General features: G+C 59.7%; 53 protein-coding genes (2 of these 53 only partly in view). 22 read left to right on the forward strand and 31 right to left on the reverse strand.

Annotated elements, in window-relative coordinates; translation table 11 throughout:
- The 6 genes in view from atzD to AC1DE4_RS04585 are tightly spaced (at most 18 nt apart) and all read right to left on the reverse strand, a layout consistent with a single transcriptional unit that may run on beyond the window.
- A protein-coding gene (atzD, locus tag AC1DE4_RS04560; RefSeq protein ID WP_477880215.1) for a cyanuric acid amidohydrolase crosses the window boundary here: on the reverse strand, positions 1–123 show its beginning. It extends 939 nt beyond the left edge of the window; the window shows 123 of its 1,062 coding nt (coding positions 1–123); it begins with the start codon at positions 121–123; its stop codon lies off the left edge, out of view.
- Positions 123–824 (reverse strand): biuret amidohydrolase, encoded by a 702-nt coding sequence (gene biuH, locus AC1DE4_RS04565; RefSeq protein WP_477880217.1) that lies wholly within the window; start codon positions 822–824, stop codon positions 123–125. The genes atzD and biuH overlap by 1 nt, the downstream gene beginning before the upstream one ends.
- 9 nt (positions 825–833) lie before the next feature.
- The gene (locus tag AC1DE4_RS04570; RefSeq protein WP_477880219.1) at positions 834–1,850 is read right to left on the reverse strand and encodes a formamidase; all 1,017 of its coding nucleotides are present in this window, start codon (positions 1,848–1,850) and stop codon (positions 834–836) included.
- A gap of 10 nt (positions 1,851–1,860) precedes the next feature.
- Positions 1,861–2,787, reverse strand: coding sequence for an ABC transporter permease (locus tag AC1DE4_RS04575; RefSeq protein WP_477880333.1), 927 nt, complete (start codon positions 2,785–2,787; stop codon positions 1,861–1,863).
- On the reverse strand, positions 2,787–3,917 hold the full coding sequence (locus tag AC1DE4_RS04580) for an ABC transporter permease (RefSeq protein ID WP_477880221.1): 1,131 nt from the start codon (positions 3,915–3,917) through the stop codon (positions 2,787–2,789). Before AC1DE4_RS04580 ends, AC1DE4_RS04575 begins: the two co-directional genes overlap by 1 nt.
- Before the next feature lie 18 nt (positions 3,918–3,935).
- Positions 3,936–5,060 (reverse strand): BMP family ABC transporter substrate-binding protein, encoded by a 1,125-nt coding sequence (locus AC1DE4_RS04585; protein ID WP_169679782.1) that lies wholly within the window; start codon positions 5,058–5,060, stop codon positions 3,936–3,938.
- A gap of 317 nt (positions 5,061–5,377) precedes the next feature.
- Between AC1DE4_RS04585 and AC1DE4_RS04590 the strand changes: the two genes are divergently transcribed.
- Together AC1DE4_RS04590 and AC1DE4_RS04595 are read left to right on the forward strand one after the other, a co-directional pair.
- Positions 5,378–6,055: a GntR family transcriptional regulator gene (locus AC1DE4_RS04590; protein ID WP_477880224.1), complete on the forward strand. Its 678-nt coding sequence runs from the start codon at positions 5,378–5,380 to the stop codon at positions 6,053–6,055.
- 142 nt (positions 6,056–6,197) lie between these two features.
- Entirely contained in the window at positions 6,198–8,126 is a 1,929-nt protein-coding gene (locus AC1DE4_RS04595; RefSeq protein ID WP_477880226.1) for an adenylate/guanylate cyclase domain-containing protein, read from the forward strand.
- Positions 8,127–8,225: 99 nt separating this feature from the next.
- Here AC1DE4_RS04595 and AC1DE4_RS04600 read toward each other — a convergent pair whose 3' ends face one another.
- Positions 8,226–9,125 (reverse strand): LysR family transcriptional regulator, encoded by a 900-nt coding sequence (locus AC1DE4_RS04600; protein WP_477880228.1) that lies wholly within the window; start codon positions 9,123–9,125, stop codon positions 8,226–8,228.
- A gap of 90 nt (positions 9,126–9,215) precedes the next feature.
- Between AC1DE4_RS04600 and AC1DE4_RS04605 the strand changes: the two genes are divergently transcribed.
- Both AC1DE4_RS04605 and AC1DE4_RS04610 read left to right on the forward strand, forming a co-directional pair.
- Positions 9,216–9,920 carry a haloacid dehalogenase type II gene (locus tag AC1DE4_RS04605; RefSeq protein WP_477880230.1) on the forward strand — a complete coding sequence of 235 codons (705 nt, stop codon included), beginning with the start codon at positions 9,216–9,218 and terminating at the stop codon, positions 9,918–9,920.
- Positions 9,921–9,947: 27 nt separating this feature from the next.
- Positions 9,948–10,739 carry an aldolase gene (locus tag AC1DE4_RS04610; protein ID WP_477880232.1) on the forward strand — a complete coding sequence of 264 codons (792 nt, stop codon included), beginning with the start codon at positions 9,948–9,950 and terminating at the stop codon, positions 10,737–10,739.
- A 158-nt stretch (positions 10,740–10,897) separates the two neighbouring features.
- On the opposite strand, the gene AC1DE4_RS04615 is transcribed toward AC1DE4_RS04610, so the two are convergent.
- The 8 genes from AC1DE4_RS04615 to AC1DE4_RS04650 form a co-directional block, all read right to left on the reverse strand.
- Complete coding sequence (locus AC1DE4_RS04615) at positions 10,898–13,027, reverse strand: beta-galactosidase (protein ID WP_477880234.1); 2,130 nt, start codon at positions 13,025–13,027, stop codon at positions 10,898–10,900.
- 106 nt (positions 13,028–13,133) lie between these two features.
- Entirely contained in the window at positions 13,134–14,009 is an 876-nt protein-coding gene (locus tag AC1DE4_RS04620; RefSeq protein ID WP_477880236.1) for a 2-hydroxy-3-oxopropionate reductase, read from the reverse strand.
- The gene (gene otnI / locus AC1DE4_RS04625) at positions 14,006–14,806 is read right to left on the reverse strand and encodes a 2-oxo-tetronate isomerase (protein WP_477880238.1); all 801 of its coding nucleotides are present in this window, start codon (positions 14,804–14,806) and stop codon (positions 14,006–14,008) included. Before otnI ends, AC1DE4_RS04620 begins: the two co-directional genes overlap by 4 nt.
- Positions 14,807–14,816: 10 nt before the next feature.
- Complete coding sequence (locus AC1DE4_RS04630; protein WP_477880240.1) at positions 14,817–16,526, reverse strand: ABC transporter ATP-binding protein; 1,710 nt, start codon at positions 16,524–16,526, stop codon at positions 14,817–14,819.
- A gap of 10 nt (positions 16,527–16,536) precedes the next feature.
- Positions 16,537–17,727, reverse strand: coding sequence for an ABC transporter permease (locus tag AC1DE4_RS04635; protein WP_477880242.1), 1,191 nt, complete (start codon positions 17,725–17,727; stop codon positions 16,537–16,539).
- A 10-nt stretch (positions 17,728–17,737) separates the two neighbouring features.
- The gene (locus tag AC1DE4_RS04640) at positions 17,738–18,724 is read right to left on the reverse strand and encodes an ABC transporter permease (protein ID WP_018855635.1); all 987 of its coding nucleotides are present in this window, start codon (positions 18,722–18,724) and stop codon (positions 17,738–17,740) included.
- A 102-nt stretch (positions 18,725–18,826) separates the two neighbouring features.
- Positions 18,827–20,935, reverse strand: coding sequence for a family 10 glycosylhydrolase (locus AC1DE4_RS04645; protein WP_477880244.1), 2,109 nt, complete (start codon positions 20,933–20,935; stop codon positions 18,827–18,829).
- A gap of 94 nt (positions 20,936–21,029) precedes the next feature.
- Positions 21,030–22,955 carry an ABC transporter substrate-binding protein gene (locus AC1DE4_RS04650; protein ID WP_477880246.1) on the reverse strand — a complete coding sequence of 642 codons (1,926 nt, stop codon included), beginning with the start codon at positions 22,953–22,955 and terminating at the stop codon, positions 21,030–21,032.
- 182 nt (positions 22,956–23,137) lie between these two features.
- Between AC1DE4_RS04650 and AC1DE4_RS04655 the strand changes: the two genes are divergently transcribed.
- The 7 genes from AC1DE4_RS04655 (at position 23,138) to AC1DE4_RS04685 (ending at position 29,631) form a co-directional block, all read left to right on the forward strand.
- Positions 23,138–24,166 carry a LacI family DNA-binding transcriptional regulator gene (locus AC1DE4_RS04655; protein ID WP_477880248.1) on the forward strand — a complete coding sequence of 343 codons (1,029 nt, stop codon included), beginning with the start codon at positions 23,138–23,140 and terminating at the stop codon, positions 24,164–24,166.
- 93 nt (positions 24,167–24,259) lie between these two features.
- A complete protein-coding gene (locus tag AC1DE4_RS04660) occupies positions 24,260–24,505 on the forward strand; it encodes a hypothetical protein (RefSeq protein ID WP_477880250.1) in 246 nt (81 codons plus the stop codon).
- 215 nt (positions 24,506–24,720) lie between these two features.
- A complete protein-coding gene (locus tag AC1DE4_RS04665) occupies positions 24,721–26,076 on the forward strand; it encodes an LLM class flavin-dependent oxidoreductase (protein WP_477880252.1) in 1,356 nt (451 codons plus the stop codon).
- An 11-nt stretch (positions 26,077–26,087) separates the two neighbouring features.
- Positions 26,088–26,918, forward strand: coding sequence for an ABC transporter ATP-binding protein (locus AC1DE4_RS04670; protein WP_477880254.1), 831 nt, complete (start codon positions 26,088–26,090; stop codon positions 26,916–26,918).
- A 23-nt stretch (positions 26,919–26,941) separates the two neighbouring features.
- Positions 26,942–28,018: an ABC transporter substrate-binding protein gene (locus AC1DE4_RS04675; RefSeq protein WP_477880256.1), complete on the forward strand. Its 1,077-nt coding sequence runs from the start codon at positions 26,942–26,944 to the stop codon at positions 28,016–28,018.
- A gap of 24 nt (positions 28,019–28,042) precedes the next feature.
- Positions 28,043–28,861, forward strand: coding sequence for an ABC transporter permease (locus AC1DE4_RS04680; protein ID WP_477880258.1), 819 nt, complete (start codon positions 28,043–28,045; stop codon positions 28,859–28,861).
- A gap of 2 nt (positions 28,862–28,863) precedes the next feature.
- The gene (locus tag AC1DE4_RS04685; protein WP_477880260.1) at positions 28,864–29,631 is read left to right on the forward strand and encodes an ABC transporter permease; all 768 of its coding nucleotides are present in this window, start codon (positions 28,864–28,866) and stop codon (positions 29,629–29,631) included.
- A gap of 337 nt (positions 29,632–29,968) precedes the next feature.
- Here AC1DE4_RS04685 and AC1DE4_RS04690 read toward each other — a convergent pair whose 3' ends face one another.
- A complete protein-coding gene (locus tag AC1DE4_RS04690; RefSeq protein WP_477880335.1) occupies positions 29,969–31,018 on the reverse strand; it encodes a LacI family DNA-binding transcriptional regulator in 1,050 nt (349 codons plus the stop codon).
- A 437-nt stretch (positions 31,019–31,455) separates the two neighbouring features.
- On the opposite strand from AC1DE4_RS04690, the gene AC1DE4_RS04695 reads away from it, so the two are divergent.
- The 4 genes from AC1DE4_RS04695 to AC1DE4_RS04710 all read left to right on the forward strand — a co-directional run bounded on the left by AC1DE4_RS04695 (position 31,456) and on the right by AC1DE4_RS04710 (position 36,732).
- Positions 31,456–32,418, forward strand: coding sequence for a sugar-binding protein (locus AC1DE4_RS04695; RefSeq protein WP_025658530.1), 963 nt, complete (start codon positions 31,456–31,458; stop codon positions 32,416–32,418).
- A gap of 80 nt (positions 32,419–32,498) precedes the next feature.
- A complete protein-coding gene (locus tag AC1DE4_RS04700; protein ID WP_192240192.1) occupies positions 32,499–34,040 on the forward strand; it encodes a sugar ABC transporter ATP-binding protein in 1,542 nt (513 codons plus the stop codon).
- A gap of 39 nt (positions 34,041–34,079) precedes the next feature.
- Positions 34,080–35,105, forward strand: a complete 1,026-nt coding sequence (locus tag AC1DE4_RS04705; protein WP_025658532.1) for an ABC transporter permease — start codon at positions 34,080–34,082, stop codon at positions 35,103–35,105.
- Positions 35,106–35,217: 112 nt separating this feature from the next.
- Positions 35,218–36,732 (forward strand): aldehyde dehydrogenase family protein, encoded by a 1,515-nt coding sequence (locus AC1DE4_RS04710; protein WP_477880337.1) that lies wholly within the window; start codon positions 35,218–35,220, stop codon positions 36,730–36,732.
- Positions 36,733–36,758: 26 nt separating this feature from the next.
- On the opposite strand, the gene AC1DE4_RS04715 is transcribed toward AC1DE4_RS04710, so the two are convergent.
- The 5 genes from AC1DE4_RS04715 to AC1DE4_RS04735 form a co-directional block, all read right to left on the reverse strand.
- Positions 36,759–37,271, reverse strand: a complete 513-nt coding sequence (locus tag AC1DE4_RS04715) for a GNAT family N-acetyltransferase (protein ID WP_025658534.1) — start codon at positions 37,269–37,271, stop codon at positions 36,759–36,761.
- A gap of 19 nt (positions 37,272–37,290) precedes the next feature.
- Entirely contained in the window at positions 37,291–38,169 is an 879-nt protein-coding gene (locus tag AC1DE4_RS04720) for a carbohydrate ABC transporter permease (protein WP_477880263.1), read from the reverse strand.
- Positions 38,170–38,171: 2 nt separating this feature from the next.
- On the reverse strand, positions 38,172–39,062 hold the full coding sequence (locus tag AC1DE4_RS04725; protein ID WP_025658536.1) for a carbohydrate ABC transporter permease: 891 nt from the start codon (positions 39,060–39,062) through the stop codon (positions 38,172–38,174).
- The gene (locus AC1DE4_RS04730) at positions 39,059–40,168 is read right to left on the reverse strand and encodes an ABC transporter ATP-binding protein (protein ID WP_477880266.1); all 1,110 of its coding nucleotides are present in this window, start codon (positions 40,166–40,168) and stop codon (positions 39,059–39,061) included. The genes AC1DE4_RS04725 and AC1DE4_RS04730 overlap by 4 nt, the downstream gene beginning before the upstream one ends.
- Before the next feature lie 92 nt (positions 40,169–40,260).
- Positions 40,261–41,517, reverse strand: coding sequence for an ABC transporter substrate-binding protein (locus AC1DE4_RS04735; protein ID WP_025658538.1), 1,257 nt, complete (start codon positions 41,515–41,517; stop codon positions 40,261–40,263).
- Positions 41,518–41,695: 178 nt separating this feature from the next.
- Here AC1DE4_RS04735 and AC1DE4_RS04740 point away from each other — a divergent pair, with 178 nt between their 5' ends.
- On the forward strand, positions 41,696–42,475 hold the full coding sequence (locus tag AC1DE4_RS04740; RefSeq protein ID WP_025658539.1) for a GntR family transcriptional regulator: 780 nt from the start codon (positions 41,696–41,698) through the stop codon (positions 42,473–42,475).
- A 498-nt stretch (positions 42,476–42,973) separates the two neighbouring features.
- Entirely contained in the window at positions 42,974–43,171 is a 198-nt protein-coding gene (locus AC1DE4_RS04745) for a hypothetical protein (protein WP_025658540.1), read from the forward strand.
- A gap of 109 nt (positions 43,172–43,280) precedes the next feature.
- On the opposite strand, the gene AC1DE4_RS04750 is transcribed toward AC1DE4_RS04745, so the two are convergent.
- Together AC1DE4_RS04750 and AC1DE4_RS04755 are read right to left on the reverse strand one after the other, a co-directional pair.
- The gene (locus tag AC1DE4_RS04750) at positions 43,281–43,673 is read right to left on the reverse strand and encodes a hypothetical protein (protein ID WP_025658541.1); all 393 of its coding nucleotides are present in this window, start codon (positions 43,671–43,673) and stop codon (positions 43,281–43,283) included.
- 157 nt (positions 43,674–43,830) lie between these two features.
- Complete coding sequence (locus AC1DE4_RS04755; RefSeq protein ID WP_477880268.1) at positions 43,831–44,916, reverse strand: LacI family DNA-binding transcriptional regulator; 1,086 nt, start codon at positions 44,914–44,916, stop codon at positions 43,831–43,833.
- 237 nt (positions 44,917–45,153) lie between these two features.
- Here AC1DE4_RS04755 and AC1DE4_RS04760 point away from each other — a divergent pair, with 237 nt between their 5' ends.
- The 4 genes from AC1DE4_RS04760 (at position 45,154) to AC1DE4_RS04775 (ending at position 49,870) form a co-directional block, all read left to right on the forward strand.
- Positions 45,154–46,290: a sugar ABC transporter substrate-binding protein gene (locus AC1DE4_RS04760; RefSeq protein WP_477880270.1), complete on the forward strand. Its 1,137-nt coding sequence runs from the start codon at positions 45,154–45,156 to the stop codon at positions 46,288–46,290.
- A 72-nt stretch (positions 46,291–46,362) separates the two neighbouring features.
- Positions 46,363–47,901, forward strand: a complete 1,539-nt coding sequence (locus tag AC1DE4_RS04765) for a sugar ABC transporter ATP-binding protein (RefSeq protein WP_477880272.1) — start codon at positions 46,363–46,365, stop codon at positions 47,899–47,901.
- Positions 47,898–48,893 (forward strand): ABC transporter permease, encoded by a 996-nt coding sequence (locus AC1DE4_RS04770; RefSeq protein WP_477880274.1) that lies wholly within the window; start codon positions 47,898–47,900, stop codon positions 48,891–48,893. Before AC1DE4_RS04765 ends, AC1DE4_RS04770 begins: the two co-directional genes overlap by 4 nt.
- Positions 48,890–49,870 (forward strand): ABC transporter permease, encoded by a 981-nt coding sequence (locus AC1DE4_RS04775; RefSeq protein WP_477880276.1) that lies wholly within the window; start codon positions 48,890–48,892, stop codon positions 49,868–49,870. Before AC1DE4_RS04770 ends, AC1DE4_RS04775 begins: the two co-directional genes overlap by 4 nt.
- 91 nt (positions 49,871–49,961) lie before the next feature.
- On the opposite strand, the gene AC1DE4_RS04780 is transcribed toward AC1DE4_RS04775, so the two are convergent.
- The 8 genes from AC1DE4_RS04780 to AC1DE4_RS04815 all read right to left on the reverse strand — a co-directional run bounded on the left by AC1DE4_RS04780 (position 49,962) and on the right by AC1DE4_RS04815 (position 57,150).
- Positions 49,962–50,459 carry an RES family NAD+ phosphorylase gene (locus tag AC1DE4_RS04780; protein ID WP_477880339.1) on the reverse strand — a complete coding sequence of 166 codons (498 nt, stop codon included), beginning with the start codon at positions 50,457–50,459 and terminating at the stop codon, positions 49,962–49,964.
- 7 nt (positions 50,460–50,466) lie between these two features.
- Positions 50,467–50,817 (reverse strand): antitoxin Xre/MbcA/ParS toxin-binding domain-containing protein, encoded by a 351-nt coding sequence (locus AC1DE4_RS04785; RefSeq protein ID WP_025658548.1) that lies wholly within the window; start codon positions 50,815–50,817, stop codon positions 50,467–50,469.
- Positions 50,818–51,007: 190 nt separating this feature from the next.
- Complete coding sequence (locus tag AC1DE4_RS04790; protein WP_477880279.1) at positions 51,008–52,261, reverse strand: amidohydrolase family protein; 1,254 nt, start codon at positions 52,259–52,261, stop codon at positions 51,008–51,010.
- Positions 52,258–53,835 carry a gamma-glutamyltransferase family protein gene (locus AC1DE4_RS04795; protein ID WP_477880281.1) on the reverse strand — a complete coding sequence of 526 codons (1,578 nt, stop codon included), beginning with the start codon at positions 53,833–53,835 and terminating at the stop codon, positions 52,258–52,260. The genes AC1DE4_RS04790 and AC1DE4_RS04795 overlap by 4 nt, the downstream gene beginning before the upstream one ends.
- A complete protein-coding gene (locus AC1DE4_RS04800; protein WP_477880283.1) occupies positions 53,835–55,028 on the reverse strand; it encodes an amidohydrolase family protein in 1,194 nt (397 codons plus the stop codon). Before AC1DE4_RS04800 ends, AC1DE4_RS04795 begins: the two co-directional genes overlap by 1 nt.
- Positions 55,025–55,291: a hypothetical protein gene (locus tag AC1DE4_RS04805; RefSeq protein ID WP_025658552.1), complete on the reverse strand. Its 267-nt coding sequence runs from the start codon at positions 55,289–55,291 to the stop codon at positions 55,025–55,027. Before AC1DE4_RS04805 ends, AC1DE4_RS04800 begins: the two co-directional genes overlap by 4 nt.
- 225 nt (positions 55,292–55,516) lie before the next feature.
- On the reverse strand, positions 55,517–56,215 hold the full coding sequence (locus AC1DE4_RS04810) for a GntR family transcriptional regulator (RefSeq protein WP_025658553.1): 699 nt from the start codon (positions 56,213–56,215) through the stop codon (positions 55,517–55,519).
- Between the two features lie 254 nt (positions 56,216–56,469).
- Positions 56,470–57,150: a GntR family transcriptional regulator gene (locus AC1DE4_RS04815; protein WP_245271625.1), complete on the reverse strand. Its 681-nt coding sequence runs from the start codon at positions 57,148–57,150 to the stop codon at positions 56,470–56,472.
- Between the two features lie 185 nt (positions 57,151–57,335).
- Between AC1DE4_RS04815 and AC1DE4_RS04820 the strand changes: the two genes are divergently transcribed.
- On the forward strand, positions 57,336–57,671 hold the beginning of the coding sequence (locus tag AC1DE4_RS04820; protein ID WP_477880286.1) for an ABC transporter substrate-binding protein. The gene runs 1,605 nt beyond the window's last position; the window shows 336 of its 1,941 coding nt (coding positions 1–336); the start codon lies at positions 57,336–57,338; its stop codon lies off the right edge, out of view.

A 57,671-nucleotide genomic window follows, 5' to 3' on the forward strand; every position in this document is an offset into this window, starting at 1 on the left:
CTTGCCAAGCACGGCGACCACGTCGGAAGCGTCAATTCGGCCGGCAAACAGGGCTTCGACACCGGAGACATCGTCCGGACTGCCTGCCGGGACGCGAAAGACATGAGCACGCAAGGAGGGCATCAGGGAAGGGCCTCGATCAGGGTAGCCGCGTTGGACACAGATCCGAATACGCCGCCCTGCATCTTCACCATCTTGATGGCCGCGAGGTGATTGCCATGGTCGGTGGCGCCGCAGCAATCCTCGAGCAGCAGGCACTCAAAGCCGCGATCGTTGGCCTCGCGCATCGTCGTGTGAACGCAGACATCGGTGGTGATGCCTGTCAGGATGATGTTCTCGATCCGCTTCTGGTTGAGGATCAACTCCAGATCCGTGGCACAGAAAGAGCCTTTGCCGGGCTTATCGATGATCGTCTCGCCCTCGATCGGCTTCAGCTCATCTATAATATCCCAGCCCGGCTCTCCGCGAACGAGGATGCGGCCGCAAGGGCCGGCGTCGCCGATGCCAGCGTTAATACGCTGCGAGCGCCAGCGCTTGTTCGCCGGCAGGTCGGCGAGATCGGGCCGATGCCCCTCCCGGGTGTGGATGATGTGATAGCCCTTGGCGCGCATGGCCGAAAGGACCCTCTTGATCGGCTCGATCGGTGCGCGCACGAGCGAAAGATCATAGCCCATATGATCCACGTAGCCGCCTGGACCGCAGAAATCCGTCTGCATGTCGATGATGACGAGCGCCGTGTTGTCCGGCCTCAGCGCGCCGTTGTAGGGCCAGGCATAGGGATCGGCATTGATGTAGCGTCCCTTGTTTTCGACAATCGCATCCATCGTCTTCTCCTATTCGCCCGCAAGTTTGAAAGTTTCGCCATAGCGCCGCGCCGGCTTGTGGAAGCCGCAGGACGTGCCGTCGACGACCTTGACCTCATCTTCCCAGGGTAACCGGTACCGGCCCGCGATGAGATCGTGCATGTAGCTGTAAGGCGCGTCCCCCGCGCCGCCGGCGACGGCGACATAACCGCGATGGCCGAACTGGTAGATATTGTTCTCGACGCCCCAGCTGCGCCGCGCCTCACGCACCAGGTCAGGCCGGACCTCGGCGGTGATGATCTCGTTCGGGCGACCGGACGTGCCGTGGGCGATGATCGTGCCGTCGAAATTGCAGATCATGCCTTCGCCCATGGAGTCGAACGTGCCGTCCGAACCGCACATGCAGACGCTGGCGGTCACCATCAGATTGCAGAAGGCGTTTGACTGGTTGGTGAACTTCCAGCTGTCGCGGATCGGAGCGGTATAGCCCGCTGTCCGGATCATGATCTCCGCGCCCTTGTAGGCGCACTCCCGGGCCATCTCCGGAAACATCCCGTCATGGCAGATGATCAGTGCGAGCTTCGCGCCTTTCGGTCCCTCGATCACCGGAATGCCGAAGTTGCCAGGCTCCCAGGGCTCGACCGGCACCCATGGATGCATCTTGCGATAATGGAGTTTCAGTTCGCCACTGTCGTCGATGACGATGCCCGAATTGTACGGCATCCCATCCGGATTGAATTCCATGATCGAGAAACAGCCCCAGATGCGGTTTTCGCGGCAGGCTCTCTTGAAGGCAGCAACCTCCGGCCCGTCGAGCGAACACATGATCTCGGGATTGATGTCCATCGACAGGCCATGCAGCGCATACTCGGGGAAGACGACGAGATCCATGCCTGCCTGGTTGCGACGGGCCTTGCCGACGAGGTCGACGATAACCTCTGTCTGCCTTGCAAGGTCCTCCCTGGTGACCGTAACGGGTAGCTGAAGCTGGACCAGGCCGATACCGACGCCATGTTCGGATTTGTTAAGGCCGCCGAGACCATTCATGGCAGATCCCCTATTTCGTGAGCGACAATGCGCCGGGGGCACCGGCAAGCGAACGTGTTGGTGAGGACGTGGCAATGAGGATGGCGAGCGTCAGCACGTAGGGAGCCGCGTAGAACAGGTAGTAGCCCTGCGTGACGCCGACCGACTGCAAGGCAGGACCCAGTGCGCCCGCACCGCCGAAGAGAAGGGCGGCCAGGAAGCAGCCGATAGGGTTCCAGCGCGCGAAGATCACCAGCGCCACCGCCATCAGGCCCTGTCCGGAAGAAATGCCTTCGTTCCAGGAGCCGGGATAGTAGAGCGAGAGATAGGCCCCGCCCAAGGCGGCGAGCGACCCGCCGACGCCGGTGGCGAGCAGCCGGACACGATCCGGATTGATCCCCATCGCCCGCGCCGCATCGGTGCTGTCGCCGACAACGCGCAATACGAGACCGACACGGGTGTTCTTGAACCCCCACCACAGGAAGAGTGCCAGCGCGCCGCCCACGATGAAGAGCACATTGATGTTCAGTGCCGCCTGAACCTGCGGAAGATTGGACCACGCACCGAGCGGGATCGACGGCAGATGCGGTGCTGCCGGCTGAATGAAGGGCTTGCCGAGAAAGAAGGCCAGTCCCAGCCCGAATTGCATCATGGCGATGCCGATCGCGATGTCGTTCACCTTCGGCCACTTGCAGATCCATCCGTGCACGAGGCCGAAGACGGTTCCGGAGCCCATGGCCGCCAGCACGCCGAGCCAGGGCGAGCCGGTAAGCACGGCGACCGCGTAGGCCGTCATGGCCCCGAAGACCAGCGTACCTTCGAGGCCAAGGTTGATGCGGCCAGAGCGTTCGGTGATGGTCTCGCCGAGGCTGACGAAGATGAAGGGTGTCGAGACGCGGATCGCGCCCGCAAAGATGGCGAGGGGTACACCCCAGATGCCGATGCCGCTCGCTTCCATCATGGGCTCCTTTTCCAGAGGTCGGGATTGAAGATCTTGAAGCGACCGTAGAAGGTCTCGCAAAAGAGGATGACGACGAAGAGCGTTCCTTGCAGCACCAGGACCGTTGCGTCAGGCAAGGCCATGCGGCGCTGGATGAGGCCGCCCGACGCATCGATGCCGCCAAGCAGGATGGCGACCGGAATGATCGCCAGTGGATTGTGCCGCGCCAGGAAGGCGACGAGGATGCCGGTATAGCCGTAGCCTGCCGCCAGCGAGGTATTGGCGCTGCCTTGGACGGCGGCGACCTCGATCATGCCGGCAAGACCGGCGAAGCTGCCGGCGATCGCCGTGAAGCCGACGATCAGGCGGCCGACCGGCAACCCCTGTATCTGCGCGGCGCGAACATTGCCGCCGGCGATGCGCGCCGCGAAGCCATAGCTCGTGACCTCGATCAGCACCCACGAGATGATGCAGGCGACGACGCCGATTGCGAGCCCCCAGTGCACATCCATTCCGGGTATCTTGCCGAGCATGTATTCGGCGGGCAGGGGGGTGGTGGAGGGTTTGTTAAGGCTCGCCGGATCGCGCAGTGGTCCTTCGACGAACTGGTTCATGAGGGCGATGGCGATATAGGCGAGCAGCAGCGAGGAAATGGTCTCGTTGACCCCGCGATAGTGCCGCAGGAAGCCTGCAAGACCGATCCAGATGCCGCCGACGAGCATCGCCGCCGCCGCCATCAGCAGCAGAACAAGGAAGGCGGGCAGCGTTCCGACGAACGGCAATGCGGCCGCCGCCGCAGCAACGCCACCCAATACGACCGCGCCCTCGCCGCCGATGATGACGAGCCCGAGACGCGCCGGCAAGGCGACGCAAAGCGCCGTCAGGAGAAGGGGGGCGGCCCGGCTGAGGCTGTTCTGGATCGAGAACCAGCTGCCGAAGCCGCCTGTGTACATCAATTGGAACAAGGTGACCGGCGATTTGCCGATCACGAGAATGAAGATGGAGAAGAGCGCCAGCCCGATCAGGATCGCGCCGCAACTGATGACGACAGGCTCTGCGCGCCGTGCGACCCACTCAAGGATGGGTCTAACAACGGACGATCGTTGGGAAGCGATGGCTATTGCGGAGGTATTCGCCTCGACTGTCATGACGCTTCTCCCTCCGGATCAGGCCGTGGATCCGACGACGCCTTCCACGAGATACGCCATGCTCTCGAGCTCGATGGCATCTTCGGCATAGCTCTTGTCGGGCGTGACGACGACGTTGCCCTTGTTGTCCTTGATCGGCCCCTTGAAGACGGAGAACTTGCCGGTCATCATTTCGGCGAGCGTTGCGTCGAACTTCGTCCGTCCTTCGGCTGGCACGGCAGGTCCGAGCGGGCTCATCTTGACGAAGCCATCCTTGAGGCCACCGCGCACGAAATTGCCGAGCTTCTCGCCGGCCTGGGCCTTCTTGACAAAATCGGTGTAGACGTTGCCCCACGCCCATTCGGCGCCGGTCAGATATTTTTCAGGAGCCAGCGGGCTCTGGTTTGCGTGGTAGCCGCAGACGAAGGCGCCGCGACCGGCTGCCGTCTCGACAACGACCTTCGGGCTGTCGACATGGCAGGTGATAACATCCGCGCCCTGGTCGATCAGCGCGTTGGTCGCTTCGGCTTCCTTGACGGCAAGCGACCATTCGCCCGTGAAGATGACCTGGCAGGTGATCGACGGATCGACCGAGCGTGCCCCGAGCAGGAAGGCGTTGATGTTCTGCAGCACCTGCGGAATGGGCTTGGCCGCGACAAAGCCGAGCTTCTTGCTTTTCGACGTGTAGCCAGCCGCGACCCCGTTCAGGTATTGACCCTGGAAGATATAGCCGAAATACGACCCCGTGTTTGCAGGGTTCTTGCCCTCCTGCCAGAGGCCGCCGCAATGGCGGAACTGCACATCCGGGTACTTTGCCGCCATCGCCAGCATATGCGGGTCGAAGTAGCCGAACGACGTCGGGAAGATCAGTGTCGCGCCATCGAGGTTGATCATCGACTCCATCGTCTTCTGGACATCGACGGTTTCGGGGACATTCTCTTCTTCAACGATCGTAACGCCCGGCAGGGCCTTCAGCGCCGCCGCCCCTTCGGCATGGGCCTGGTTGTAGCCGTAGTCGTCCTTGGGGCCAACATAGATGAAGCCGACGGTGAGTGCGGTCTGGGCGAGAGCGCGGCCCGACAGCAGGCCTGGCGTCAAGGCGAGTGCTCCGGCGGCGGAAACCTGCAGAAAGTGGCGGCGGTTCATGGAAAGGAGTTTGGTCATCGGAATGCTCCTTGCGGCCAGGGCCGGTTCAAAAAAACGTTGCAGAAAAGTGTATGCAATGACCGTGCCATATTCTAAGTAATTGAATTATCGCACCAATATTAGCCGCACTGTTTTGCTTGTCCAAACTGTATGCAGTTTTCCTGCAATAATGACCAAAAATTAGTCTTTGATTACTATTCACTCATCCGCCTTGTCGTCTGGCCCTTCACAAAAGCTCGCTGGGGCAACGCAATGCCTCTAGAAACAAGAAGATAATTGACTTGTACGCCAACTGGCCGCATCTGTATGCAGTTGACGCAGCAAGAATCAGGATCGTGACAGAGATCAAGCGCAGGCAGGTAATCAGGGCGGGCACAACCGTCGAGCAGATGGTTCGCGCCATCGCGGATATGATTGTGACCGGCCTTTTCGTTCCCGGCGAGAGGATGGATGAGATCTCGTTGGCCGCCCGCTTCGATGTCTCCCGCACGCCGGTCCGGGAGGCGCTGCGCGAACTTGGCGCCATGGGGCTGGTCGATCGTGAGCCCAACCGCAGTGCCGTCGTCGCGAACCTGACGGAGACTTATCTGCATTCGATGTTCGAGGCGATGTCGGAATTGGAGGCCATCTGCGCACGGCTCTCGGCCGAACGCATGACTGTCGATGAGCGGCGCTCCCTCGAACTCGAGCATCGGGCCTCGGCAAAACTGGTGCACGCTGGAGCCGAAGAAGGCTATGCTGCGCACAACACGGAGTTTCACACTCGCCTTTATCGTGGGGCCCATAACGAGCACATCTTCGAATTGGCGACGCAAACCCGCGCACGACTGGCACCGTTCCGCCGGGCGCAGTTCCGCCTGCCCGGCCGCCTGGCCAAATCCTATGACGAGCACGATGTCATCGTGACGGCGATCATGCGTGGAGATGTGGCGGCAGCCGGTCAGGCAGCCTATTCGCACGTTGCTAATGTGAGTGACGCGAGCATAACATTCGCCACAGCGAAGAACGCCTGAGAAGCTGTGGCCGATCCATCTTGCTCAGGCCCGAAATCGGTGAAAGATAAGGCCGTGAAACGGATACGGCGACCTCAGAAATGGCCAAGGGCAAAGACACGACAGGATTTAGAAAGGTTGGCCTGAGGTGGAGGAAGTGAAAGTGTCTTCCTCGCGAAGCGATCCCGAGATGCCCTGGTCCCAGCCGCTACGCCTGCACCTCAGCATCGTGATCGTACTCCTGCTCGTAAGCGTCTGCACGCCGCTGATGTGGCTTACATACCAACATGGGCGGTCATCCGCGATCGATGCCGCGCAGGAGAAGATGCGGCTGTTGAGCTTGCATGCGCTCGATCACTATCGCAGCGTCTTCGACAGCGGCTATTCCGCCATTGAGACAAGCTCCGCCCTGGCACCAATGGTATCGGTGCCGCCGGCGGAGCTCGACGCAAAGCGCGACTTCCTGCTGAAGGCGCTGCAGGGGTCACCAAAACTGGACAGCTTGTATGCCGGCTATCCGGACGGTTCCTTTATTCAGGCAGCCAGTGTCCTCACCAATCCGAAATGGAGCCAAGTCCTTTCAGCACCGTCCGGCACAGCATTTGCGCTGATCACCATTGGGCAATCCGCTGAAGGGATGACGTCCGCCTGGCGGTTCCTGGATGTCAACGGCAACCTGCTCGCCGAGCGCGACAGCAAAAACGTGACTTACGATCCTCGGCAACGGCTCTGGTATCGCGCTGCCGTTGCAAAAGATGGGCCCGCCTCGGTTGGCCCGTATGTCACCGCCGCGACGCAGTCACTGAGCCTGACGCTCGCCACGCCGATGGAAAAGGACAGGCGCGTCGTGGCGGGCGCAGACGTGCTTCTGGAAACCATCAGCAGCCTGCTTAACGAGGAAGCAATATCGGCACATGCACGTGGCTATGTTTTCGACGATCACCGGCGCCTGATCGTCCACTCTGACCCGACGATCATGGCAGTAATCCTCGAAACGCTCTCCAATACGTCGCGCGATGAAGTTGCTGCACCGTATTCAGGGGATCCGGCTTTCGACGCAGTCAGGCAACTGCTGCTGACGGAAGCCGGCACCAGGGGAGGCGTGGCGCATTTTTCGGTTGCGGGGCTGCCATACATGGCCCAGATCTCGCCGGTCGAGTTTTCCGGCCTGCTCAAGGGCAACACGCTCGTCATTGCGGCACCTGTCGACGATTTTGTCGGTCCAAGCAACCGCTTGCTGATCAAGACGCTGATGATTGCCGGTGGTGTCCTTGTTGCGGGTATTGTGGCAGCGCTCGTCGTCGCGCGGCTCATCAGCAATGCGCTCTTTTCTCTGGCTGCCGAAGCCAGGCAAATTGGGGATCTGGATTTCAAGGGACAGGGAGCATACCGCTCCATGATCGCCGAGATCAACATTCTCGCAAACGCACTTGCCGCAGCACGTGACGCGATCCGTAATTTTTCTCTCTATGTGCCGCGGGAACTTGTACGCAAGATCGTCAGCGCCGGGAAAGTCGAAACCGCGGTTGCCTCGCGTCAGGACGTCACCCTGCTTTTTACCGACATCCGGGATTTTACGACAATTTCTGAGCAGTATTCCCCGGAAAGCGTTACTGCGCTGCTCTCGTCCTATTTTCAGTTGATGAACGATATCGTGGAGCAGCACAACGGAGTTATCGTCCAATATCTGGGTGACTCGATTTTCGGCATGTGGAACGCACCGGTGCCGGATCCTCAACACGTGCAGAACGGCTGTCGTTGCGCCCTGGCACTAAAGGCGGCGATCGACGAATTCAATATGGCTAACCGGGCCTCGGGGCGCCCGGAATTCATCACCCGGTTCGGTCTTCATACCGGGCCGGCGGTTGTCGGCAGTGTTGGTGCCCAGACCCGTCGCCAGTACACAGCTATGGGCGACACGGTCAACGTGGCGTCCCGTCTGGAAGGCATGAACAAGGAGTTCGGCACCTCTATCCTCGCAAGCAGGGCGATCACCGCAAAGGCGGGGGATGCATTCCGTTTTCGGTCTCTTGGACTGGCGCAAGCCAAGGGTCGTTTCGAACAGATCGAGGTGTTCGAGCTTGTTTGCTAGTTGAAACCTCTTCGATCCTGCGCAGCAAAGTGCGACGTTGCCGGGGTTTTGGTCATTGCGAAACGGCCTTGTGTGTGCTCACAGCAATCAGGGCCGAAATCAATTCACGCGGGCGATGGGCGTTTTGGAGCTTCGCCTCAGCGCGGTCAGGTTCACTATCAGAAAATCGGCCGTCTCCTTGACCGCCGGTTCCAGCTTCCTTGTGGCCGCGATCAGCGCAAGTTCGGACGCAGGTTCCTGCGCAAAACCGTCAGCACCGTTCAACGGCTGATGCTCGGGCAGTATCGCATCGACCGGAAGCAAGCTGATGCCGAGGCCGGATGCAACGGCCGCCTGAACTCCCATCAGGCCTTGGCTCGAATAGGCGATACGCCAACGTCGTCCGCTTTCCTCAATTGCCCGGATGGCCCTTTCGCGATAGATGCACCCGGGTGGGAACACCGCAAGCGGAATCGGATCGGTCCCGCCGGAAAGGGTTCGGCTACCCACCCAACTTAGCGGTTCCTCCCACTTGGCAATACAGCTACCATCGCCCGGCTCGCGCTTGATAAGGGCTAGATCGAGCTCTCCCGCTTGAAGAAGCCTTCGCAACTCGAAGCTCCAGCCGCTGATCGTATCGAGCCTCGTATGTGAAGTGGTCCGCGCAAAGCCGGAGAGCAGGTCAATCATCCGCCGCCCGGCAAAGTCTTCCGGAACGCCGAGCCGCACGGTCTTCGGAACCGGGACCGAGCGGCCCAGAGCTTCGTCTGCCTCCGCCAAGATCGACAGTATCCGCCGGGCGTAGCTCATCAGCAGTTCACCCTCCTCCGTCGTTCGCACACGGCCCGAGGCGCGGTCGCGGATGAGAAGCGTGCGTCCAAGATTGGTCTCGAGCTTCTTGACCTGCTGGCTGATCGTTGATTGCGTGAGGTGAACACGCTCAGCCGCCCGTGTAAACCCGCCTGTCTCGACGACGGCGGCAAAAGTGCGCAGAAGGTCGAGATCGAAACCGAAGCTCATTTGAGTTTCCAATAATAAATATGGTGACATTTAATTTCCAAATGATCGCGCCAGATGTCAATCCTGCTTGGAAACAACCAGGAGACCGAGATGACACTTTCAGGACCGCACCCGAAATGGCTGACCTTCGATTGCTATGGCACCCTCATCCAGTGGGACGAAGGGTTGCTTGCGGCAATGGACAGGATTCTCGCGGGAAATAAGCAATCAATCGACCGGGATGCCTTCATTGCCGTGTACGACCGGCACGAGCATCGGCTCGAGACGGAGCGCCCACACCGTTCGTTCCAAGATGTAAGCGCGGCCGCACTTGCGCTCGCGATGAAGGAATTCTCCCTCGAGGTATCGCCCGGCGACGCGGATCTTCTCACCTCATCCATCAGCCGCATGCCGCCCTTTCCAGAGGTGGTTGAGACATTGGCCAGACTGAAGGCGGCGGGGTTCAAACTTGCCATTATCTCCAATACGGACGATGCGATCATAGCCGGAAATGTCGCGCAACTCGGCGGTTGGGTCGATCGGGTGATCACGGCGGAGCAGGCCGGAGCCTACAAGCCGACAAGACAGATATTCCAATATGCCTGGCAAGAGCTTGGCGTCGAAAAGCAACAACTGGTTCATGTTTGTGCGAGCCCTCATCTCGATCTCGCTGCGGCGAGGGAGCTTGGCTTCAGAACGGTATGGGTCGACCGCGGAACCGGCCGCAAGCCGCTTGCCGACTACGCGCCGGACGCAATTATTGCCCGACTTGACGAGCTTCCCGACTTGCTTTCCGCCGCAGGCTGGATGGAATAGGGCCAATATTTTTAGGGAGATTTTGTCATGGCCCATGAACTCAAGCGCGGACAATCCGCACCGGCAATACTGCGAAACACCGACCTCGACGCCCAGGAGGTATGGCAGGCGCGTGTGGATTTGGCCGCCTGTCTGAGGGCAGCCGCACGGCATGGCCTCGAAGAGGGGATATGCAATCATTTCTCCGCTCTCGTGCCGGGACATGCCGACCTCTTTCTTGTCAACCGGCTCGGCTGGGCCTTCGAGGAGGCAACCGCCTCCAGTCTCCTGATTTGTGATTTCGACGGCAATGTGCTGTCCGGCGACGGTGAACCGGAGGCGACGGCCTTCTTTATTCATGCCCGCCTGCACAAGATGGCGCCGCGCATTGGCGCGGCATTTCACACCCATATGCCAAACGCGACGGCGCTCAGCATGATCGAGGGGGAACCGCTTGTCTGGGCCGGACAGACCGCGTTGAAGTTCTATGGACGCACCGCGGTTGACACGGACTATCACGGTCTTGCGCTCGATGAGCGGGAAGGCGATCGTCTGGCAACCGTTCTTGCCGACAAGGATATTCTCTTTATGAAAAACCATGGCGTCATGGTCTGCGCGCCTAACATCGCGGAGGCCTGGGACGATCTCTATTATCTCGAGCGGGCGGCGGAGGCTCAGTTGAAGGCCATGAGCACAGGACGACCCTTGCTGCCGGTGAAGCCGGAAATTGCCGCTGCCACTGCAAAGCAGATGCGGGAAGGCGACCCAGAAAGTGCCCGCTTGCACCTGGAAAGCCTCAAGCGCAGACTTGATGTGACGGCGCCAGACTATAGGTCGTAGAGAAGGACGGCGATCGCGCAGATGTTCGATAGGGCACCGGCGCGTCCTTCCGACCAGCGAAAGGACGCGGGGGCAATATCGTCATGGGCCGATATACAACAGGCCCACCGTGCGACTTCCTCGAACTGCTGGCCGACCCGCGGCAGCCAATGACCCGGCTACCATTGCGAAACGGAATTCGGACGGAGAGGCAGGATCAACACGTCACGAGCCGCTACCTCGATATTGCCGTCACCATGGATTTGGTCGACCGGCCAGACAGGTCCGGCGAAGTCGGGCTGGCCCAGGCCTTCGGCGAGCTTCACTCTCGTTGACTGAGATGTCCGTGTTGGATTGACCAGCCAGAGGAAGCTGCCTTTCTCACCCTTGTGTACTCTGGCAAAAAGATTGCTGTTATCGAGTGTCACGTGCTTCGCGCGGCCGCTCCAGGCCAGCAGGGTGGCGAAGAATGCGCCGTTCTTCTTTCCGTCGGTGCGGTAATAGGCGACCGAGGGATTGGTACCGATCAACAGCGTTCGGCCCTTGCCGTATCTGTTCTCGACGATGGCAAGGCGGCCGTCCGTGAAATGGCCGCGGCCGGTACCGCCGGTCAGGCGGTAGGATTGCAGAAGGCCGCCGCCGTCAACCGCAAGGCCGTCCATGTCGAAATGGATGCGGTCCCCGATATCGGGCATGAACTCGACTGTTTCCTCATGCACACCAAAGACCGCGTCGAGGCCAAGGTTCGGTTGCACGGTGCCCACACGACCGCGATCGCCAAAATAACCGGGACACGCCTCGGCGATCAGCGTACCGCCTTTTTCCACCCAGGCTCTCATTTGGTCCGCCTGTTTCGCGGTGAACATGATGGGGTAGGGGAAATAGAGGAAATCATAGGCGTCGATATCGTCGATGTGTACCCAGTCCGGCTGGAGTCCGCTGTCGAGGAAGGCGCGATAGGCGCCCCACATGGCCTCCGGATAGGGCTTTTCCTTGCGGTCGTAATTCAGCAGATAATCCCATTCCTGGGTCTCGCGCACGACGAGGATGCCGATCTCGCCGCGTATAGGCTTGGCTTCCCAGAGAGCGGCCCGCGCCGGGTCGTTCGCCCATTTTGCCATGGCGCTTTGCATGTCCGAGCGGGACGTGCGCGAACCATCCATGCCATAGGCGCCGAAGGCGCCGAACAGCGGACCGTCGAGCAGTGGGCGCCAACGCAGGTTGAGCACGCCGCGCGCGCCTCCGGCAAGCGAGGTCATGCTCCAGATGCGGATATCCTCGGGCTCGGCAACCCGGCCGTCCTCCTTGTCGCGGCCGATCACCTGGGGCTGCAGCCAGAGCGGCCCGCCCTGACGCTCGGCGTGCCAGAAGGGCTTGCCGCGGGCCGCGGCCCGGTTGATGTCAACACCGTACCAGGTCTTCCAGGGCTCAGTGCCCTTGCGGGCCTGGATCCAGGTGAAGCCGTAGACCTCGACCTTGGAGGCGGCAAGCCAGTCGTCGCAGCCGTTCGACGCCATGTTGGGGATCGAGCCGGAGATGCCGTGTGCGGCGACGACGTTCATTTGATCGACGGCGCGGATGGTGTCGATGCGCCACTGCATCTGGTCGTAGAAATTGTCGCGCTTGAACTGCAGCCAGTCGATGCATTCGGGGTAGGGCGCCATATGAGCCGGCGGCTCGATATCCGCCCAATCGGCATAGCTATAGCGATTCCACGCCTTCGCCAGCACTTTCAGGCTGCCATATTTCTTCTCCAGCCAGATGCGGAAGGCAGCCTTGGCGTAGGAACTGTAATCGACATCGGCGGAATAGTTGCACTCGTTCCAGACATCGTATCCGTAGATCGCTGGATGATCCTTGTAACGGGAGGCAAGCGCCGTCAGGAATTTGCCGGCCGCTTCCTTCACCTCCGGGCAATTGAGCGTCAAGGCGCCCGCGCCGCCGCCATTGTTGGAAAAGCCGCCGGTTGCCGCCGAGACGCCCATGTAGGATCCGAGTTTCGTGCCGTCGGCATTGACCTGAAGCGCATCGGCGTATTTCCGCACCGCCCAGTCGGGCACGGCATGGATCAGTTCGGCAATGACCGTCTTGATGCCGTTCTTTGCGGCAAGGTCCATCTGGCGATCGTATTCCTCCCAGTCGTAGATGCCGGGTGCGGTTTCGATCGCGCTCCACATGAACCAGTGGCGGAAGATATTGAGGCCGTCTTCACGGGCCGTCGTGTAGTCGCGCTCCCAATCTTCGGGGGGCGGGTTGGACTTGCGGAAATAGACGGCGCCATAAGGGAACTGGATATCGTTTCTGAGCATTGTCCTGTCCTTTTCAATCACGTCCGGACATGCCTTCGGCGTCCGGAGACCCGCTCCGGTCAGGGCAAACGACAATGATGTCCGGGGTTGGTTTTGAGCGGTTCCTTTAGCGCGGACCTCCGGCAAGAAGATCGAGCGTTCGGATGAGGGCGGAATGGTCACGCTCGCCGTCGCCATTGGCAATCGCGGCGTTCATCAGTTGCTGCGTTGCAGCGGTGTTCGGTAGCGAGAGGTCAAGGGCGCGGGCAGCGTCGACGGCCAGTGTCATGTCCTTGCGGTGCAGACGGATGCGGAACCCCGGCTCGAAGGCTTCCGTGACCATGCGTTCGCCATGTACCTCGAGGATACGTGAGGAAGCAAAGCCACCCATCAGAGCAGAGCGAACCTTGGCCGGATCGGCACCGGCGGACCGGGCAAATAGCAGGGCTTCAGCAACCGCCTCGATTGTCAGCCCGACGATGATCTGGTTGGCGACCTTGGCCGTCTGGCCATCGCCGACACCACCGATCAATGTTATATTCTTGCCCATCTTCTCGAACAGCGGTCGAGCGCGCTCGAAGACATGCTGCTGACCGCCGACCATGATCGTCAGGGAGGCGGCCTTGGCGCCGACTTCGCCGCCGGAAACGGGCGCGTCGAGATAGTCGCAGCCGAGTGCCTCGATGCGACGGGCAAAAGCCTTGGTGGCCACCGGCGAGATCGAGCTCATGTCGATGACGAGTTTGCCCTCGCTCAGGCCGGATGCCACGCCGTCTGGACCGAAAAGCACCGCCTCAACATCGGGCGTATCCGGCAGCATGAGGATGACGATGTCGGAGGCTTCCGCCACCGCCTTTGCGCTGGCTGCGGACTTGCCACCCCTGGCGACGAGCTTTTGGGAGTTTTCCTTCACTCGGCTCAGATGCAGCGTATGGCCGGCATCGATCAGGTGCTCCGCCATCGGGCGGCCCATGACACCCAGTCCGATAAATCCGATATTCATATCATGTCCACTTCGGCTGACTCGAGATAGGGTTTCATCCAGCCGAGGCCTTCGCTGGTGCCGGCCCTCGGCTTGTATTCGCAGCCGACCCAGCCATCGTAGCCATGGCGGTCGAGTTCAGAGAAGATGAAACGGTAGTTGATCTCCCCGCTGCCCGGTTCGTTGCGGCCGGGATTGTCGGCGATCTGGACATGCGCGATCCTGTCGCGCAGCCGCGTGAAGGTCGGGATCAGGTCACCCTGCATGATCTGCATGTGGTAGAAATCGTACTGGATGTAGAGATTACCGGAGCCGACCTTGTCGAGGATCCGTTCGGCATGTTCCGTCGTCGACAGGAAGAAGTCGGGAATGTCGCGCAAGTTGATCGGCTCGATCAGCAGCTTCACGCCGGCATCAGCGGCGCGTGCAGCGGCATATTTCAGATTGTCGACCAGAACCCTCTCCAGCAGTTGGGGATCGGCGCCCTTCGGCACGAGACCGGAGATGACGTTGACCTGCGGGCAGTCGAGGGCCTTGGCATAATCGAGTGCGAGCGTGACGCCGTTGCGGAATTCGTCGATGCGATCAGGCAGGCAGGCAATGCCGCGCTCGCCGCCAGCCCAGTCGCCGGAGGGCACATTGAAGAGCGCCTGCTTCAGACCGCTTGCCTTCAGGGCGTCTGCGACCTTCTCCTTCGGCTCGGCGTAGGGACCGAGATATTCGAGCGCGCAGAAGCCGTCTTTTTCGGCGGCGGCAAAGCGGTCGAGGAAGGGAAGGTCCTGGTAGAGAAAGGAGAGATTGGCGGAGAATTTCGGCACTGGAAGGTCCTTATGCATTGGCAGGCGCAATGAAGCGATGCCGGTGCAGCATGCGCTTGTCGCGCGGATCGGGATTGGGAACGGCGGAGATGAGGCTCTTGGTGTAGGCTTCCCGCGGTGCGGTGCAAATCTGCTCGGCTTCGCCGAGTTCGACGATCCTGCCACGATGCATGACGGCGACGCGGTCGCAGAAGTAGCGAACCACGGAAATGTCGTGCGAGATGAAGATGAAGCTGAGATTCAGGCGCTGGCGGATATCGAGCAGCAGATCGAGGATCTGGCTGCGGATGGAGACATCGAGCGCCGATGTCGCCTCGTCGGCGATGATGATGCGCGGATCGAGCGCCAGTGCGCGGGCAATGCCGATACGCTGCCGCTGACCGCCGGAGAACGCATGCGGATAACGCTCCATGCCCAATGGATCGAGACCGACAAGCCGCATGAGCTCGGCGACCCGTTGTTCCAGCGCCTTGCCCTTGGCGAGCCCGTTGACGATGAGGGGATCGCCGATCACCTCCTTTACCGTCATTCGCGGGTTGAGCGAGGCGAAGGGGTCCTGGAAGACCAGCCGTACCTCGCGATGGAACCCGCGCAGTTCCTTCTTGCCGAGCTTCGTGACCTCGACCTCCTCTCCGCCCTTGCCGCGGTAGATGACGCTGCCAGTGGTCGGTTCGACAGTGCGCAGGATGAGCCGGCCGAGCGTTGTCTTGCCGGAGCCGCTTTCACCGACAATGCCGAGATTTTCGCCCGGATAGAGATCGAAATTGACGTCGTCGACGGCACGGAGCGTGTTGGCGTTGCCGTGCCAGCCAAAAGTCTTTCCGAGATTGCGCACCGAAAGCATCGGCTTCGGCGCCTCAGCCGACAGCGCGATTGCCGGCGACCTGCCTTCGACGTGATGGGTGAGCTTGACTGTCGAGGCGAGGAGCTGGCGCGTATAGGGATGTTCGGCCGCGTGGTAGATCGGGTCGACCGGGCCGCGCTCGACGATCTTTCCGAAACGCATGACAGCGACCTCGTCGGCGACTTCGGCGACCACGCCCATGTCATGGGTGATAAGCAGCATCGCCATGCCACGCTCCACCTGCAGGCGCTTGATGAGATCGAGGATTTCAGCCTGGGTGGTGACGTCGAGCGCCGTCGTCGGCTCGTCGGCGATCAGGATATCGGGATTGCCGGCAAGTGCCATGGCGATCATGGCGCGCTGGCGCATGCCGCCCGAGAATTCAAACGTATAGCGATCGGCCATCTTTTCGGGATTCGGGATTTCGACCTGGCGCAGCAGTTCGACTGTACGGGCGCGCGCCGCCGCCTTGTCGAGGTTGCTGTGCAGGCGTACGGCTTCGACGATCTGCGAGCCGATGGTGTGGACCGGTGACAGGGAACTCATCGGCTCCTGGAAGATCAGGCCGATGCGTCGGCCGCGAATTGCCCGCATGGCGCTGCTGGCAGGTGAAAACGTCGCGATATCGGTAATGGCGCTGCCATTGCGAAGCAGGATCCGGCCGCCGACGACGCGTCCGGCGCTGTCGACGATCTGCAGCAGCGAGCGGGCGGTGACACTCTTGCCGGAGCCGCTCTCACCAACGAGGCAAAGTGTCTGGCCCCGATTGAGCTGGAAGCTCACATTTTCGACGGCATGCAGGATATGGGTGCGCAGCCGGAAATCGATCGAGAGATTTTCGACGGACAGGACAACGTCATCGGGAAGGTCGGTCATTGCTTCCTCCTCAATTGTCATAGGGGTCGGCGGCGTCGCGCAGGCCGTCGCCAAAGAAGTTGAACGAGAGCACCGCGACGACCACTGCCAGCGACGGCCAGATCAACAGCCAGGGTGCGGTGGCGACCGTGCGGATGTTTTGAGCGTCCTGCAGCAGCACGCCCCAGCTGACCACAGGCGGCTTCAGACCGATGCCAAGGAAGGAGAGAGATGTTTCCGCGACGATCATCGTCGGCACGGCGAGCGTCACGACGGCGAGGATATGGCTCGTCAGCGATGGCAGGATATGGCGGAAGATCAGCCGCGCTTCACTTGATCCGTCGAGCCTTGCCGCAGTCACGAAATCCTCGCTGCGCAAGGCCAGGAAACGCCCGCGCACTTCGCGGGCAAGGCTTGTCCAGCCGAGCAGCGAGACGATGATCGTGATGACGAAATAGACACTGACCGGCGACCATGTCAGCGGGATCGCCGCCGCGAGCCCAAGCCAGAGCGGAATGGTCGGCATGGCACTTACCACCTCGATGATGCGCTGGATCAGTGTATCGACCCAGCCACCGAAAAAGCCGGAGATCGAGCCAAGTACGACACCCAGGATCAGCGACATGGCAACGCCGACAAGCCCGATGGACATGGAGACGCGGGTGCCGTAGATCAGCCGCGAGAGCACGTCGCGGCCGAGGCGGTCGGCGCCGAGGAGATACATTGGATCGTTCGGGTTGATCGGACCGATCAGGCGTCTGCTCATCGGGATGAGGCCCCAGAGCTTGTAGGCCGGGCCTTTGACGAAGAAGCCGATCGGCACAACCTTCGTATCGTCGACGACGAAGGTGCGCCTGAGCGCCACCTTGTCGATCTCGATCTTGTAGCCCTTCACATGAAAGTTGAACTCGGAGCTGCCGTCGGGCCTGGTCACGAAGAAACTCAAGCCCTGCGGCGGCGCATAGGTAAATTGCGGCCTGGAGGTCGAAGGCAGCCCGGGGGCCAGGAATTCGGCGAAGAGGCCGACGAGATAAAGCAGGAGAATGATAACGCCGGCGACCATCGCCACCTTCTGGCGGATCAGCTTGCCGGCGATCAACCGCCAGGGACCGACTGCGGCGGTCGAGACCGTCTTGCCCTGCTTCAGTGGGCTGATCGACGGACCATCGGCAACGATATGAAGAGGGCCGGTATGGGTTCCGAACGTTTCGTGCGTGCTCATCGGCCTCTCCTCAATCGAACCGGATGCGCGGATCGAGCAGCGCAAGCAGCAGATCCGACAAAAGCATGCCGACGAGGGTCAGCGCGGAGAGCAGGAGAATGAAGCTGCCGGCGAGGTACATGTCCTGCGCGACCAGCGCCCGGAAAAGCAGGGGGCCGGAGGTCGGCAGGTTGAGAACGATAGCCGTGATCGTCACGCCCGAGACAAGATGCGGCAGCACCCAACCGATCGCCGACACGAAGGGGTTGAGCGCGATGCGAACGGGATATTTGAGGATGACCTTGTATTCCGGCAGGCCCTTGGCGCGGGCGGTAATGACGTAAGGCTTGTGCAGTTCGTCTGTCAGGTTGGCGCGCAGGATCCGAATCATCGCCGCCGTTCCGGATGCGCCGATGATGATGATCGGGATCCAGAGATGGGTGAGAAAATCGCCGATCTTGGCGAGGTTCCAGGGTGCTTCTGCATATTCGGGCGAGACCAGCCCGCCAACACTCAGGCCAAGGTACTTGTAGGCAATATACATCAGCGTCAGCGCCAGGATGAAGTTTGGCACGGCAAGGCCAATGAAGCCGAAAAAAGTGAAGACGTGATCACCGATGGAATGGCGGCGCACGGCAGAATAGATTCCGATCGGCAGTGATACGATCCAGACGAAGAGGAGGCTCAGCAGCGAGATGACCAGCGTTGAGCCCATGCGCGCCCAGATCAGGCCCGAGACGGGCTGGTTCCATTCAAAGGACCAGCCGAAGTCGCCGCGGCTGACAATTCCCCACATCCATTTCAAGTACTGGACGTAGAAGGGGTCGTCGAAGCCGTAGATCTGTTTCAACCGTTCGATCTGCGCCGGATCGACGGCCTGGCCGCTGTCACTCATCGTCGCGATCATCGAGGTGAGATAGTCACCCGGCGGTAGCTGGATGATCAGAAACGAGATCAGCGACATGCCGAACAGGGTCGGTATCATGTAGAGCACGCGCCTGAAGATATAGCCAAGCATCGGAATGTATCTCCTCCCGTTGAGAGCGCCCCTGCGCCTTCGTCGGATATTCATCCGCTCCCGGCCGGCAGCGGCCGAAAGCGCTCCTCTGCGCACTGCACCTCATTTCCAGGAGAGGTGCAGCACCTCCAGCCGCTCGATCCCCGGCACCTCCACCTGTGCACGGCCATCCTTGACGCTGACGTTTGCGGCACGGTCGGCAACGACGAGCCAGGCCCGCGCCACTGACTTGCCGGCAGGAATTTCCACCGAAACGGTCTGCGCCGCCAGAGGGTAATTTTCGCGGATCGGTCCCTTCATCATCATCGGATTGGTGAGGTTGAAGAGGCTAAGCGCGATGCCGTCGGAATTTTCACGAAGGGCCAGATCAACGACGCCAGGACCCATGACAGTGACGCGCGGCGTCTTGCCGAGTGCCCAGTGGACGGCATTGGCGATCAGCCGGGCATGGTCAACGGCAAAGACCTCCCAGAAGATTTCGCCGATGTTCCAGGGAATATAGACTGCGCGGCCACCCGTGCCTGTCTCGCGCGCAATGACCGCGGCACCCTCCGGCGCCTTGCGCGGATAGACTTCTTCCATCGGCAGATCCGGGAAGTCGGGCACGTAGAGGAACGGGGTCTTGGAGCCGTTCGTGGCCTCGACCTGGAGAAGCCGTGTACCGCCCATGATGCGTTCGGCGCCTTCGTAGCCTTCGTTGATCGGATGATCACCGGAGAGCGCCACATAAGTGTTCTTGACGATGCCACGCGGTCCGGAGACGAATTTGGCGCCGAACAACTCGGAAAGACCGAATTCCTGGCGCTGCCTGCCGGTTTCGTCGCGCAGCGAGGTCTCGTAGGAAGCGATCACGCTGCCGCCGCGTTCGGCATAGGCGCGGATCGCAGCGTTCTGCTCGTCCGACAGGCAGGAGGCGTTGGCGAGGATAATGAGCTTGAAACGGTCGAGATTTTCCTTCGTCAGAACCTGGTCCGAGAGAAGCTCGAAGGGCAGGCGGGCCTCGACCAGGGCGTGATAGAAGCCGAGATCGTGTTTTTCGGCGTTGGGCCGCTCCTCCGGTGCCCAGTGGCGCAACGTCGTGGAGGGGTCGATGACGGCGATTTCGGCGGTGGGCTTCATGCTTTCGAGCACCGGCTCGACTGCCGCCTGCAGGGCGAAGGCGTCGGCGACAGGCTCGACCCAGCGCTCGTCCGGGACCACCCCGTTGAACTTGGTGAACCAGGCATAGAGGCCATGCGCTGTGCCGTCATTGATCCAGAGCTGCATCTCCTCGCCGGACGTGACCGCATCCTTCCAGCGATATTCCTCCTCCGGACCGATCGAGGTGATGAGGACGACAGGGCGATCCGGAAAGGTGGCGCGGATGCGCTTGCCGTTGCGTCCGGCCGACCAGCCGAGTTCCAGGCCCTTGCGGCCCTGGTGGTCAACAACGAGGAAGGGGCAATGCCGGGCAATGACCGACAGGTCGAATTCCATCAGCGAGGCACCGCCCATGTTCGGAATGAAGCTCGCATGCGGGCGGATCGCCTTTACCGCATCGTCCCATTGGGCGATCATGTCGGTGAGGACCCGGCGGCGCCACTGTACCCAGGCCTGCCAAGCCGGATCTTCCGCATCCGATATTTTTGGCAGGTCATGGCCGAACATGTCCTTGAAGCGGCGGGCACTGTCTTCGCTATAGTCGACGCCATGCCCCTGCCAGCGATTGGCAAAGACCGCATCAATATCGTATTTTCGGACGATCTCCTTGACGACCTCGGGCATGAAGACGGTATTGTAGTCGCCATAGGCATTGGTCACCCAGACATCGGGATAGGCCCAATGGCGGCGCGGCGTCCCGTCGGCGTTGATCATCACCCATTCCGGATGGGCCCTGGCGGCATCGTCATGGATTGCGTGTGGGTCGACACGAGCCATGACATGCATGTCGAGCTTGCGGGCCGCATCGACGAGCGCGCCGAAGATATCCTTGTCGCCGAGATATTTGCTGACATAGTGATAGGGCACTTCGCTCGGATAGTAGGCGATGTAGCCGCCGGCGCTAAGGCAGACTGCATTGGATCTCGTGCGCTTGAAGACGTCGACCCAGAAGGCGGGGTCGTACTTCTCCGGGTCGTCCTCGACGAAGGTCAGCTGGGTCCAGCGCGTCGCGTCCTTGAACCAGTCTGGCGTCCGGAGCGTTCCGGTGTTCTGTCTTCTGGCATCGAGCATCGGTTCATCCAATCGTTTGGCAAGAAGTCAACGAGGGATCTGCCGCCGGCCCAGGTCGGCCGGCGTCGGATACATGTCTGATCCTGAAAGACCGTCAGGCCTTGTAGAATTGCTCCGGCATGGTGGGAGCGGGTGTGGGCCAACCGAAGGAATTCGGCATGGTCCGCGTGATATTCTTCATGTTGTTCTTGACGATGCCGTAGCCGTCCGGGGGCTGCGAAATACCGAAGACGTAGAAGTTGTCGGCAGCACCCTGCAGGATCTTCTTCATGACTTCCTGCTGACCTGCGGGGTCGGCGGTCGCCTTCAGCTTGTCGTAAAGCTCGAGCAGCTTCCTGGTCTCCTCCGGCGGTTCTTCCGCATTTTCATTGTTTCGGTCGAGATACCAGAGCTGCCAGGCCGGGGCATACATCGCGTTTGAATCCGTCGGCACGTAGTAGCGCGGGTCGAGCATTGCGGCGACACCGCCATTGGCGCCGAATTGGTGGGCCGTGGCATCGAAGTCGCGGCCCTGGCGGACGCGTGTTTCCCAAAGCGACCGGTCCATCGTGCGCATCTGCGCATCAATACCGACTGCCTGGAACATCGGGATGACCAACTGGAAGAGATCGAGGAAGATCGCACGAGCCTGGTCGATCTCGAAGATGATCGTCAGGCGCCGACCCTGGTCGTCCAACCTGAAGTTCTGGTCATCGCGCTTCGGTATGATCTGGTCGAGCATGGCATTCGCCTTGTCGACATCATACGAGGTGAACTGCGTGGCGAGCTGCTCGTTATAGAGCGGATCTCCCTGCTTGATCGAGGGCTGGGCCGGCGCACCCTGGCCGACGAGGACGGCATCGATCAGCGTCTGGCGATCAAGCGCCGTCGAAAGAGCCGCGCGGAAGTCCTTGTTCCGGAAAAGCTTCCGTTTGGTCGCGTCGTTATGGTTCAGGTTGAAGATGAAGTTCATCACGTTGGCCTCTGTCGAGGAAAGCGTGTAGAAGTCGTAGCCGCCCTGCTCACGGGCATCGTAAAGCACCGATTTATTATTCGGCGTCGCGATGTACTGGTCCATCAGGTCAATCTCGCCTTGCATGGCCTTGAGAAGCAATACCTGCGGATCCGCCACCATCTGGTAGACGATCCGGTCCATATAGGGCAATTGATTGCCCGCGGTATCGACCTTCCAATAGAAGGGGTTGCGTTCAGCAATGACGCGTTCGGTATTTTCGCCGGGCGCGGTTGTGAACATCCAGGCGTTGAGGCAGGGCTTCTTCGAGGAATTGAGGAAGAATGCGTTGTCATCCTGAAACCCGGACGCCGCCTGGAAGGCCGCGATCCAGCTTTCGAAACCGCGTTGCTTGGCGAGTTCGTCGGCCTTCGGATTGTAGTCAATATGGAACTGTTCGAGATAGTGTTTCGGACAGCGGGTCGTGTGGTCGTTGTTGGCCCAGGCCACCTGGAGCGGAAACATACCGTTAGGTTTTTCGAAGATCACCTTGAAGGTCTGTTCGTCGACCACTTCAAGCTTGGCCGGCTTGCCGGCTGTCTTCCAGTGGCCCTGGCTGGTAACGGCGACGCGCTTGTCCGTCAGGACCGTATCATACCAGAACTTGACGTCCGCCGTCGTATAGGGCTGGCCATCCGACCACTTCATGCCCTTGCGAAGGCGAATCGTATAGACCTTGGATTCGGCATCGCCATCGAAGGCTTCCGCGACGTTGAGGGTGACACCTGACCAATCCGGCGTATAACGAAGCAGCGGCTCATAGGCCTGATAGCGGAAGAGCATGGACAGCGATCCGCCGCCGACCAGTGCCATATTCCAGTCGCCCCCGTATTTTCCGACAGTTTCTACCGGTTTGACGACGAGCGGGTTTGCCGGCAGCCGATCCGTGACCGGTGGCAGCGCGCCGCTCGAAACCTTTTCCTTGAGGACGTCCGCTTCCGTGTAGCCGGTCGCAAGAGCCGGCAGTGCAGGAAAAATCAGAACGGCCGAGGTCCCGGCCAGAAACGCACGACGTTTCAGCTTGATCATGGATATCTCCTCCAAAGATCCGCGCCCCTTTATTGTTGTTCTGCTCCCAGGCTTGGATGACGGGAAGATTACACTTGGATACTGTTAGGTAAAGCGTTATGTTTCGTTATCGATGAAGTTTGCTTTTTCAGATGAGGCAGTGTAGGCGAAGCGAAGATGGAACGACAACGCAGAGGTGCGGAGTGGGGAGCAGGGGACGAGTGACGTTGCAGACGATCGCGCGAGAGGTAGGCCTCTCGAAATATGCGGTCTCGCGTTCACTGGCGGGCAAGAGCGGCGTCAGCGAGGAAACGCGCGAGCGCATTCGCGAGATGGCCGTACGTCTTGGCTATGCCAAACCGGCGGCCCAGGCGGGCTCCAACGATATCGCCGTTGTTTTTCACGATCTCGATCCAGTCAACAGCGAGCTCTACATGCAGGTCCAGAATGGAATGCAGGGCGAAGCCCAAAGGCTCGGCATGGGTTTGCGCGTGCACTGGACGCATAGCGCTCGTCAGTTGGAAGATCTGGCCCGTGCCTGCGCCGGGCTGCTTCTCGTCGGCCCCCATGATCGCGAGGCGATTGCGGCTGCGACGGCGACCGGCATTCCGATCGTCCGGTTCGGCTGGATCGACCCGTTGGAGCAGGCCGATCAGATCACTGGCACGGACCATGAGGCAGGCCAGGCGGTCATCCAGTACCTGATCAATCTCGGCCATCGCTCGATTGCCTACGTGTCCGGTGCGCCCGGATACAGGGGACGCCGTGAGCGCTTCTACGGCGCTCGCGAGATCGCCGAAAGTCATGCCGACGTCGCGCTTCATGTGATGCAGTTCGACGAACAGGGAGCCTTCGCCGATGCTTTTCGCGCGCTGAAGGAGAGCGGCGTGCGGCCGACCGCGTTTTTCTGTGCCCATGACGGTCTTGCCCTGACCGTTGTCTCCGAATTGCTCGGTCAGGGTTATCGCATTCCCGACGACGTCTCTGTCGTCGGGTTCGGTGACTTTTCCCCGGCAACACAAATCTCGCCGCCGCTAACCACCGTGCGAATGGAGGGTCAGGAGTGCGGGGCGGTCGGCCTGCGCCTCCTGCTCGAGCGCATCGAGACGCCGCGGCGACCAGGCGACCCCGCTCGCCGCGTCAATATCGCCTCGCGCATTATCGAGCGCCGCTCGGCCGGTCCCTGCAAGGACATGCGCATTTCGGAAGATACTGCGAAGCCGTCACGCTAAACGACCGGCTTCCAAGCCATCGCATTTGCACCTCAGATGCAAAAATGGATGCCGGTCCGGATCTGTCCGGGGCAGGGACGCCGCCCCCTATACATGGCTGATGGTTCATGGACGAACCTGCCGAGCACGGAAATAGCCCCGCTCCCTGTCGCAAAAAAAGCGCGCGTCACCGATATTGGCGACGGGATAGAGCAGTTGAAGGCTGTCAATGAAGCGGCGGGCGGCCTCGCGGTCATCCGTCAACTCGAAGCCGACGAGAGCGCCGCAATGGCCCTGGCGCAGCTACGTCTGTGTCCGCTCGCCGCTGGCTGGCTTTTCGGTCCAGAAATATCTGATTGATTTTACGCAGAGAAGTTCTTTTCGAAGGCGACAATTGCGCCAGCGGCGCTATCGACGAAATATCTTTCCGACCGGTGCCACGGCAGAACGTCGTCATTCAAAAGGCGCCATTGCACGCGGCAAAAATCTCGCATCGACACAAGAAATAGAATACTATTTCTATAGATATTAATTGTTGCTGCTAGCCTATCGTCTCCCTCATCAAGGAGACACACATGAGTGCCGCGCGACCACAGCTCAAACTTGGCGCCTTCCTCTATCCGACGGGCCATCACGTGGCCGCGTGGCGGCACCCGGAAGCGCAGGCGGACGCCGGTTCCAATATTGCTCACTATATCGAGCTTGCGCAGCTGGCTGAAGCGGCGAAATTCGATCTCATTTTCATGGCTGACGGCGTTGGAACGCGCGGGACGGACATAGAGGCATTGAGCAGGACAGCTGTCCGCTATGTGGCGCAGTTCGAGCCGATTACCTTGCTGTCGGCTCTGGCGGCGGTGACCAAGCACATCGGATTCGTCGCCACAGCTTCCACCTCATACAACGAGCCCTACCATATCGCGCGGAAATTCGCCTCGCTCGATCACATCAGCGGCGGCCGAGCGGGTTGGAACCTGGTCACTTCGTCCAGCGAGCACGAAGCGCATAATTTTGGTCGCGATGAGCATTATGCACATGCGGAACGATACGAGCGGGCCGAAGAGTTTGCCGATGTCGTGCGCGGATTGTGGGACACCTGGGAGGACGACGCATTCCTGCGCGACAAGGAAAGCGGCATCTACTTCGATCCGGACAAGCAGCATATCCTCAATCACAAGGGCAAATTCTTCAAGGTTCGCGGGCCACTGAACGTCGCCCGTGCGCCTCAGGGTCAGCCAGTGCTCGTACAGGCAGGCTCGTCGGAACCAGGCAAGGAGCTTGCCGCGCGCACCGCAGAGGTTGTCTTCACCGCGCATCAGACAATCGAGGATGCTCGCGGTTTCTATAAGGATCTCAAAAACCGACTTGCCAAGTACGGACGCGGGCCGGAAGAGTTGAAGATCATGCCGGGGATCTTCCCGGTCGTCGGCCGGACACAGGCTGAGGCTGAGGCGAAATTCCAGGAAATTCAGGATCTCATACATCCGGTGGTCGGCCTGTCGATGTTGAACGGCATGACCGGTGGCGTTGATCTCTCGAAATATCCTCTGGACGGCCCCATCCCGGATCTCCCGGAAACGAACGCAAGCAAGAGCCGGCAAAAGTTGCTTCTTGATCTTGCCAGGCGCGAAAACCTGACGGTCCGCGAGCTCTATCTGAGGATCGCAGGCGCGCGTGGCCATTGGCAGGTCGTCGGCACGCCGAGCCGGATCGCGGATGAGATGGAGCAGTGGTTCACGACCGGGGCGGCAGACGGCTTCAATGTTATGCCGCCGCATCTGCCCGTCGGGCTAAGGGACTTCGTGGAGCTCGTGTTGCCGGAACTGCGGCGCCGTGGATTGTTCCGCACTGCATACCAGGGCAGGACGTTGCGCGAAAATCTTGACCTTAGCACACCCCGGCACCCGGCGCGCGTCCAGGCCGCGGCAGAGTAGGGGTGATCGACATGAACCGCCCCCATCTCACAGCTGAGCACATAACCCGGCAGTTCCAGATCGACGGGGAGCCGCTGATCGCGCTCGACGACATTAATCTGGATATTGCCCAGGGCGAGTTTGTCACTGTTGTCGGTGCCAGCGGCTGCGGAAAGTCGACGCTGTTGCGTCTCTTCGCGGGCCTGGATATCGCGACATCCGGCACCATCCGCCATGCGGACGAGCAAGTGGTCGAACCCAGCCTTCATCGGGGCATCGTCTTCCAGGAACCGCGCCTCTTCCCCTGGCTGACGGTCGAGAAAAACGTCTCTCTTGGCCTTCTGAACAGCAAGCTGACCAAGGCGCGAGAGGCAGAGCTTGTGCGCGAACATCTGGAGCTTGTCGGACTTTCCCGTTTTGCCAATGTCTACCCGCATCAATTGTCCGGGGGAATGGCGCAGCGTGCCGGCATTGCCCGTGGCCTGGTCAGCCGGCCGAACGTCCTTCTGCTCGACGAGCCTTTCGGGGCACTCGACGCCATCACCAAGGCACGCCAGCAGGACGAGCTGCAGGAGATCTGGGCGAAGGAAAACATCACGATGGTTTTGGTGACGCACGACGTGGAAGAAGCGGTCTATCTCGGGGATCGCGTCGTGGTCATGTCGCCGCGTCCGGGCCGCATCCGCGAAGTGGTACCGGTCAAGCTGGCGCGCCCACGCCGGCGTACATCCAGCGATATTGCCAACGTACGCGACCGCGTCCTGAAGAGCCTTCATGCGACCGGCGAAAGCACGCAGCCCAAGGGGTTGAAATCAGCCGATGACGGCAGCCACGTCGAACGTGCAGTCGCACTCGCCAGATAAGCTTCAAAAAACGGAGAGAAACCATGAAACGCGCATTTCTGTCACGCGTGGTCGCCGGCCTCGCACTGATGCTCGCGACCGCCCCGGCCTCGATCCGCGCCGAGGAACCGCTGGTCATTCATGTCGGCTATGCCGCCATTGGCGTCGACAATCGTCCTTACGCGGAAGGCACATCTGCCGCGACCGCCCGGGCAGGCGAATTTCTGGAGAAGGAATTTGCCAAGGATCCGCACATCAAGATTGAATGGACCTTCTTCAAGGGCGCAGGCCCTGCCGTCAACGAAGGCTTTGCGAATGATCAGCTCGACTTCGCCTACCAGGGTGATCTTCCCTCGTTGATCGGCCGTGCCAACGGGCTGAAGACCAAGTATCTCCTGGCAAGCGGAGCGAGAAAGCCGCTCTATCTCGCCGTCGCCAAAGATAGCGGCATTAAAACTATCGGGGATCTGAAGGGCCGCAAGATAGCCCTCCAGCGCGGCACGAACGGTCATCTGGCTGCCATCAAGGTGCTGGAGGCCAATGGGTTGACGGAGCGCGACGTTCAGGTCGTCAATCTCGACAGCGCAGGCACGGTTGCTGCTTTGACCAGCAAGGACATCGACGCCGCATTCGGCGATACGCAGCTGATCAACCTCGCCACCAAGGGTGCAGCCGATATCATCTATACCACCAAGGGGGACGATCCGCGCTTCGGCCGCAATGCCGGCGTCATTGGCCGCCAGGCGTTCATCGATGCCCATCCTGACATAACCCAGCGGGTCGTCGATGCTTTCGTCAAGGCGGCGCAATGGTCGTCGGACGAGCCGAACCGCACCGCACTTCTCGAGCTGTGGCACAAGTCCGGGACGCCAGTTCCAATTCTGGAGGAATACTTCAAGGGTGACACGCTCGCCTACCGAAACTCGCCGCTGATCGATGACCTGCTTGTGTCGCAATACAAGGAGCAGGCGGCGAAGAGCAAGGAATTCGGCCTCATCCGCCGTGATGTCGATCTTGAGGGCTGGTTCGAGCCTCGCTACCTCAAAAGCGCCATTGAACGGTTCAACCTGCAGCACTTCTGGCAAGCCTATGGCGCTGACGGCAAGCCGCTCGCCTCGTAAGCAGAGCATTGGAGCAGCAGGCTGATGGCAATTCCTCTTGAAATCGCCGGTGATGACGGCATCCCGAACTGGCGCAGGTTTTTCAAGGGACGGTTCTCTTCGCTCTCGGCCTTGCTTCTTCCCATGTTGTTGATTGCCCTCTGGTGGCTCGCCTCCGCGAGAGGCTGGCTGCCAGAGCAGATCCTTCCGGCGCCGTCCTATGTACTGCAGACCGCCGGTGACATGATCATGAGCGGGGAGCTGCTTTACCATGCCGCAGTCAGCTTGCGCCGCGTTATCTTCGGCTTCGCCATCGGCGCGGGGTTGGGATTGGGTCTCGGCATCGCCATGGGCCTGTCTGCGCGCCTGGAAGACTATATTAAGCCGACGTTCCTAGCCTTCGCACAGATCCCGACGCTTGGATGGATCCCGCTTCTGATGCTGCTGGTCGGCATCGAGGAGACACTGAAGATCATCATCATCGCCAAGGGCGCTCTCGTGCCGATCACGCTCAATACCTTCTCCGGCATCCGCAGTGTTCCTGGCAAATACGTGGAAGTCGGCAAGGCACTGCGTTTCAGCCGGTGGCAGACGCTTCGCCTGATCGTACTGCCGGGCGCAATTCCTTCCATTTTTACCGGTATCCGCTATGGCCTTACGCACGCATGGACTTCGCTTGTCGGGGTCGAGCTCCTGGCGTCATCCGAAGGGCTCGGCTACCTGCTCGTGTGGGGAAGACAGATGTTCTGGCTTGATACCGTGATCATCGCGATGATCGTGATCGGCCTCATAGGCTTTGCCATGGACAAGGGCCTGAATGGCGCCGAGGTCTTCATCCAGCGCTGGAAGAAAGAAGGACTTTGACGATGGCCGAAGCGTCAACAAGGCTTGTCCGTATAAGACGTGGCCTCACCCTTCCTCTTCTTCTTCTCGCCGTGTGGGAGGCCTCCAGCCGCCTCGGGCTCGTTGATCCCCGCTTTCTGCCAGGGATCGAAGATGTCGTCCTGACCGCCAAGCGCGAGATCATCGACAATGGTCTGACGGGCCAGCTCACAGCCAGTCTGTTGCGCAATATCGCAGGTTTTCTGATTGGCTGCATCCTCGGCGTCAGTTTCGGCACGCTCGTTGCCGTGACGAGGATCGGAGACAGGCTGGTCATGCCGACCTTCAACGGCCTGAAGCAAATTTCTCTGCTTGCCTGGATACCGCTCATTTCGGTGTGGTTCGGTTTCGGCGAGCAGGCGAAGGTGGTCTTTGTCGCTCTTGCAGCTTTCATTCCCATCGCCCTCAACACTTATGACGGTATCAAGGACGCGCCTTCAGAGCTGGTGGAGGTCGGTCGGGCGCTGCGGTTTCGACCCTGGCAGCGCGTTGCCAGGATCTACCTGCCGTCAGCTCTCCCGGCGATCGCGACCGGCATCCATCTCGGCCTCATCTATTCGTGGCTGGCGACCGTCGGGGCGGAGTATTTTCTTGCGGTCGGTCCAGGCATCGGCGGCCTGGTCATTGCTGGACGCGAGCGCTTCGACATGGCACTCGTCATGGTCGGGGTCATCATTCTCGGCCTTGTCGGCTTTTCACTCAACAGGCTCGCCGGTGCGGCAGAAGCCAGGCTGCTGCGCTGGCGGGCCTGAGTCGGAAACCTGACGATGTTGGTGTGCGGCTTAAGTGGTGGTGTCGGCAACGAGATTGGGAACCTGTTTCAACCGGTCGAGATCGGCAACGGCGAAGCCGGAGCCGGACCGGGACCGGCAGACAGTCCATAACCGGACAGGAACTTGCCCGTTCCGGCGAAGCGCCTGTCGAGCTCGTCGCAAGATGGATGGCATCCTCACCGCCCGCCACTTTCCAGGGTTGGTCAAACCGGGGGATTGCGTGGCTGTCGTCGCGCAATAACCGCCTCGATGAGGAGCCTATGTGAGTGGGGGAAGGTATCTGACCACATTTGCTGGGATTGCGCCGCCGACCGCACTATTGCGCATTTTGCTCGCTGTGGTGGATTCTTGGCCTTTTGACCGGAGGTGCCGCGACAGAGTGACGTTTGACGAGAGAGCATTCGAGCTTCGTAATCGGATACCGCTTCTTGCCAGGAAGGCTTTCCGGATTGAGATGTTCGATCGACCATTGGCCCATGGCGAGATGGGGAAGGACAGACGTCGTCAGCGGGGGAACGAGATGTCGCGATATGTCTTCGTCGTCGTAACCCACAACCGACATGTCCTGGGGAATGCGAAGACCCGCATCCTTGAGGGCTTCGTAGCACCCGATCGCAGTTCTGTCATTCTGGCAGAAGATCGCTGTTGGCGGCTCCTTCAGAGCCAGCAGCTTCATTGTCGCAGCATAGCCGGCGCTGGCCGACCAGTCGCCTTCGATGACCAGTTCGGGATCGAAGGGAATATCGGCTGTCGCGAGCGCGCGGCGATATCCGGTAAGACGATCCTGCGCAGCCTGCATCCAGATTTCGCCGGTGATCGTGGCGATGCGATGGTGTCCATGGGCGATCAGATGTCGGGTGGAACTCTGTCCTCCCGCAATCTCGCTCGGTACAACGCAAGGGAAGGCGTAATCCGCCGTATAACAGTTGAGCAGCACCGTCGGGATGTTGAGCTTGTAAAAATAGGCGGGAAGCTCAACCTCGCGCGTATAGATCGTCATGTAGATGAGCGCCGATATGCCGCCGCTCGTCAACGCTTTTATGGCCTTCGGCTCCATGACGGGATCGCTCAGCGTTTGCGTCACCAACAGGACATTGCCTGCGTTCCATGAGGCTTGCCGCGCGCCTTCAATCGCAACGATCGCTTCCGGGCTGGTCGCGAGCTGGTCGACGGCAAACCCGATCACATTGTCCAGGCCCGAGTAAGAGGTCGGCGTTGCATATGTCGCTCCCATATAGCCAAGTGCCCGCGCTGCCTCAAACACGCGCTCGCGGGTCAACTGCGAGATGCGGGTGCCGGGCGTGTTGTTGAGCACGAAGGAAACGGCAGCCTGCGAGCAACCGGCCGCCTTGGCAATATCCATCATTGTCACGCGCTCGGGGCGAGCGGCCTTTCGGTTGCGTGCAGGCTTCCTTGCCGCGGGCTCGTGTTCGTCCAAGATCTTGGTTTTTCGCATCCGTGGAGGTCCGTTACCCATATTTGGTCAAGGTGTTAATTTGCTCACCATTGGTAATTAATATTACCACTGATCAGTCTGCGTTAGCAATCGCATGAAGTGACATACTTGTGCGCCGCTGCTGGCCATATCCGAACGCGAAAATGCATTTCCGCTGCCATTCTATGAAATGTTTTGATCTGCATTGATAATACTATTTACTAATTAAAATTCTTGTATACCGTCATGGAGCGATCGGAACCCTATGCCATTCGTCGCTTCGCGACCGCCCTAGGAGGGGGCGCGCATCCGGCCGGCCGCAAGTTGCAATCGGGCCCTTGCTACTGCGGCCCTTCGGGAGGTGTATTATGAATCAGCTGAAACGCAATGCAGCCTTGTTTTTCGCCGGATTGATGCTGAGTGCCGCGCCTGTTGCGGTATCCCATGCCGCCGACAAGCCGACCTTGGCCTTCGTGGTTAACGGGGCTTCCGACTTCTGGAAGGCTGCCGAGGCCGGCGTGAAGAAGGCCCAGGGCGAGATGCCAGACTACGACATGCAGCTGAAATATCCTGAACAGGCGTCAGTCGCCGTTCAACAGCGCCTGATGGAAGACCTTGTGAGCGCTGGCGTCAAAGGCGTCATGGTTTCCGCCGTCGATCCTAAGACCCAGACGGACGGCCTGAACAAGATCGGTTCGCAGACTGCACTCTTTACCACCGACAGCGACGCGCCCCAGACCAACCGTGTCGCCTATATCGGCTCGTCCAACGTCGATGCTGGCAAGCAGGCCGCTGAAATCGCCAAGAAGGCAATGCCTGATGGCGGTAAGTGCATCGGCTTCGTCGGACTTCTTGGCGCCGACAATGCCAAGGAACGCATCCAGGGCATGAAGGACGGGCTGAAGGGGACGAAGATCGAGCTGACGGACGTTCGCGGCGACGACATCGACCAGACCCGTGCCAAGAAGAACGTCGAGGATGCGCTGGTTGCCAGCCCCGACGTGACCTGCATGGTCGGCTTCTATTCCTACAACACGCCACGCATCTATGAGGCGCTGCGTGACGCAGGCAAACTAGGCCAGATCACCGTCGTCGGCTTCGATGACGATCCGATCACGCTTGGTGGCGTCAAGGAAGGCACAATTGCGGCGACCGTCGTGCAGCAGCCGTTCGAATGGGCCTATCAGGGCATGAAGCTGATGGCAGCCTATCTCAAGGGCGACAAGTCTGGCGTTCCAGCCAACGGTCTGATCATCATCCCGACCGTCATCATCGGCAAGGATGATGTCGACAAGTATGCTGCCAACCTGAAGGCCATGGCCGGCAAGTAATCCTTCCTTGCGGCGGTGGCGCCAGTCGCCGCCGCAAGTGACGTGTTGTGCCGACAGCATTTAGCAGCCATGGACAGGCGATGAACCACAGCTCCGATATCCCGTCACCGGACGCGCCCGCGACACCGTTCCTTTCGCTTTCCGGTGTGGGCAAGACTTATCCGGGCGTCGTCGCACTTGACGGCCTGTCAATGGACATCATGCCGGGCGAGGTGATCGGCCTCGTCGGCGAGAACGGGGCAGGAAAGTCGACGCTCATGAAGATCCTCGGCGGCGTGATCGCGCCCGACCGGGGCACGATCCTGCTCGACGGGGCGGAGCTTCGTTCGCTTACCGTGGAATCGAGCATCTCGTCCGGCATCGCCTTCGTCCACCAGGAACTCAATCTCTTCGAAAACCTCGACGTCGCCGCCAATATCTACCTGGGCCGCGAACCACTGAAGGCCGGGCCTCTCAAGCTCGTCGATCGTGATCGACTGAGGGAGATGGTAAGGCCGCTCCTGAAGCGTGTGGGGGCGCATTTTTCCGCCGACACGCCCGTGGCGTCGCTTTCGCTTGCCGAGCAGCAGATGGTGGAAATCGCCAAGGCATTGTCGATCAACGCGAGGCTCGTCATCTTCGATGAGCCCACATCCAGCCTTCCGTTGGCCGAAACCGAGCGGCTTTTGAGCATCATCAAGTCGCTGAAAGCAGATGGCATCAGCGTCATTTTCATCTCGCATCGCCTCCACGAGGTCGAGCGCGTCGCCGACCGCGTGGTCGTGCTACGCGATGGCACGCTCGTCGGTACGCTTGCAAAGGCCGAGATCGGGCACGACCAGATGGTCAAGCTGATGATTGGCCGGGTGCTTGCGGCGCGCACCGCCAAACCGCAACGCGCGCCCGGCTCGGTTGCGCTGACGGCAAGCGGCGTGCGCACCGAGGCCTATCCATCCCGCCCTGTCGATCTGGACATCAGGTACGGAGAAATCCTCGGACTTGCCGGCCTTGTCGGCTCGGGGCGCACCGAGCTTGCAAGGGTGCTCTTCGGCATTGACCGGAGTTACGGCGGAGCCATTCTGCAGGACGGACAGCAAATCGCGGTCGGCTCCGCGCGTGTTGCCGTGGCTCGCGGGATCTTCCTGGTGCCGGAGGATCGCAAGCGCAACGGCATTCTTCTTGATTTCCCGATTGCCCAGAACATTACCCTTGCCGACCTTCCAAATCTTGCCAACCGCCACATGCTGTCTGCCGACCGGGAAACGGCGGCGGCTGAAAAGCAACGCGCTCGCCTTGGCATCAAGGCGCCCTCGGTTTCGACCCGGACCGGCACTCTGTCGGGCGGCAATCAGCAGAAGGTGGTGCTTGCCAAATGGCTATCGATGAACCCGAAGGTGATGATCTTCGACGAGCCAACGCGCGGCATCGATATCGGGGCGAAGAATGAAATTTACGGGCTGATGCGGGCCCTTGCCGATGCTGGCGTCGCCATCCTGATGATCTCAAGCGACATGGAAGAGGTGATCGGCGTTTCCGACCGCATTGCCGTCATGCATGAGGGCCAGATCGCCGGGATTCTGGAAGAGGATGACTTCAGCCAGGAAAGCGTCCTTTTGCTTGCCGTCGGCAAGAGAGTAAAATAGCGGCTGCGGCCATCGTAGGTATCGGGGAACGGATCTCGAATGATCAAGAAAGACCTTGGACTGCTGCTTTTGATTGTCGTCGTCGGCATCGTCGTCGCCATCATCAATCCGCGCTTCCTGCTGCCGATCAACCTGGCGAACACCGCCAACCTGATCGGACTGTTTGGCATCCTTTCGATCGGCCAGGCCTTTGTCATCATTACCGGTGGCATCGAGCTTTCCGTGGGTTCGCTCGTCGCGCTTCTTGGCGTCCTTTTCATCGATTTCATTGCTGTCCAGGACATGTCCTGGATGTTGGCGCTGCCGCTCATCCTCGTGCTTGGGGCGGTCATCGGTGCCATTCATGGCTGGCTGATTACCAGGCTCAATCTGCAACCCTTTGTCGTCACCTTGTGCGGCTTGCTGATCTATCGTGGGGCCGCGCGCTTCTATACTGCCGACGGGACGGCGGGATTTGCCTTCGGCCAGAATTTCCCCGACCTCGAATTCCTGACCGCGGGCCGCTTCTATGGTGTTCCAAACACCTTCATTGCGCTCGCCATCATCACGGTGGTCATGTGGGTGGTGTTGCACCGCTCCGTCTTCGGGCGTTATCTTTATGCAATCGGCAAGAACGAGGAAGCGGCCCGTTATTCAGGCATCCGCACCGGCCGAATGATCATGTCGGCCTATGTCATCTGCGGATTGCTCACGGCGCTCTCGGCGATCTATTTTGCCATGTATACGCGCTCGATCTCACCGGCGAGCCATGGACAGTTTTACGAGCTCTATGCGATCGCCGCTGCCGTGCTTGGCGGGTTTTCGCTGCGCGGCGGCGAGGGATCGATCGTCGGTGTCGTGCTTGGTACAGTCTTGCTTCAGGAATTGCAGAACCTTGTGAACTTGCTCGGCATCCCGTCGTCGTTGAACTTTGCCGTGATGGGTGGCGTGATCCTCATCGGCGTCCTTATCGACCAGCAATGGCATGCGATCCGGGCACAGCGCCGCCTCGTGGCAGCAGCTCGACAAACTGAAGGCCGCCTGCACGACGACGGTTCGCTGCCGGTGGTTGCACGTCAGGACTAGAGCAGCGGGGCCATTCCATGCTGCGCCATACGACTTAAACCAATGCGTCCGGGTCATTGAAGACCGGAAGCGGATGAAAAGGCCGACCGTGATGTCTGGCCGGGGAGAAATGATGCTGTCTAACTTTATCGCGCCTGATTCCAGTGATCCGCGGCTGGGATCCAAATATCGTTACCGCATGCTCGTTGATGGCAAGTCTGTTGATGCTGCCTCGGGCAAGACCATCGATCGGGTGAGCCCCGGCCATGCCGGTATCGTGGTCGCAACATGGCCGGAAGCGTCGGCGGACGACGTTCGCTTGGCAATCGCAGCAGCGCGGCGGGCGTTTGACACCGGTCCTTGGCCGCGCATGTCGGGCGCCGAGCGGTCGCGACTGATGTTCAAGGTGGCGGATCTCATTCTTGCCCACCAGGAAGAACTTGCGCTGATCGAGAGCCTCGAGGTCGGCAAGCCAATCGCCCAGGCTCGGGGCGAGATCGGATTTTGCGCGGATCTGTGGTCCTATGCAGCTGGCCAGGCCCGGGCGCTTGAGGGACAGACGCACAATAATATTGGCGACGACCGGCTTGGCCTCGTCTTGCGCGAACCGGCAGGCGTCGTCGGCATCATCACGCCATGGAACTTTCCCTTCATCATTGCCTCGGAGCGCGTGCCGTGGGCGATCGGCGCTGGGTGCACGGTCGTCCTGAAACCCTCGGAATTCACCTCCGGCACCTCGATCCGCATGGCGGAACTTGCGCGCGAAGCTGGCATTCCGGACGGGGTCTTCAATGTTGTCACAGGCTTTGGCGATCCGGCTGGCCAGGTGCTCGCGGAGGATCCAGGCATCGACATGGTGGCGTTCACTGGTTCCGTGCGCGTTGGCACGAAGCTCGGTGAAATCGCCGCTCGCAGCGTCAAGCGGGTGGGGCTGGAGCTTGGGGGCAAGGGGCCGCAGATTGTCTTTGCCGATGCGGACCTCGAGGCGGCGGCCGACGGCATCGCTTACGGCGTCTATCACAATGCCGGCCAATGCTGCATTTCCGGGAGCCGGCTGCTGGTTCAGGAGGATATCCGGGATGCCTTGATGGATCGGTTGCTCGGCATTTCACGGAAGGTCGCGTTCGGGGATCCGTTGAACGAGCGCACCAAGATCGGCGCGATGATTTCGGAGGCGCATGCACAAAAGGTGCATGCTTACGTCGAGGCAGGGATTGCCTCCGGCGCGGAACTTCTTCTTGGCGGCGAAAGGGTAGGCAAGGGGACTGGACTGTATTACCCACCGACGGTCTTTGCAGGCGTCAAGCCGGACATGTCGATCGCTCGTGAGGAGATTTTTGGGCCCGTGCTTTCAACACTGACCTTCAAGACAGCCGAAGAGGCGATCGCACTTGCCAATAGTACCGAATTCGGCCTGTCAGCGAGCGTCTGGTCAACCAACCTCGAAAACGCGCTGCAAAGTATCCGCCGCATTCGCGCTGGTCGCTGCTGGATTAACAGTGTTATCGACGGGACGCCGGAGCTGCCGATCGGTGGCTATAAGAAGAGCGGACTGGGACGCGAACTTGGCCGCTATGGCTTCGACGAATATTCCCAGTTCAAAGGAGTTCATGTAACCTTGGGGCGGCCCACACCCTGGCTTGCATGAGCCGCTCAAGGACTTTGGGCGCGCATCTATGAAGGTTGGCCGTGCGATTGCGAGATTTCATCTGGCTCTGCCTCGGCCAACATGCCCCTGTATATTCCAGGGACGGATCCTTCGATCGGAACGGCGCCCACGCTTCGGCGGTAGAAGTCCATGGGTCCTGCGCCACCGATGACGCCGTAGGCATACCCTTGTGCATACATATCAAGTAACGTCGTCAAAAGCAGCGCATGGCCAACCCCCTGGCCACGGACTGCACTATCGACGCCAGTCGGGCCGAAGAATCCCTTCACTGTTGCGTCGTGGCAGGCAAAGCCGATCAGTCTTCCGTTCTGAATTGCGATGAAGCACGTCGGCGGCTGCCGCATTGCAGCCGTGGTCGCTTCGCAAGACCACCCGGCTCCAAAGCGGGGCGTAATCCAATCGGTCAAAGCCTTCAGTTCAGGCGGCAAGACGCGACGGATCGTGACACCTTGCCGTTCCATTTTCGCATCGAGGGAGGTGTCCGGTTTGAGATCGTAGAGCTTGACAAGCATATCCATGTAATTGGTCCCTTTATCGTCATCCCTTCACGGCACCGGCCGTCAGCCCCGCAACGATGCGCCGCTGGAAAATGAGCACGACCGCGATCAGCGGCAACGTGACTGTCACCGAGGCAGCCATGATCTGTCCGAAGGGATATTCGTAACGGTTGGTGCCGGCGATCAATCCGATCGCGACCGGCACGGTGCGATTTTCGTCCGTCAGCGTGAAAGTCAAGGCAAAGAGGAATTCGTTCCATGCAAGAATGAAGGCGAGGATGCCCGTGCTTGCAAGTGACGGTCCCATCAGCGGCAGCAGTATCTTCAGGAGGATACGAAGGTGCGAACAACCATCAACGATCGCGGCCTCCTCCAACTCGCGCGGGAACTCGCGAATGAAGGTTGTGAGAATCCACGTCGTAAACGGCACCGTTGACAGAAGGTATGTCAGAATGAGCGCGCTTGGACGGTTGAAGAGCCCGAGCCAGTTGATGAGCTCAAACATGCCCGAAAGCACGACCACCTGCGGAAAGATCGAGATCATCAGGATAATCATCAAAACAGCCCGACGCTGCGGAAAGTCGATGCGTCCGAGCGGATAGGCCGCACTGATACCGATCACAAGGGACAGGCAGGTCGTCGCCACGGCGACATAGGCGGAGTTCAGGAGTGATCCGATGAACACCGGGTTGTTGATCAACTCCCGGTAATAGGTGAAGTCGAGCGCTGGCAGCAGGACCGAACGGTAGAGTGCCGCGCCCTGTTTCGTCGACGAAACGAAGGCCCAGTAATAGGGAAACAGCGTGTAGATCAGCACCAGCGATAGGGCAAGGATTTGCAGTACCCGCAACACCTGGCGCCGGACCCTGTAATAGGCGCTCGACTTTCGGGCCGGGCGTACGAGAAAAAGGTCGGTCATGATCAATGCCCCGCTGCCCTGTCGAGGCGCAAGGCGCCGATGATGATGATCGCGACCAGCGCAACCAACAGGAAAACCCAGGTCGAGGCCGCGGAGCCGACACCGAGTTCCTGGAAGCTGATCAGACGGTCGCGTGCGTAGATCGACACTGTCATGACCTTTTCATTGCTGGCCGCCAGAACGTAGGAAAGGTCGAACATGCGCAGGGCATCGAGTGTGCGAAACAACACGGCTACTCCGATCGCGGGTCGCAGCATCGGGAGGGTGATCGACCAGAAGCGTTTCCAGGCCGGAATGCCGTCCACTTCGGCGGCTTCGAAGATTTCCTGGGAGATCATCTGCAGGCCCGCGAGAATGAGCAAAACCATGAAAGGGGTCGTCATCCATACGTCAATGAAAATGACCACCCCCATGATCAGCGAACCACTCGCAGTCCATGCCACACCATGGTCGATGAACCCAAGGGCTTCCAGTAGCTTGTTGATGACACCGAACTGGTCGTTCAACATCCATTCCCAGATCTTGGTGGACACCACGACCGGAATGGCCCACGGGACAAGGATCGCAGCGCGCGCAAGTCCCCGGCCGGGTATGGCCTCGTTGATAAGGAGAGCGATAGCCAATCCCAGCGCTGTTTCAATTGCCACCGAGATGACCGTGAAGGTCAGTGTGTTCCTGACGGCAAGCCACCAGGTGTGGTCATTGAAAACCTCGATGAGGTTGTCGATGCCCACCATGGAGTAGACGCTGGGATCGTCGAGAAAGGCGTCCGTAAAAGCGAAGAAGAATGTCCGTCCTAACGGCCATACGGCGACAAGCAGCATTGAGGCAATGACCGGCACGAGGAAGAGCCAGGCAGCAAGGTGATCGCGGCGGGCAAGGCGTGCACTCATGATAGAGCGCTCCTGACACCGAATGGTTCGGCCGACGGCAAAAGTCGTCTGCCGTCGGCGGCGAAGAAAAACAGCGAATGATCGTCGAAAGTCAGTGCAGCCGGCTTGCCGATCGCGTCGGTATTTGGTGCCGCGGGCAGGCGAACAACCCAGAGTGTGCCGCTCCCTACCCGGCAATAGGCGAAGTGTTCGTGTCCGAGGTCTTCGACCCGCTCGAGCATACAATCGAGACGCCCGGTTCCCGTTGGTACCAGGCGCAACGCCTCCGGCCGAATGCCTATCTCGGCAACCGGAATTGCATCGCTTGGCGATCGCCCAATTGCCAGGCCGCCCGGGCCGACGATGTGCTCATCGTCATGCTCTGGCTGTGTCTCGACGGCAAGGAAGTTCATGCGCGGACTGCCGATGAAACCCGCAACAAACCGATTGCCGGGCTGACGATACAGCTCCGAAGGTGTGCCGATCTGCTCTATTCTGCCGTGATTGAGGACAACAATCCGGTCTGCAAGCGTCATGGCTTCTGATTGATCGTGCGTGACGTAGATCATCGTCGTCTTGAGATCGTCATGAAGCTTGGCGATCTCCATGCGCATTTCCATTCTCAGGTCCGCATCCAGATTGGAGAGCGGCTCGTCGAACAGGAAAATCTCGGGTTGGCGCACCAATGCCCGTCCAATCGCCACGCGCTGGCGCTGACCTCCAGACAGCTCTCTCGGTCGCCGGCTCAAGAGATGGTCAACCTTGAGCGTACGTGCGACCTGTTGCACCTTTTGAGCAATCGCATCGCGTCGGATGCCCATGGTCTCGAGTGCGAAACCAATGTTGCGCGCCACCGTCATATGCGGGTAGAGCGCATAGGATTGAAAAACAAAGGCAACACCGCGCTTCGAAGCGGGGACATCGGTGACATCGTCGCCACCAATCTTGACCGTTCCAGACGAGGCTGAGATCAGGCCCGCCACGATGCGCAGCAGCGTGGATTTTCCGCATCCGGAGGGGCCGACAAAGACAACGAATTCACCATCGTCGATCTTCAAGTCTACATCATGAATGACACTGTGTGTTCCGAAACTCTTCGAAACGGACTCCATCGAAACCGATGCCATCGTTCACCTTGGCTTGCGCATGGGGGCTCGACCGGCACAGAGCGCCGGCTGCAAAGGTTGCGGGAGCTGAGGCTCCCGCAACTTTCCTTCAATCAGCGGCTTTCTTTGAGCTTTTCCAGGCGCTTGGCCAGCGATGCAAAGCTGTCTTTGGCATCGCCACTGCCCGACAGCACGTCATGGGTGGCGCGATAGAAGGCCTGAGAGACACGGTTGTAGCTGGTGCCGGTGTAGCCGGACGGACGGACCGCACTATCGGCGAAGGCTTGCTGGTTGTCTTTCAGGAACGGAATTTTTTCCAGCACCTCCGGATCGCTATAAAGCGACTGGATCGAAGGGTTGAGGGTCGCCTCCACGGCACGCATCTTCTGCATCTCCGGACCCGTGATGAAGTTCACAAAGTCGGCTGCGACCTCAGGTTTGGCGCTGTATTTCGAGACGCCATAATACATGGGCCCCAGGCAGCCGCTGGACTTCTGGCCTTCCTTGCCAACCGGAAGCGGCATGACGCCAACCTTGTCGATGATCGAGCTGCCTTCCTTGTGCGATGTACCCCAGACATAGGGCCAATTGCGATGGAATACCGCGTCGCCGGATTCAAAAACTGCCCGTGACGCTTCCTCATCGTAGTTCAGAACGCCTTCCGGGCTGATCGAACCGATCCAGCCTCTGGCCTTCTCGATGGCTTCGGCGGCTTGCGGCGTGTTGATCGTAACCTTGCCGTCGTCGGATATGATCGTGCCGCCGCCATTTGATGCAATGAGTTCGATCGCATCGCAGGTCAGGCCCTCATAGCTCTTTGCCTGCCAGGCGTAGCCCCACATCTTGGCGTTGCCGGCGGCGCGCTCCTTGTCCTGGATTTCCTTTGCGGTCGCAGCAAGCTCATCCCAGGTCTTGGGAGGCTGCTTTCCATACTTTTCCAGGAGATCCTTGCGGTAGAACATCAGGCCCACGTCCATGTAGGCAGGCATCGCGACCAGGTTGCCGTCCAGCTTGGCAGCGTTGAGCGTGGAAGTGAAATGCTTGTCCTGATCGGCCGCAGGAATCATGGTTTTCAAATCAAGCAGGTTGGCCTTGAACATCCCGAGCCAGATGACGTCGAGAAACAGAACGTCGATATCCTTGGACTTTGCCGCCAGCAATTGCTGATAGAGCGGGATCGCGTCGTCGAGGAGAGCCGGCATCTTGTTAATTTTTGCTTCGTTGCCTGTCTTTGTCTTCCAGGCGTCGGCAACCTTGGTGCAAAGTTCGAATTCGGTTGGTGCGCAGAATACGGAGATGCTTTCCGCATGCGCGGCACTGGCCCATAGGCCGGCATAGACTGCAACTGCAGTAAGGCATTTCTTCAACATGGGCTGTTCCTGTCTTTATCACACTTGAGCGGTGCGGAACTCTCTGGTTCCTGACCTAGTAGGACTGGTTATGACCAGTCATGTCAACTGGACTCTTTTGTCCCTTGTGGGCAAAGATGCAAAAGCAAATACAAGCACCGACCAAGGGAGCGAACGCAACGTGAAGACCCGTGAACCGGTGGCAGCGCGAAAGAGGCATGCGGCAATCGATCGGGCCGACCCTCGTCCGCTTCATCAGCAGGTCTACGAAGACTTGCTGGCTACGATCCGGGAAGGGAAGGTGCCATTGCGCGGCAAGCTGCCCTCCGAACGTGAACTCGTTTCACTTTACGATGTTAGTCGCATCACGGTGCGGCATGCGGTGCGCGAACTGATCCGCCAGGGCGTTGTTCAAAGTCAGCCGGGCAAGGGCTTGTATGTTGCGGAAAATGGAGGAGGATTTGAACTCGAGGTCCTCAGAAGCTTTACGAGCACCGCACTGGCAAGTGGTCGCGTGCCCGGACATCGCCTGCTTGCGATGGAGGTCGTAAAGGCGTCGCTTGACATCACCCGGCCGCTGCTCTTGCCTCCCGGATCGGATGTGATCGTGCTGTCGCGCCTGCGGCTACTTGACGGCGTGCCGGTCGTCCTCCAGACCGACTGGATAGCGGCCTCCCGCGCGCCGGGATTGACCGGCATGGACTGGACGGTCGCAAATCGCTCGCTCTATACCGAGCTGCGCGAAGTCTACGGTATCCAGCCGCGGCGGGGGCAAACGACACTCAGTGCGCGACTGGCGGATCCAGCCGAAGCTGCGATGCTCGAACTCCCGTCACCTTCGGCCGTGCTCACTGTCGATCAAATCGCCTTTGACGAGCGGGACCGGCCAATCAACATGACGGCGCTTGTCCATCACCCCGGCCGATATCCGCTCACACTGCTACAGTCAGCCACGGGTGACTTTCGTCAATACTGGTAGGTGCGTCTGCATTTTAGCTCAGCACAAGTTGCCGGCGATCCGCAAGACTGCGGGAGCCTTCGGGAGCTCAATCCGCGTCGCGCCCTCAGGAAGCAGTTTTGCTCGGTGACGCGGTCACACGTACGGCCGCTCCGACAATATTGCCACCGCACTTGGACGCACGTACGTCATTTCTGCTTCGCAGATGCGGCAATTATCATATAATTCAACCCGCTAAAAATTACACTATTTCAGTTGCTTATCTGACTTTTCTCGAATAAGTTTTGTTATGGGAGAGGTGCCCAATATCAAAATTTGGTACTTGCACTCAGTGTTGGTTGACGACGCTTGAGGAGGATAAGACATTGCGTCCGAGCGTTTCTTTATTCGCAATTGTGCAGCGGGTGCGCCATCGCGTTTCAACCCGATATCGAGCCGCACCGTCGGTCTGACCCGTCGTAAATCCATCACCGAAAATTGCTTATGGTCCGCACGATGGTGTGTGCCTCGGGGTTTGTCATGCAGAAACAGGCTGTCGTTTTCAATGGTCAGGAAGTCGGGATCGCTGTTCCCGTAGAAACTCGTCTGAAGTTCATCGCTGTCCGGTTCAGCGTCATTGATCTGGACAACATGGTCTTCGATACGATTAGCGAAATCCGGCGCGCGATTGTTGCGCATCTTGCGAGCGACGGACGACAGACCATCACGTCGCAATGAGCGCCCGGGCGCGCCTTGACGGTCGCCACTCGAACTGGCCGCAGCCTGGAGATGCTCGCACAGGTTCTGGCCGAGCAGCTCGTGTAACTCTGGGGGGAGGTAAGGAATGCTAGTCTCGTGTATCCTCGAAGCCGATTTGGCCGTGCTCTCGCTGTCCGTTCAATCCTGGTACCGACATTACCGGGCCAAACCAGATGACAGAACGTCGGAAGTAATCTGCAGCGCGGCAGTCGACCTCTTCAATCGCGGTCATCGCACTCAGGAGGAACTGACCCGGATATTGATTGCTCGGTTTCCCGGAGCGCCTGTCACATATGTCAATGCGCCCACGGCTGGTGCTCTTCATTAGCCCAAGGTTGAGCATCGCCTCGCTCTTCCTGCGTGGCGATGCCCCCTCACGCAACCATCCCTCCAACGGGAAATCCGCCACAAATTGCGCGTCGAGCGTTCGCTGAGTAAGCTCAGCGAACATGAATCGATAGCTGATGTCGATCTCTTTCATTGTTGACGTTCCGTATCCGTGCCGCGGCCTCTCGTTGGCAAGTCCGCTCGGATTGCCGTTATAAGTTTCTGCCAAGACCTTATAGCTCGATCAGTTGCCGTAACGGGCCAACTGCTGCAAAACCCGAAAACGGCGTTGGGATGCATATTGCATCGATTCAATCGTCGGGCTGCTCGCCCTCGTTGGTTGGCCCGATCGCGCCGGCACTCGAATTGCTCGTCCGGTTCGCGAAGACAAGTTCGCTAGAAGTGCTTTCGCGCACGACAAGCGCGAATCCCATGTCGATTTGTTCGGGTCCGGATTTTGTTGCTGCATCGAGCGCCAGGAGAACCTTCTCGGCAGCAAGCCTGCCGGTTTCGTAACGGCGGGTGGCGATCGAGGAAAGAGACGGTGCTGCGCAGGCTGAGAATTCGAGGTCGTGAAAACCGATAATCGAAATATCGTCCGGCACGCGGATGCGCCGCTTCCTGCACTCCTGCATTGCGCCAAGAGCCAGGTTGTCGTCCGTACAAAATATCGCCTCGGGCAGATCGCCGCGGTCATCCATCTCGCCAAAGAGCTCGGATCCGAGCGCCACCGAACTGTGGCGCGGTCTATGCGCAATCATTTCCAGACTTTTCAGGCCAACTTCCTGCATCGCATTGTGATACCCGTCAAAGCGTGACTGGGCGCGATGGTCGAGATTGCCTGTCAGGAACGCAATCCGTCGGAACCCGCAATCAATGAGATGGCGGGTTGCAACGTGGCCCGCATGCTCCTGTGACATGCCGATGTTGAGATCTATTGGATCGTCGGACAATTCGAAAGTTTGCACAACCGGAAGTCGCGCCTGGACCAAAAGCTGGCGTGACAGTGCCGTATGGTGAATACCTGCAATGATGATCGCTTCCACCCGCTGACCAAGGAGCGCCTTGATCGCATTCTCCTCCTCCACTTCCGAGTATCTGCTGTTGACCACGACGACCTGGAAACCTGCAGCGATTAGAACTTCGTGCAGCGCAAACAGGTATTCCGCAAAGATGACATTATAGAGCGTCGGCACGATCACGCCGATCGTGTGGGTGCGCGATGAGGCAAGTCTGCTTGCCGCCACATTCGGCACATAGCCCAACTTTTCGACGGCCTCGATAACGCGTAGCCGCAAGGTTTCCGAGACCGTGGCCGGCTTGCGGAGCACGCGCGAAACCGTGATCGGGCTGACACCCGCCAGGCTCGCAACATCGTCGAGAGTTATTCGGCGCATTAAAGCATTGTCCAAATACAAAAGGTCACAGCGCAGCGAGAAACAAGCATAACAAAGTGATACTCCACAATTGACAGCGCTATCAAATAGAATTTGACAGCGCTGTCATGTATGTTAACGTTTCGATCGTTCCGCAAAGGGCAGGGTGGAGCCTTTTCGGGCCAAGCGTACCAATGACAATACTGGAGGTTAAGAATATTGGAGGGCGGCTGCGTCCGCCTCTGGAGGAGGACATCCATGCTTAAAAACGTGAAAGCGAATTCTGCGCGCGTTGCGGTTTCCGCACCGATCCTTGCGCTGTTGTGCGGCGCTGCATATGCAGAACCGAAAGTTGTGAACGGACCAGCAGCAGATCCAGGCTGCATGACGCCTTGGGCTTCCGATACTCAGTTTCTGCAGTATCCGAAAAAGGAAGGTCCTTACCGCATCGCGCTCGCCAACGGCTACATTGCCAACACATGGCGCATCCAGATGGTCCAGACCGCAAAGGCCTATGCGGCGCAACCGGACGTCAAGGCGAAGTTGAAGGAGTTCAAGGTTGTCTCAACCGGAGAGGACGTGCCGGCGCAGATTTCAGCGATCAACAACTTCATCGACGCCGGCTATGATGCGATCGTCGTCAATGCCCAAAACCCGACAGCCTTTGGCCCCGTGATCAAGAGAGCCAAGGAAGCTGGCGTCGTGCTCGTAGCATTCGACAACACACTGGACACGAAAGACGCGATCAACGTCAACGTCGATCAGAAGGGCCTTGGTGTCACATGGGCCGAGTGGCTTGTCAAACACCTGCCGAACGGCGGCAAGATTTTGGAAGTCAGGGGTGTCGCTGGCACGTCCGTTGATACCGACCGCCATAATGGCATCAAGGAAACACTGGCAGCCTCCGGCAAGAAGTTCGACGTGACCGAAGTCGTCGGCAAATGGGATGACGGCGTTGCCCAGAAGGCGACAGCAGATGCTATAGCGACAAATGGACCCTTTGACGGGATTACCGCCCAGGGTGGCGACACCGGTGTTGTTCAGGCGATGATCGACGCGAAGCACCCCTTCGTTCCGTTCGGCGGCGAGACCGAAAATGGCTTCCGAAAGCTTTGCGCCGCTCATGCGGGCGAGGGGCTAGTTTGCTCGTCAGCCGGGACAGGGCCAGCTCAGGTTGCTGTCGCCATAAAGACTGCCATCGCAGCTCTTGAGGGCCAAGTGGTCCCGCAAGCCGTCAAGTTGCCGACGGCACTCGTGTCGCATCCCGACTTGAAGAAGGATCAGGACTATTACCCTGACCAGTCCGACAACTTTTTCGTCGGCAACTCCTTCCCAACTTGCGGCATCAATTTCACGGCGCAAGAAATCATGGGGCAGACCAAGGAAAACCAATAGCAGCAAGTGCTCATGGGATTGACTGCGGGCATGCGTGCTCGCAGTCACAGGCGAAATGCACCCGATGGGAGGGTGATCTTGTCAGAACCACTGTTGCGCATGGAAGGCATATCGAAACGCTACGGCGGCGTCATAGCCCTCAACGAAGCCGATATTGCAATTCGACCCGGCGCGATCCATGCCGTCCTCGGCGAGAACGGTGCAGGAAAATCGACGCTGATCAAAATCATGGCCGGGGTGACGGCACCCGACGACGGCCGAATGCTGCTGGATGGCAAGGCGGTATCTTTCTCGTCGCCTGCGATGGCGAATGCGGCAGGGATCGTTTCGGTCTTTCAAGAGCTGTCGCTCATTCCCGACCTTTCGGTCGCCGACAACATCGTCATCAGCAATCCGCCCACGCGTTTCGGGATGATCGACCGCGGCGCCCAGCGACGGATCGCCGAGGAGGCGCTTTCGCGCGCCGGCGCCTTCGACATTCATCCGTCATCGCTGGTCAAGGACCTTCCGCTTTCCCGTCGGCAAATGGTCGAGATTGCCAAGGCTCTCGCGCGCAGCCCTCGGCTGATGATCCTGGACGAGGCGACCTCCGCCTTGAGCAAGTCAGATGTCGACAAGGTCTTCAGTGTCCTGAAGCGACTGCGATCGGAGGGATTGGCGCTCGTCTATATTTCGCATCGCATGCATGAAATTGCAGAACTCGCCGACGACTGTACCGTGTTCCGGAACGGGCGTAGCATCGAATCCTACAAGGCCGGGACAAAGACCGATCAGCAGGTTGTTGAGCTGATGATCGGTCGGGAATACAAAAGTGTGTTTCCAGCCAAGCCGGGCGTCGAGATTTCGAGGCCGCCCGTCCTTTCCTGCTCTGGCTTGTGCTGGGGGGATCGTCTGACTGACATTACATTCGATGCGCGCCCGGGCGAAATTGTGGGTGTGGGCGGCCTGGACGGGCAGGGTCAACGCGAGCTCCTGCTGGCGCTTTTCGGCGTGCTTCGCGACGTCAGGGGCGACGTGCGGATCGATGGTCGCAGTGTGCGATTGACCAGTCCCAAGGAGGCGAAGTCGCAGGCAACCTCCATTGCTCTCATCCCGGAAGATCGAAAGACCGAGGGATTGATGCTGCCCATGACAGTGCGGGAGAATCTTTCGATAGCAGCCCTTGGCAGCGTTTCGCGGAAAGGTGTCATCGATCGCGGCGCAGAGGCCGCTTGCGTTAACGAACTCTTGAAGCTCCTTGCCATCAAAGCGGCGAACATCGACATGCCGGTCAGCAATCTGTCCGGTGGAAACCAGCAGAAGGTTGTCATTGCCAAATGGCTGATGAACCAGCCCCGGATCATACTGTTGAACGATCCCACACGCGGCATCGACGTCGGGACCAAACAGGAGATTTACCAGCTGCTGCGAAAGCTTGCGGACGGTGGCGCGGCAATTATCTTCTATTCCACCGACTACGACGAGCTGATTGGTTGCTGTGATCGAGTCCTTGTGATGTACGACGGCACGATCGCCAGCATGCTTGAAGGTGACAATATCAACGAGCGCGCGTTGATTGGCAGTGCGTTGAACATCGCTGGCAAACAGGTGGAGCGGGGGCCAACACTGTGAACACGGGAAAGGTCGGTGAATGGCGATTCCGGTACGAGCTTCATAAAGGAACGCTTCTTGCCGCGGCCCTCTTTGTGGTGATGTTCGCCATCTATGTTTCCAACCATCCAGCCGGCTTCACACCAAACGTTGTGCAGACAGCGTCCAACAAGGCAACGCTCCTCGCCTTCGTCGCGATGGCGCAATGTCTCGTGGTGATCACGGCGGGCATAGACCTTTCGGCCGGGATGGTTCTGGTTCTGTGCAACTGTCTCGCATCCKGGCTTGTCGTCGGCACACCGCTGCAGACGGGCTTCGGCATCGTCGCAGTGCTGGCGGCGGGTCTCGCCTGCGGCACCTTGAACGGTCTGATCATCATCTTCGGCAGACTGCAGCCGATCGTCACGACAATCGCCACCAGTGCTATCTTTTTCGGGCTTGCGCTACTTTTGCGCCCAACGCCGGGCGGCTCTGTTAACGAGACACTTGCTGACGTCTTTACCTCCAAGATATTCGGGGTGTTGCCCACCAGCCTGATCGTTCTCGCTGCCACGATACTTTTGGTCTGGATCCCGTTCAGCAGGTCGGTTTATGGGCGCGCAGCCTACGCCGCCGGGTCTTCGGAATATGCTGCCTATATGTCCGGCATGCCGCTCAAGCGGGCTAAGCTTCTGGCCTATGCCCTTGCGGGGCTCTTGTCGGCCATTGGCGGACTTTATCTCACCTTCTTTTCCTATACAGGCGAGGCGGCCTTTGCGAGCGGCAATGCTTACACGCTCTACTCGATTGCCGCAGTTGTCCTTGGAGGCGTGTCTCTGGCGGGGGGAAAGGGCAGTGCCGTCGGCGCCGTGTTCGGGGCGCTTGCCTTCCGCACGATCGGCGATCTTCTTTTCGTCTTTGATCTCGACCCACTCTGGCAGCCTCTGTTCCAGGGCATCGTGTTGATGCTGGCGATCGGCATTGGCTCGATCGGGCTGGCCCGTGTACGCAATCGACTGGAATGGTTCCAATGAGCGAAGATGCTTTCGGCATGCGGCATTCAATCATTCCTCGTCGGCTGCGGGGAAGAGATCCCGCGGTGGCGATCGCCTTCGGTTGCATCCTGCTCCTGCTGCTTGGCGGATCGATCTATTCTTCGAATTTTCTCTCGCCCGATTACCTCCTGCAACAGTTGAAGGTGGCCTCTTTCCTCGGCGTGATCGCGACGGGGATGATGATCGTAATCCTGCTCGGGCAGATTGATCTGTCCGTTCCGTGGACCGTGACCGCTGGCGCGATGATGGCCTGTGCCGCGACGGCTTATGGCGCAGGTGGATCACTCCTGGCAATTCCATTCGGAATTACGTGCGGGGCAGCGATTGGTCTGGTCAACGGACTTGCCGTCGCCTACCTGCGCATTCCCTCTATGATCATCACGCTTGCGACCAACGCCGTCGTGCAGGGACTGATGGTCGTCTACACGGGCGGGTTCTCGCCGCAGGATTCTGCCTCTCGGGCGATGCGATTTCTCGCGACCGGATACACCATCCCCTCTGTCCCCAACGGCGTTCTTGTCTGGCTTGCCGTTGGCATACTGGCGGTTTTCCTGTTGACCAGAACGACCTTCGGTCGATCGCTCTATGCGATCGGAAACCGCGAACGGGCGGCCTATATGTCGGGCATCGATACCCGGCGTGTTACCATGATCGCCTTTGTCATCTCGGGTTCGCTCAGCGCACTTGGTGGAGTTTTGCTGGCCGGTTATGCGTCGAAAGCCTCACAGTCGATGGGCGACGCCTATCTTCTGCCGTCAATCGCGGCCGTGGTCCTTGGTGGAACCCATGTACTTGGTGGAAAAGGGACCTACCTCGGTACGGTAGCAGGTGTGATCCTTATTACCCTACTGCAGTCGATCCTCTCGGTAATGCAAATTGAAGAAGCGGGTCGCCAGCTGATCTACGGCGTAGTGATCGTGAGCATGCTTTTGCTCTATGGCCGACAGAAGACCTGAAGCCGGTTGGCGGCGGATCCGCTATTGAGCCCGATCGAACGTTGCGACGTTCAAGTCATACACCAATGCGATTGCGATCAGCTGAGCCTAGCTAAGGCGACAGACGATGTTCGTCGTCGATGAGCGTCACCCGACTGGGTAACGCGGCGCTCCATTGCCAGAGGACAAGGTTGAGATCATTGTCAGTTGCCCCGTGCGCAAAACTCCTCACTAGCAATCCGTGAAAACCCGCTTGGCTGAGTGCGCGGGCGAACGCCTGCGTCAATGCCTCCCCGTGTTTCCTCATTTGATCGCGCCATGCCGGATCAGCAAGCATGCTGGCGTCCATTCCTTCGCTTCGCAGAGCAACCTCGTCCCGGCAGTCGAAAACACGCTCAATGACAGCGTCGTAAGATACCAGCGTGGTCGGCTGCAAGCTGCCGACCTGATTGGCCTCGCGTAGCGCTGCAATTACGGAAAGAGACGTATAGAGCGCCGGGGTTCCTTTTCGGTTGAACCGTCCGCCATAGAGTTCCGCTCCACGCCCGGACAACGCGTCTTGCGCGTAGATCGGGTTGAGCGCGCGATAAAGGGTGCCCTTAAAGTGCATCGGCAAGTCAGGCGTGAACGCCCGCATCGACTGCATCGATGTAGTCAAGGACGTCGTTCGCGCGTCCATCACGCACCAGTTGCATTGCCGTCAAACCAGAAAATCCCGACAAAGGCTCCGAGCGATACCAGGCATAAGCCATCAGAGCCGAACCGAACCGGGGCTCGACCTTGTTGATGACTTCTGTGACCTCGCGTAGTCGCCGCTGCGTCTTGTCGGAACGAATGCGATCCTTACGCTGGATGGCATCCTTGCCAAGTCCAGCGGTCAGCGCGATTTCCTCGCTGGTCGTGCGCAATGCTTGCGCGATCTTGCGGGGCGAGAACAGGCCGCCGTCTGCATACCGAGCAAGACCCATGATATCCAAAACTCCCATACATGCCATTGATACTGACGTTATATAGCGTCAATTTCACTGTGATTCAATGGCTGGCACATTGGCGCCGGAACGGCGTCCCCTTGAACCCTCCGTCTGATTTGTTTGCAGGCCAGCAGGCTCAGAGCCACACAGGCACAAGACGGTTACACGGTCGGCGTTGGTACCGCGTTCACACAAGTGAACGTCTGCGGATCCGAGCTCGACCATTGTTGAAACTCATGTGGCCATTCTTCCAGCCGGCGAGGACACGGCCGACCTCGCGCACAGCCGCCATCGGGCCGACCGCATCGACAAGCACGATGGTCGCGTCACCGCCGACCCAAAGGCCGTGCGGAACGCCGAGTTGCCTCGCTGCCGATTGCCCTACCATTTCAAAAACCGAGCGCATGTCGTCGTCCCGCGAAAGCTGTGCGATATTGGCATAGAGATTTGCCATGCGGATCAGCGAGGCGTCGCCATAGGGAGTGAAAGGGTTCATGACGTTGTTGGTGGCGATTGAGGTGAYGACGCCCCGCCGCGCGATGACATGCGCCGGTGCGACGCCCCGCGGCACCAGTCGGTCGTGCCCGCGGCCAGTGAGGAAAAGATCTGTCGCCGGAAGAACGGTAAGCGCGATGCCCGCTGCAGCAAGTTTGTCGGCGATATGAATGACATCGGCCAGCGGCATGGCCGAAAGATTGGTGACGTGGCCGATTGCGACCCGGTCTTGCCAGCCATGGCGCTCTGTGGCCGCAATAACAGCCGGCAAATCGCTCTGGCCGGGATCCAGATGGAAATCGAGATGAAAATCCACTGCGACTCCGTGCCTGACAGCGAGGGAGAAGATCAGGTCCACATGCCTGACTGGATCGGGATCAGTGTAGGGGCAGCCACCGACGAGATCAGCCCCTTCTGAGAGCGCCCGCTCGAGCATGTCCAGCATCTGAGGCTCGTTCGTGAGACCGTCCTGCGCGAACGCGCAGATTTCAATATCAATCGCAAAAGCGTATTCCGTCTTGATGCGCTTGATTGCCTCGAAGCAGCGAAAGCCTGCGCGCGGATCGATCTCGACGAAGGTTCGCATCCGTACAGTGCCGTGCGAGATCGCCTTTTCGACGACCTGGGCGGCGCGATCATAGACGTCCGCCTCGGTGAAGTCTGCCTTGGCGCTGGAGGTCTGTCGCACGGCTTCAGCAAGTGTTCCCTCGCAGATCGAGCAACGATCGAGGATGCAGGCCTTGTCCAGATGGACATGCGTGTCGACGAATCCACCAAACGCAAAAGCGCCATCGCCTTCGAAGTCCTCGACGGCCTCGCAACGAAACCCGGGCTCGATCGCTACGATCCGGTTGCCGCGAACAGCGATATCGACGAGTCCGCCATGCTCCTTCACCCGGACATTGCGGATAAGCAGGTCGAGCGGACTGTCGCTTGCAGTGCTCATAGGCCGATTGCCCCGCCGTCACTGCGAGGGTCGTGAGCTGCTTCCAACATGCCGTCACCACTGATGCGGATGATACCTGCCTGACCGCCGAGCGGACTGAGCGGAGCGATGGTCGTGACCTCATGGCCCATCAAGGCAAGCGCCGCGATCACTTCACTGCCAATATTCTCCTCGATCTTCAGGTTGTCGCGGCTATCGGAAAAGGTACGGCCCAGCAGGAAGCGTGGCCTGGAAAGGGCCGCCAGGGGATCAAGGCCATGGTCGATGAGGAGGCTCAACAGCAGTGCCAGCGTCTGCGGCTGACCGTCGGCACCTTGCGTGCCATAAACCAGATGCGGGCGGCCGCCCTTCAGCGCCAGGCCGGGATTGAGGGTGTAGAATGGACGCTTTCCAGGCCCGTAGCGGTTCGGGCTTATGGGATCAATGCTGAAGGCGGCGCCGCGGTTCTGCCAGAGAATGCCTGTATCGCCGGCAAGGACGCCGCTGCCCCAATCGAAATAGATACTTTGAAGCATCGAGGCTGCCCGCCCCCTGGAATCGACCGCGGCCAGGAAGGACGTGTCGCCCTGCCGATAGGGATGCGCCCAGGCGGCAGCACGGCTGGGGTCAATTGCGGCGGCCTTCCCGGAAAGTCGATCGGGATTAAGGAGTGCCCCGGAGGCATCGTGACCGAATGCCGGATCAGCAATCAGATGCCGGTCGCGAAATGCCTGTTTCACCGCCTCTACCAGCAGGTGATAATAGGATGCACTGTCGACCGCCTTGTCTGCCGGTAACAGATGAGCGAGCACGCCCATGATAGCGAGTGTGGTCACGCCCTGGGTCGGGGGTGGCGGCGCCAAAAGCACTGTTTCACCATAGGATAGTCGCAGGGGCGCAACGACCTGGGTGTTTGTCGCTGCAAGATCGGCAGCAGTAAGCGGCGAGCCGGCGGCAGCAAGACCGCTTGCGATGCGGCCGGCGAGCGCCCCCTCGTAGAATTCGCGGGCGCCGTTGCTGGCGATCGCTTCAAGGCTCCTGGCAAGGGCCGGCTGGCACTGGATGCCGTCCCGCCTGAAAAGGTCGCGAAAGCCCGGCCACGCGTCGGATTCGCCGGCACGAAAATCGAACCAGAATGCCTGCGAGGCGCTCACGGCATAACCGTTTCCGGCCAGGGCGATCGCATCGTCCAGCAATCCCGACAGGCTCTCGGTGCCACCCCAAGCGGTTGCGGAATAGCTGAGCACCTTGTCCCAGCTGTCGACCAGGCCGGCGGTGGTCAAGGTCGAGGCAGCGCCGCGCAATGGGATCGTGTTGCCGGGGACGGCAACATCTGCCGCCTGCCCTATGCCGAGGAACGTCCGTGCATCGCCGGCCTCGTCGGAGACCATCCAGACGGCGTCTCCACCGAGGCCACAGAAATGCGGGTAGACGACCGAAAGTGCTGCTCCAGCCGCGACCAGCGCCTCGATCGCATTCCCGCCGCGTGAAAGCACCCGGGCACCGGCTTCGCTCGCCAGCCAATGCGGTGTTGTCACCATGCCATCACGCGATCGCGCGCCGCCCGTTTTGGTCTGCCTGCTTGAAAGTTGCATCAGCGGACCACTGCGCCGTTATCGGCCACCAACCGACCCTGCTTGAAGACGCGTCGCGGCTTGGGGACGGCGACGACTGCCTCTGGAATATGGTCGGCGGCGAGTGTCACGAAATCAGCCTTGGCGCCGACGGCGATGCCATAGCCTTCAAGATTGAGCGCCTTGGCGCCTCCTGTCGTAACCACATCGAAAGCGGCGGAGAGCTCGGTATCGGTATAGAAGCCGGAGCGATAGGCGATGATCTCTGCCCGACGGAGCATGTCGCCATCGCCGAAGGGCCACCACGAATCGCGGATATTGTCATTGCCTGAAAAAACATTGACGCCGGCGGCCCGCAGCAATGCGACCGGCGGGAAATTGTGATTTCCTGGAGCGTTGGTCATGATCGAGACGCCGCTTTCTGCAATGACAGCGGCGATCTTCTTTGCGGCATCCGGGGCGAGGTCCCCAAGCCCGTAGGCGTGGCTGACGGCGACATGCCCCTGCATGCCGAGTGATGCGGTCCGCGCGCAGATCTCCTCGATCGTCATGGCCCCCATCGTCCCGGCATCGTGGAGATGTATGTCGAGATCGACACCCCGTTTTTCGGCAATTCCAAAGACCACGTCGAGATGCCCCTTGATATCACGATCGAAGGACAGCGGATCGAGCCCGCCGACCAGATCGGCTCCCATGCCAATCGCCTCGTCCATCAGGTCACGCGTGCCGGGGCTCTTCAGGATACCGCTCTGCGGGAAGGCCACGAGCTGAATGTCGATGATGTCCTTGTATTCTTCGCGGACGGCCAGGATGGTTTCGAGCGATTTCAGCCCGACCGAGCCATCGACCATGACATGGCTGCGCATCTGCAGCGCGCCGTTCGAAATGCACAGGTCGAGCTGGCTGCGGGCACGTTCGTCCATCGGTGCGGCGGCTGCCAGGTTCTCGGCCTGGAAGGCGACGCGCTCATGCACGTCAAACCCGTTGGTGCAGGGTTTATGCGGGATCCACTTGTCGCCGTAGAAGCTCGTGTCCAGATGGATGTGGCCCTCAACGAAGCCCGGAACGAGAAGCGCACCGGCAATATCGAGCGTGCGCGCAGAGCCGGGGCTCGACCCAGCAGCAGCAATGGTAGAGATGCGGCCGTTGGAGACCAGAATGTCGTTGAGCGTGCCGTCGGCGAGCTTGGCGTTTGTAAAAAGTGTTTCGGTCACCGGGATCTCCCTTGATTTCTTTGTTGTATCATCAATAACCTCGCCGGCGGGATCGGGGAGGCGCCCTGCACGCCTTCGATCAGCCAGGTCATGCCCCTGATATCGGCATCCGCCAGTTCCTGGCCCTTGGTCACTTTACCCGTGCCTTTCTGGTCCTTGGTCTCGCCGCCAAACGGCTTCAGTTTGCCGCTGATGATCGACGCTTCTGCGGCCTTCATTTCGGCGGCGACCGGCTCGGGCAGGTCCGGATTCCAGGTCGTCATCTTGGCATATCCACCCGCTTCTTGGCTACATGATATCCGTAATCATGTATGCAACAATGGTGCCAGATTGTATCGGAAAAAGTTTCCGGGCCGCACAGAGTGGCTAGATATTTGGATTCGTTCGAGGAAAGCCGCTGACACCATCCCGCACACGCGTGTCGTCGCCGGTTTCGAACGTCTACATAAAATGCACAATCATGTATACATGATTGAAAAAGCGGCAGCCTAACCGCTGCCACGGGCGGAAAAGCGCGACAGGATCGAGCCGAGATCCAGCTCCGCCGCGGTATCGTCTTCGAGCAGGGCCCTGCTTTCAACCGATGACAGGTGGTCGTCCATCAGATGCTCAGCCGCAGCGATATCCCCCTTCTTGAGCGCGCCGATCAGTCCGGAATGTTCGCTGATGGCGCACTCGCTTGAGTGCGGCCGGCTGTACATGGCCAGGATCAGCGAACAGCGGGATACGAGTTCGGAGAGATATCGTTCGAGCAGCGCATTACCCGAGAGTTCCGCAAGCTTGAGGTGGAATTCGCCGGCTAGCCGGGTCGAGAGGCGCACATCCCCCTTGGCATGGGCGGCCTCTTCTTCCTGTACGTGATCGGAGAGGATCTTCTCGACTACCGGGCTCCAACGCGCGATCACCGCCTTCATCACCTCCCGTTCAAGCGCGCGCCGAACAGCAAAGGCATTGCGCGCCTCGTCGAGGCTCGGCTGGGCAACCGTGGCAGTTCGCTTGTGGTAGGTGTCGACGAGCCCCTGGGCCTGCAGTTTCGCCAGCACGGCACGAACCAAGGTTCTGCTCATTGCGAAGTGCCTGCCAATCTCGTCTTCTGGCAGYCTGGTTCCGGCTTTCAGCGCCTGTTCGATTATGGCCTGTCGGAGAGTGCGATGGGCAACGTCTACCCGGTCGGAATTCGATGACATTGGACTTCAGGAATGTTTTCGGTGAGGTATACGTTATCTCGTGATCACGCGTGCATCAAGGACTTGCCCTGTATTGCGGAAGGCGCCTCGCATCATGAGCCACAGCCATGGTCTGCTGCAAGGCGACGAACGGCCGGCGCGTGGACAAGGTCAGCGCCCCGATCGCAATTGCTGAGAGGGCCATTTCCCATCATCGAAAGGCGCGACAACCATGACGGCCCCGGCCCGGTGCGATTGCGCGAGCTTCGGACAAATCAGGACCGCTGCTTGTTGAGCCGCATGCGCTCGATGATGTGCCGTCCTGATCCACCAACATGTTTGGCAATAGCGTTCGCCGCCCCGTCCGCATCCTGCTCCTTGATGCATCCGATGAGCTCGCGATGCTCCTCAAGAACGTTCGACTGGCGGCTTAGGGAGGTGGGAAAGCCGCGACTTATCGCCCACAAAATCTGACGATGGCGAATCCAGAGATCGACAGCGTGCCTGTTGTAGTGCCGGTCGTACATCAGCCGATGAAACTGCATGTCCAGATTTGAGTGTTTCAGCTCATCCGAAAAATTCAGGGCTTCGATCTCGGCCTGAATGCGCTCCAGTTCATCGACATCTTCTCGCGTCGCAACCCCGACAAACCAGCGCGTCAGCGCCGGCTCGATCAACACCTCTATTTCGCAGATATCTCTGACGAACTCCTCGTCAATCGGCCGCACTCGGGCGCCGCGATTGGGCATCATGACCACGAAACCCTCGCCGCGCAGCTGCTGCAATGCTTCTCGCACCGGATTGGTGGAGGTGCCCATACGCGCGGCAAGCTCGGCGACCTTCAGGCGCTCGTTAGCCTTGACGCGGCCATGGATGATGTCATCGCGCAGGCGCTCGTAGATCGACGCGCCATTTTCCTCGGTCAACTCGTCACCGTCAGGCATTGTCTGGGGCATTCGCGTTATCGTGGTCATAAGACTGCTTTTAATACACTTTCCCCCGGTTTGCCAATACCTCTTCAAATTGTTTGTACATTCCGATTGACATATAATGTACGATCTGAAAGTTTTCGCTCCACGCGATAGCCGACCTGGCTTTCGTTTTCAGTCGGCGGAGAGGGCCGGTTATCAGGAGGAAAAGAATGGGTTACCAGCAACAGCTGCGTGGCCTCGTCCTATCGACGGGGTTGTTGAGTGCGGCGCTCTTGGGAGCGATTGCTCCTGCCTTTGCGGTGGATTTCAAACAGGCGCCAATGCTCGACGAGCAAGTGAAGGCCGGCAAGCTGCCAGCCGTTGCCGATCGCCTTCCTGAGCATCCCTTCGTCGAAGCGATGGTTGATGGAATAGGCAAATACGGTGGCACGCTGCGCACCACCATTCTCGCCAATGGCGACCAGTACAATCTGACCCGCACCATCGCCAATGAACTGCTCGTTCGTTGGGATCCGGCCTGGCAGAAGGTGATACCTTCGCTGGCG

Source organism: Rhizobium sp. 10N414 (genome assembly GCF_056394785.1).

Coding starts and splice junctions, on each gene's coding strand:
- AC1DE4_RS04645 (WP_477880244.1), bottom strand. CDS start 20,935: ATGCTCGATGCCAGAAGACAGAACACCGGAACGCTCCGGACGCCAGAC.
- AC1DE4_RS04710 (WP_477880337.1), top strand. CDS start 35,218: ATGCTGTCTAACTTTATCGCGCCTGATTCCAGTGATCCGCGGCTGGGA.
- AC1DE4_RS04815 (WP_245271625.1), bottom strand. CDS start 57,150: ATGCCCCAGACAATGCCTGACGGTGACGAGTTGACCGAGGAAAATGGC.
- AC1DE4_RS04600 (WP_477880228.1), bottom strand. CDS start 9,125: ATGAGCTTCGGTTTCGATCTCGACCTTCTGCGCACTTTTGCCGCCGTC.
- biuH (WP_477880217.1), bottom strand. CDS start 824: ATGGATGCGATTGTCGAAAACAAGGGACGCTACATCAATGCCGATCCC.
- AC1DE4_RS04680 (WP_477880258.1), top strand. CDS start 28,043: ATGGCAATTCCTCTTGAAATCGCCGGTGATGACGGCATCCCGAACTGG.
- AC1DE4_RS04585 (WP_169679782.1), bottom strand. CDS start 5,060: ATGACCAAACTCCTTTCCATGAACCGCCGCCACTTTCTGCAGGTTTCC.
- AC1DE4_RS04640 (WP_018855635.1), bottom strand. CDS start 18,724: ATGCTTGGCTATATCTTCAGGCGCGTGCTCTACATGATACCGACCCTG.
- AC1DE4_RS04795 (WP_477880281.1), bottom strand. CDS start 53,835: ATGCAACTTTCAAGCAGGCAGACCAAAACGGGCGGCGCGCGATCGCGT.
- AC1DE4_RS04730 (WP_477880266.1), bottom strand. CDS start 40,168: ATGGCATCGGTTTCGATGGAGTCCGTTTCGAAGAGTTTCGGAACACAC.
- AC1DE4_RS04665 (WP_477880252.1), top strand. CDS start 24,721: ATGAGTGCCGCGCGACCACAGCTCAAACTTGGCGCCTTCCTCTATCCG.
- AC1DE4_RS04630 (WP_477880240.1), bottom strand. CDS start 16,526: ATGACCGACCTTCCCGATGACGTTGTCCTGTCCGTCGAAAATCTCTCG.
- AC1DE4_RS04735 (WP_025658538.1), bottom strand. CDS start 41,517: ATGTTGAAGAAATGCCTTACTGCAGTTGCAGTCTATGCCGGCCTATGG.
- AC1DE4_RS04575 (WP_477880333.1), bottom strand. CDS start 2,787: ATGGAAGCGAGCGGCATCGGCATCTGGGGTGTACCCCTCGCCATCTTT.
- AC1DE4_RS04745 (WP_025658540.1), top strand. CDS start 42,974: ATGCAGAAACAGGCTGTCGTTTTCAATGGTCAGGAAGTCGGGATCGCT.
- AC1DE4_RS04570 (WP_477880219.1), bottom strand. CDS start 1,850: ATGAATGGTCTCGGCGGCCTTAACAAATCCGAACATGGCGTCGGTATC.
- AC1DE4_RS04580 (WP_477880221.1), bottom strand. CDS start 3,917: ATGACAGTCGAGGCGAATACCTCCGCAATAGCCATCGCTTCCCAACGA.
- AC1DE4_RS04755 (WP_477880268.1), bottom strand. CDS start 44,916: ATGCGCCGAATAACTCTCGACGATGTTGCGAGCCTGGCGGGTGTCAGC.
- AC1DE4_RS04690 (WP_477880335.1), bottom strand. CDS start 31,018: ATGATGGATATTGCCAAGGCGGCCGGTTGCTCGCAGGCTGCCGTTTCC.
- AC1DE4_RS04685 (WP_477880260.1), top strand. CDS start 28,864: ATGGCCGAAGCGTCAACAAGGCTTGTCCGTATAAGACGTGGCCTCACC.
- AC1DE4_RS04620 (WP_477880236.1), bottom strand. CDS start 14,009: ATGAATATCGGATTTATCGGACTGGGTGTCATGGGCCGCCCGATGGCG.
- AC1DE4_RS04720 (WP_477880263.1), bottom strand. CDS start 38,169: ATGACCGACCTTTTTCTCGTACGCCCGGCCCGAAAGTCGAGCGCCTAT.
- AC1DE4_RS04615 (WP_477880234.1), bottom strand. CDS start 13,027: ATGCTCAGAAACGATATCCAGTTCCCTTATGGCGCCGTCTATTTCCGC.
- AC1DE4_RS04760 (WP_477880270.1), top strand. CDS start 45,154: ATGCTTAAAAACGTGAAAGCGAATTCTGCGCGCGTTGCGGTTTCCGCA.
- AC1DE4_RS04775 (WP_477880276.1), top strand. CDS start 48,890: ATGAGCGAAGATGCTTTCGGCATGCGGCATTCAATCATTCCTCGTCGG.
- AC1DE4_RS04605 (WP_477880230.1), top strand. CDS start 9,216: ATGACACTTTCAGGACCGCACCCGAAATGGCTGACCTTCGATTGCTAT.
- AC1DE4_RS04695 (WP_025658530.1), top strand. CDS start 31,456: ATGAATCAGCTGAAACGCAATGCAGCCTTGTTTTTCGCCGGATTGATG.
- AC1DE4_RS04670 (WP_477880254.1), top strand. CDS start 26,088: ATGAACCGCCCCCATCTCACAGCTGAGCACATAACCCGGCAGTTCCAG.
- AC1DE4_RS04750 (WP_025658541.1), bottom strand. CDS start 43,673: ATGAAAGAGATCGACATCAGCTATCGATTCATGTTCGCTGAGCTTACT.
- AC1DE4_RS04700 (WP_192240192.1), top strand. CDS start 32,499: ATGAACCACAGCTCCGATATCCCGTCACCGGACGCGCCCGCGACACCG.
- AC1DE4_RS04725 (WP_025658536.1), bottom strand. CDS start 39,062: ATGAGTGCACGCCTTGCCCGCCGCGATCACCTTGCTGCCTGGCTCTTC.
- AC1DE4_RS04785 (WP_025658548.1), bottom strand. CDS start 50,817: ATGGGTCTTGCTCGGTATGCAGACGGCGGCCTGTTCTCGCCCCGCAAG.
- AC1DE4_RS04805 (WP_025658552.1), bottom strand. CDS start 55,291: ATGACGACCTGGAATCCGGACCTGCCCGAGCCGGTCGCCGCCGAAATG.
- AC1DE4_RS04705 (WP_025658532.1), top strand. CDS start 34,080: ATGATCAAGAAAGACCTTGGACTGCTGCTTTTGATTGTCGTCGTCGGC.
- AC1DE4_RS04660 (WP_477880250.1), top strand. CDS start 24,260: ATGGCTGATGGTTCATGGACGAACCTGCCGAGCACGGAAATAGCCCCG.
- AC1DE4_RS04675 (WP_477880256.1), top strand. CDS start 26,942: ATGAAACGCGCATTTCTGTCACGCGTGGTCGCCGGCCTCGCACTGATG.
- AC1DE4_RS04780 (WP_477880339.1), bottom strand. CDS start 50,459: ATGCACTTTAAGGGCACCCTTTATCGCGCGCTCAACCCGATCTACGCG.
- AC1DE4_RS04610 (WP_477880232.1), top strand. CDS start 9,948: ATGGCCCATGAACTCAAGCGCGGACAATCCGCACCGGCAATACTGCGA.
- AC1DE4_RS04635 (WP_477880242.1), bottom strand. CDS start 17,727: ATGAGCACGCACGAAACGTTCGGAACCCATACCGGCCCTCTTCATATC.
- AC1DE4_RS04715 (WP_025658534.1), bottom strand. CDS start 37,271: ATGGATATGCTTGTCAAGCTCTACGATCTCAAACCGGACACCTCCCTC.
- AC1DE4_RS04650 (WP_477880246.1), bottom strand. CDS start 22,955: ATGATCAAGCTGAAACGTCGTGCGTTTCTGGCCGGGACCTCGGCCGTT.